The following is a 56,055-nucleotide window of genomic DNA, read 5'->3' on the forward strand; positions in this document are numbered from 1 at the left end:
CTGCGCTCCGGTCGACTCCGAAACCTGAGGATTCCGGCTTTCCCACAGGCTCGACCGATGAGGCGGAACCGACCCGATCATCCGCGCAGTGACCGCTCCCAGGCCAGGGTTGCGAGCGCCGCAGCCTGGTCGGGCAGGTGCGCATCGTCGAACTGGACTTCCGGCGAGTGGTTCGTTGCCGCCGACCCCGGATCGATGCCTTCGGGCGTCACGAAGAAGAACATGAAAGCACCGGGCACCTGCTCGAGCACGAAGGAGAAGTCCTCGGAACCCATGAGCGGGTCCGGCACCTGCACCGCCCGCTCGGCACCGAAACGATCGGCCAGAACTCTCAGAGCGAAGTCGGCTTCGGCGCCGTCGTTGACCGTGACGGGATACTGCTCGGTCCACACCACCTCGGCCGTGCACCCGTGTGCGGCCGCAATCGACTCCGCCAACTGTGTGGCGCGCTCGGGGAACCTTCGCGTCGACTCGAGGGAGAGCGTGCGCACAGAGGCTCCGAGCTTCGCCGAGGCGGGGATGACATTGACGGCCTCCCCCGCTTCCAACTGCGTCACCTGGGCGACGATGGGATCGAACACGCTGAATGATCCGGTGACCATCGTTTGCAGCGCCTGTCCGAGTTCGAGAATCGGACGCACCGGGTCGACAGCATCCTCCGGTCGCGAGCTGTGGCCTCCGCTGCCGTGCATCGTCACGTGCAGAGTATTCGCCCCTGCCATGATCGTGCCCGGTCTGGTCACGAAGGTTCCCGGCACCCCCGGTGCCACATGGATCGCGTAAGCCGCATCGGGCTTCTGGCCGATGGTGTCGAACATTCCTTCTTCGAGCATGATCTTCGCCCCGCCCATCCCCTCCTCGCCGGGCTGGAACATGAAGGCCACCGTGCCTTTCAACTCGGACTGATGAGCGGACAGCAGCTTCGCGGCTCCGACGAGTCCTGAAACGTGGAGATCATGCCCGCAGGCATGCATGTTCCCATTCGTCGACGCGAAGTCGAGTCCGGTCGCCTCGTCGACGGGCAGAGCGTCCATATCCCCGCGCAGGAGCACCGTCGGGCCGGGGAGCGCTCCGCGCAGGACGGCTACGATCGAGCTGAGCTCCTGACCGAGCGTGATCTCAAGCGGCAGACCTTCCAAAGCGTCGAGGATCCGACGTTGGGTCTTCGGCAGATCGAGTCCTATTTCGGGGTCCCGGTGCAGGTCGCGGCGCAGTTCGCGCAGGTCATCGGCAAGTGCGTGGGATTCGCTGGTGAAATCGGGAGTCATTGTGTGCTTCACTCGGCAAGACTGGCACGGCCGGAAGGAGTCGCGCAATACCGTCTCGGGGAGTTCCCGAATACAGAAACTCCCCCATCGGATTCGTCATCCTGATGAGGGAGTTGATCGGTAGCGGGAGGGGGACTCGATCCCCCGACCTCACGATTATGAGTCGTGCGCTCTAACCAGCTGAGCTACCCCGCCCCAGCACCGCATTCTAGGCGGCACGAGAGCCCCGAAAGGGAATCGAACCCTTGACCTTCTCCTTACCATGGAGATGCTCTGCCGACTGAGCTATCGGGGCAACAGGTAAGAATTTACACGGGTTCGCTCGCTCTGGGCAAATCGGATATCAGTGACGTCACTCACACGCCCTGGAGCCGGAGGCGAAAACTCCCACCGGGCCCTGCCCCGCATCACTGTCACCAGCGAAGATGTCTATTTCACCGGGTCGAATCGCCCTGCGAGGAATCCCTGCAGTCGACCTGGGTGGTTCGTGATGATCCCATCGACCTCGGCACCGAGGAGTTCCCGCCATTCGTTCATCTCGTCGGCAGTCCAGACGAAGACACCGAGGTCGTTGTCCATGATCTCGGTGACGACCGATTTGCGCATCGAGAATCCCTTGTACGAGGGATTGATCGCCACCGCACCGAGTTCGCGAGCGATCTCGATGTCTTCAGGCTTGGGCACCATGCGCAGAAGGAAGCGAGCCACCATCGGCAGCATGTCCCGACAGGTCTCCAGCGTCTCGATGTTGAACGACTGGACGATCATCCGGTCGGCGATGCCGGTCTCCACCACCAGCTCCGAGATCCTCGCCACCGCACCCGACGACCACTCGCCCTTGAGCTCGAGGAGGAGTTCGCCGCCTCGGTGCTGGATATCCCTCATCACGGCCGACAGGGTCGGGATGCGCACTCCGTTGAAATCCCGGACCCATCCACGAGCCGGCGTCGACGAACGACAGCTCTTCTGCGGTGAGATTGACGACGGGACCTCTGCGATTCGTGGTTCGGTCCAGATCCGGATCGTGGAGGATGACAGGGACACCGTCGGCGCTGGTCGAGGTGTCGACCTCAATGAAGTCGACACCCAGGGCACGCGCGGCGTCGACAGCGGCGAGACTGTTCTCGGGCACAACAGCCGAATAGCCGCGGTGCGCGATCACCAGTGGGCGGCTTCCGGATCCGGGGCGCTCGACGATGCCCCGTTCGTGGAGGAACTGCAGAAAACTCATGGCTTCAGCCTATGCCCTGAGCCCTCATTCCACTGCCTGCACAACGTCAGAAGTCCCAACTATCGGAAACTCCAGTCGAATCCCACACAGACCGATTCTGAACGGATAGGTTGTGGGAAGCATCACACTCCCAACTCGAAGGGCACACCATGGAAGCTGTCTACGCTGCCGCTATCGTCCTCGCCTTCATCGCGCTCGGTGAGCTGGTATCGATCTGGTCGAAGGCGCGTGTCCCCAGCCTTCTGGTTGCGATGCTCGGCATCTTCATCTTCGCCAAGATCGGCGTAGTCCCAGAGACTGTCATCGATGACTCTCTGCTGCTTCAGGCCTACTCGTTCCTCGTCGCGCCGCTGCTCTTCCATATGGGGTCGCTCATCCCTCTGCGCGTGATGCTCAAGCAATGGCGTTCGGTCATCATCGCAGTCTCGGGCATGCTCGTGGCGGTCCTGCTCATCCTGGCTGTCGTGGCCCCGCTCTTCGGCTTCGAAACTTTCGTGGCCGGTTCCGGGCCGTTGGCCGGCGGCATCGTCGCCACCAGCTTGACGACGGAAGGGCTGACGGCGCACGGCGCCGCCTCGTCGATCATCGTTCTTCCCGCGCTTGTTCTGATGCTCCAATCACTGCCCTCGATGCCGTTGACGAACTACTTTCTGCGTCGCTATGCAAAGAAGCTGCGCGACAGCGGAGAACTTCAGGAACTCGCGCGCGCCCACAGCCAGGAAGAGGAGGAAGCCGCCAAGAAGAAGAAACTCGTCAACCTTCCCGACTTCCTCGTCGACAATCAGCTTTTCATGCTCTTCCTCATTCTCGTCGGCGGATCGGCAGCGACACTGCTGGCGGTCCCAACCCATATTCCGTCGTCGATCCTCGCACTGGTCCTCGGCATTCTCGCCACCGCGGTGGGCTTGTCCCCCGATAAGGCCATGGAACGGTCGAACTCATTCGGCATCGCCATGGCCGGCGTCATCGCCATCGTCATGGCCCCGCTGGTGACCGCCTCGGTGCAGGACGTCATCAACGCATTCGTCCCTACCATCACGATCCTCATCGTCGGCGGCGCCGGCATCGTCCTCGGCGGATTCGTCGCTACGAAGCTTCTGCGTTGGAAGTCTGGACTGGGAGTGTCAGTGGCGCTGACGGCGATGTACGGCTTCCCTGCCGACTATCTGCTCACCAACGAGGTAGCACGTTCCATTGCCCGTGACGACGACGAAAAGGAAGCGCTGCTCAATGTCATGCTCCCGCCGATGCTCGTCGGCGGATTCACCTCGGTCAGCGCCGGGTCCGTCGTCATTGCCAGTGTCCTCGTCAGTATGCTCTGATCCCGACCGGCCCCAATTCCCGCCAGCCCCAGGCCCTCGGCACACCCCGGGCTCTCATACGAAAGGACCCCATGCACGATCTCATCGCACAAGGACAGACCCTGCTCCCTGAGCTCCAGAACTTGCGGCGTTCCCTCCATGCGGACCCGGAGATCGGTCTCGACCTGCCCCGCACGCAGGCGGCGGTCCTGGCCGCCCTGTCCGGCCTCGACCTCGAGGTGACCACGGGTGAGGGCACCACCTCGGTGATCGCCGTTCTGCGCGGAACCCATCCGAACAGACCGGCCGACGCTCCAGCGGTGCTGCTGCGCGGAGACATGGACGCCCTTCCAGTGACAGAGGAGACGGATGAGCCCTTCGCCTCGACGAACGGATGCATGCACGCCTGCGGCCACGACCTGCACACAGCCGGACTCGTCGGAGCCGCGCGACTCCTTCACGCTCTGCGCGACCGGCTTGTCGGGGACATCGTCCTCATGTTCCAGCCCGGGGAAGAGGGCTGGAACAGAGCGTCGGTGATGATCGACGAAGGCGTGCTCGACGCAGCCGGGACGCGGGTGATCGCTGCATTCGGGGCGCATGTGCTCCCCGGTCCGCGCGGCGTGGTCGCCACCCGCCCGGGCACCCTCCAGGCGGGTTCGAACACACTGCGGGTGACGATCCACGGACGCGGCGGTCACGGTTCCCAACCGCAGACCGCCGTCGATCCGGTGCCGGCGCTGGCCGAACTCGTCACGGCCCTGCAGAATATGGTCAGCCGCCGCATCGACGCCTTCGACCCCATCGCGCTGTCCGTGACCCAGTTGAGCGCCTCGGACGCGATCAACGTCATCCCCGCCTCGGCCACCTTGGGTGCGACTGTGCGCACACTGTCGGACTCATCACTCGACATCGTCCGCACCCGCTCGAAGCAGCTTGCCGACGGCATCGCCGCCGCCCATGGATGCAGCGCCGAAGTGGACTTCGATGTCCAGTACCCGGTCACGGTCAACGACGATGACGAGACCGCATGGGCCATGGAAGAACTCCGAGTCCTTCTCGGCGAGGATCGGGTGAAGCTCCTCGAACAGCCGATCATGCCGAGTGAGGACTTCTCCTTCGTCTTAGCCGCGGTGCCGGGCACGTATCTCATGCTCGGCGCCGAGCGCACGGACGTTCCAGCAGAGCGCCAGGGCAACAACCACTCCCCCTTCGTCATCTTCGACGATTCGGTTCTCGGCGATCAAGCGGCGCTTCTTGCTCACCTCGCGATCGAACGACTGGCGAAGGCGACGCGAATGTCATAGCCGCGCGGGGAAGCACGACGCTGTGCGGCTGCCGGCGAACAACACGCTTGCAGGCCCGCACTCCCCCGCCGCAGCGATGCAACTGATCTGACACATCGTCGCCACCCGCCAAGGCGCGAACCCACCTACCGTAGACACTGTGACCACTTCGATCCCCCGCCACCGTGATCTCACCCTCGACCTCGCCCGCGTCGTCTGTGTGCTCGTCGTCGTGTTCGTCCACCTCCTGCTCGTCGGGGTCGGCCGCAACCCGGACGGCTCACCTTTCATCATCAACCCGGTCTCCGGCGAGCGCTGGTTCGCCCCAGCCACTTGGATCGCGGAGATCATGCCGATGTTCTTCGTCGTCGGTGGATTCGCGGCCAAGGTCGGCTGGGAATCGGCACAACGTCGCGGCGAATCGGCTTCGACCTTCGTCCGCACCCGCTTGCGACGCCTCGCGCTTCCGGCGCTGCCGCTATTCATCGTCCTCACCGCTGCTCTCACCGCCGTCCTAGTCCTCGGCGTCGACCCGGACTTGGCCGATGCCATCGCTGTCCCCGTCGGTTCCGTCCTGTGGTTCCTCGCCGCGTACGCTCTCGCCCAGGCCTTGGCACCCTGGATGATCCGCTGGCACGAACGCAATCCGTGGCTGGCCCTCGTCGTCCTCTTCGCCGGAGCGTTCTTCGTCGACGTCGTCCGCCTCGTCGTCGGCATCCAAAGCCTCGGACTCGATCGGATCCCCGCCGACGGCTACGGCATCGGCGACGAACTCTTCGGACTGCCCAACGTTGGCTTCGTCTGGCTCTTCGCCCAGCAGATCGGCTTCTGCCTGCGCGACGGCTGGTTCTCCCGTCTCCGCTGGTGGAACCTCGTCATGATCGTCGCCGGATTCGCCTGCCTGGGACTGCTCGTCATCCTCGGGGAGTACTCGGCGTCCATGCTCACGAACCAATGGCCGCCGACCCTGCCGCTGGCCGTCCTCGCCGTCATCCAAGCCGCCCTGCTGACCCTGCTCCACCGACCGCTGACAGCGATCATGGACCGTCGCTTCGCCCAGGCCATCGTGTTCTTCCTCGGCAGCCGACTCATGTCCGTCTACCTATGGCACGTGCCGGCGATCGTCCTGCTCACCGGAGTCCAGCTGCTGTGGCTGCCGATGCCCGATCCCGGCACCGGAGCCTGGTGGCTGACGCGTCCGGTCTTCGTCATCGCCGTCCTGCTCGTCGTGTGGGCGATCTCGACGATCACGAAACGTTGGGAGAGCCCCCGCCCGGTTCTCTCCCCGAGGTGGCCCTCCGATGCCGTCACCGTCACCGCCGTTGCCCTCTTCGTCGTCCAATCCCTGGCGATCTCGAGCTACGGACTCGACCTGCCACTGGCCATCCTCGGCCTGGTGTGCACCACGATCGCAGTCAACCTCACTGAAGACAGCGCCACCGCTCGTTCCCGCATCAGCGACGGAAACGATGCCACCATCGCCGAGGTGAACCCACCGATTCCGGAGCGGCGGGATGGTCCCCCGGTTCCGCCTCGGTGACGGTGTCGTTCTTCTTCGCATTCCGACGCCGCCGCCATGCGGTTATCTCCTTCTCCACATCGCGGGGCGGAGTGAACACGGGCGGGCCGTCGCGCAGATCCATCACGGCCTCGCGCACCCGGGCGTTGAAGCCGGCGAGGTAGTCGCGGACCTCGGACTCGGTGGAGAAAGCGTCGACCGTGTCTTCGAGGACGGCGTTCTCCTTGCGCAGCTGAAACGCCTCCGGAGCGACGCCGTTGATGCCTTCGGTATCCATCTTCTGCTTGATCCACCAATCAGGATCAGATGAGCTGTGCAACCCGGACAACGGCTTGCCCAGACCCGGCAGATCATCGAAATCACCACGCTTGATGGCTCGGTCGAGAGCGGATTCGACGACAGCGTTTCGGTCCTCGAGCGAATTCAGACGCCGAGGCGACTGCGTGTCATCCGTGTCATCGCTCATCGGTTCGCCCTCCTCGGCGGAGCATTTCCACCCTGTCCTCACACGGTAGGCGTCGGCCGGGCGCCGGGCAAGGGAAAGCGCGGAAAACGAGAAAAGCTCCGTGACCTCTCGGTCACGGAGCTTCTCCGTTCTGCGTGGCAGATATAGGATTCGAACCTATGAAGGCAATGCCGGCTGATTTACAGTCAGCTCCCTTTGGCCGCTCGGGCAATCTGCCGCAGGTGGCGCTCGATGAGCACCTGAAAAGAATACAAGGCTCGGACCCGAATCTCCAACTCGGTAGACGCAGATCACAGTTCGGGGCCTCGACTAGACTCGGGGGCAACAGCCACGCCCGTTTCCGACGGGCATCAACGATCGCAGACAAAGGAGCATTCATGGCCAGCGAATCCTCATTCGACATCGTCAGCAAGGTCGACCGCCAGGAAGCCGACAACGCACTCAACCAGGCCGCGAAGGAGATCAACTCCCGCTATGACTTCCGCGGCACCGATGCGTCGATCGCCTGGAGCGGCGAAGCCGTGCAGCTGAAAGCCAACAGCGAGGACCGGGTCAAGGCCATTCTCGACGTCTTCCAGTCGAAGCTGGTCAAGCGCGGAATCTCGCTGAAGTCCCTGGAAGACGGCGAACCGTACCCCTCCGGCAAGGAGTACCGCATCGATGCGTCCCTCAAGGAGGGCATCGACAAGGACAATGCGAAGAAGATCTCGAAGATCATCCGCGACGAGGGCCCCAAGGGCGTCAAAGCCCAGATCCAGGGCGACGAGCTGCGCGTGAGCTCGAAGAAGCGTGACGACCTGCAGGAAGTCATCGCTCTGCTCAAGGGACAGGACCTCGACGTCGACCTGCAGTTCACGAACTACCGCTGATCGCCAGCGCACCACGCCGGCCCGGTCCGCACTGCTGAGTGCGGACCGGGCCGGTATCGTATTCGCCCGTAACGCTGTGCCCCGAAAGAGGCTGGTCAGTGTACGGGGAGCTCGAGCGGGATGTAGTACAGACCTTTCGAGTCTTCTTCAACGCTGGCCCGGAGGCGATCGTCGAGGTGGATGAAATCGTTGACCTTGATGGTGCCCTTCTGGCCGCTGAGGCGACGGATGGCGAAGGCTGGGATGAGCCCCTGCCGTCCCGAACCGTCGACGGCGAGCGCGTATTTCGGGCCGGTCGCGCGGACCCGGACGTCGATGCCCGTGTCCTGTTCCCGCAGTTCGTCGAGTTCGACGACGGGTTCCGGGTTCGTCAGCGCGGTGAGCTCGACGGCCAGGGTATCGGCCATGTCATCGACGGTCGCGAGCATGTTCGCCATGGCACGGGCGAATTCGCCGTGCAGCTTGCTCGGCTTCATCGCCGCGCCGGGTTTGTACATGTCCTCGTGTGTCAGTTCGCTCCAGGCGTCCTGGAGCCGGGTCTTGACCTGGATCTCGGCGAAGACAGGAGGCCCCTGGTCGGAAGGAATGCGCAGTATGACGTGGCAGGCGCGGTACCCGCTGGCCTTCGGCGGGTCCGTATAGTCTTTCCACTCGATGAGTTCGAAGGCGCCCAACTGATCGGGGTCGCGCAGCGCGGCGAACATCATCGACTGATCGCGCGGTGATTTGCACAGCACCTTGACGCCGACGATGTCGCGGATCTGGTCTTCGACATCCTCGGTGGAGGTGATCGTCAGATCCGGATCGTCGTCGGTCTTCTCCGTCAGCTTCGCCAGGGTCCGTGCCGCGTCCTTGATCCGATGGCCATCGACGTCGAGGCGGGAGATGTCCTTGTCCTTGAGCAGGCCCTTCTGCTGTTCGGTCAGCCAGTGTTTGATCCGCACCGCCGCCGTCTGCCAGGCGTTGAGCCGTTCGACATAGGCACGTTCGACGATCGTCTTGAGCTGCGATTCGTTTCTCACGCGGTCTCCCCTGCCGGCCTTCGGTGCAATGGTCCACGCTCGCTGGTGCGATCTGCTGCACGCGGGCATGACTTGGTGTGCGCTGGCGTGATCTGGACGTCTCCGACTCTACGTGGTGGAAGCATCAGGCACCGGCAGCGACTCGTCTCCCCGTTGCAACGAGGCGAGAAGTCACTGCCGGTGCCAGATGACCCAGGAGTGGAGGAAATGTCGCGAAATGCTCCGCAGGCTCAGCTGCCTGCGGACGGCTGGCCGACGGATTCGGCGGTGACGTGTCCACGCGCCTCGGCGAGCATGGCTTCACGGGTGGCGAGCTTGATGCGCTCACGGCCCTCGACCTCGCCGGCCGCCTTCTCAGCGGCCTCGACGCGGTGGTAGCCCTCCCAATCGGCGAAGTCGACGCCCTTGGATTCGAGGAGCTCGATGATGGCCGATTCGTCCGGGTACACCGGCTCGGTGAGCACACCGGCGGCACGGTCGTCGAGGATGTGGCCGATGGTCTCGAGCGCATCGCCCTTTGTGTGGCCGATGAGTCCGACGGGTCCGCGCTTGATCCACCCGGTGGTGTACACGCCCTGAACGACATCGGCTTCGGCGGCCGTGGTCTGATCATCGGAGTCGACGACGCGACCCTCGTGGTTCGGGATCACACGCTTGCGATCGTCGAAGGGCAGCTGCGGCAGCTGAGTGCCCGCATAGCCGACGGCACGGTAGACGGCATCGAGCTCCCAATCGTGGAAGCTGCCGGTGCCGTTGACTCCGCCGGAGCCGTCGAGTTCCATGCGTTCGGTGCGCAGCCCCGTCACCTTGTCCTCGCCGAGGATGGCGACCGGTGAGTGCAGGAAGTGCAGGTGGAGACGCCGCTTCGCTCCGGTGGGTTCGCGCATGGTGAAGTCCGTGAGCGTCTTCGCGACCTGCTTGGTCTGGTTGCTCGACTCGATCGCCTGCATCGACCCTTCGTCGAACTCGAAGTCCTCCGGGTAGACGATGAGGTCGACGTCCTTGACGGCGCCGAGTTCGCGCAGCTCCAGCGGCGTGAACTTCGCCTGAGCCGGTCCGCGACGGCCGAAGATGTGGACATCGGTGACCTTCGAGGACTTCAGCCCCTCGTACACGTGATCGGGGATCTCCGTGGTGTGCATATCGTCGGCCTGCTTCGCCAGCACGCGGGCGACGTCGAGAGCGACATTGCCGTTGCCGATGACGGCGACGCGTTCGGCGTCCAACGGCCAGGACTGCGGGACGTCGGGATGCGAGTCGTACCAGTTGACGAAGTCCGCGGCGCCGTAGGATCCGGGCAGATCGATGCCGGGCAGGTCGAGGGCGGCGTCGACGAAGCAGCCGGTGGAGAAGATCACCGCATCATAGCGGTCGGTGAGCTCTTCGAGGTGGAGGTCGACTCCGTACTCGACATTGGAGAACAGGCGGATGTCGCCTCGGTCGAGGACCTTGATCAGGGCGTTGATGATGCCCTTGATCCGCGGGTGGTCGGGAGCGACGCCGTAGCGGACGAGCCCGAAGGGAGTCGGCAGACGATCGAAGAGATCGATGCTCAGATCGAAATCACGTTCCGCCTTTGTCATGAGATCGGCCGCGTAGATCCCAGCAGGACCGGCGCCGACGATGGCCACCCGGAAGGGACGAGTCATTCTCACACCTCTCTATTCAGTCCCATCGAGTCTATCGTCAATGTAGGTCATCCTTACAATGACGTGACCAAACTCGCATCACCGCCGCCCGGTCGGCAGACTGCACCCCTCACCGCCCTGCCATCTCACCGGCGATCCCGCCGGCTCCCCCGAACCCAACCCTCACTAGACTGAAACATGTGAGCCAGAACCCTGCCCCCGATGAGAGCGCAATCCGCCGTGCCGGCCTGATCAACGGATTCTCCGCCTACCTGCTGTGGGGTGTGATGCCGCTGCTCTTCGCCGCCGCGGCTCCCACCGGCGCCCTCGAACTCGTCTCCCATCGCGTCATCTGGTCACTGGTCTTCTGCGCCATCCTCCTCGTCTTCACCGGCGGATTCCTGCGCACCTGGCAGATTCTGCGCTCACCACGCCTCTTCGGCCTGCTGCTTCTGGCCTCGGTGCTCATCGCCATCAACTGGACGACGTTCATCTACGGGGTCGAAACCAACCAGCTCGTCGAGATCTCACTCGGCTACTACCTCAATCCGCTCATCTCCATCGGCCTGGGCGTGATCTTCCTCGGTGAGAAGCTGCGCCCGCTGCAGTGGACTGCCGTGGGCTTCGGTCTGCTCGCGGTCATCATCGTCGGCATCGGCCTCGGCCGAGTCCCCTACCTCGCGTTCACCGTCGCCCTGTCCTTCGGCCTCTACGGGCTGGTGAAGAACAAGGTCGGCAGCCGAGTCGGCGCGCTCGAAGGCATGGCCGTCGAAAGTCTCGTCCTCGCTGTTCCCTCGGCGATCTACCTCATCGCCCTCGGCTCGCTGGGACTGCAGACGTTCACCGGCTTCGGCGGCTGGCACGTCTTCGTCATCATCATCACCGGGCCCGCCACCGCGATCCCGCTCATCCTCTTCAGCGCCGCCGCCCGCCGCATCCCGCTGTCCTGGGTGGGCATGCTCCAGTACCTCACTCCGACCATCCAATTCACCCTCGGCGTCACGGTGCTCGGCGAGATGATGTCGACGACCCGCTGGATCGGGTTCTTCGTCATCTGGATCGCCGTGATCCTGCTGTGCACGGACATGATCCGCCACAGCCGGCGCCGCTGACCCCCGACACCTCTCTATTGCTACCTGACGGCGGCTCAGCAACCTCGCGCGAGGTTGCTGGGCCGCCGTCAGGTAGTAATTGGGGCGGGTTCCAGGATTACCCGATCGAATCGTCTCCAGCCCTTGACACCACCATTGGCACCATGGTTCATTAGTTAAGTAACTAACCAACCCACATGGAGCCGAATGTGATCGACGACGCCAAACCCCTGTTCACACAGATCGCCGAGAAAGTCGAGGACTCGATCCTCAACGGCACCCTGCCTGAACTCTCCCGAGCACCATCGACGAACGAGCTCGCGACCTTCTACTCCATCAATCCGGCCACCGCCGCCAAAGGCGTCAACCGACTCGTCGACAAAGGCGTGCTCGAGAAGCGCCGCGGCATCGGAATGTTCGTCACCGAGGGGGCCCGCGCTCTGCTCATCAACGAACACCGGACCACCTTCTCCGAGAACTTCATCAGCCCCCTGCTGAACGAGGCCAATCGCCTCGGGCTGGGGTCGAAGGACGTGATCGCGCTCATCGAAGAGCGCTCCCGAGAACTCCACCTGACCACCGCACTCGATCCGACCGCAGCGAAGGGATGACCCATGAACGCCGTCGTCGAGGTCCGCCGCCTCACCAAGACGTATAAGACCACCACCGCCCTCGACGGTGTCAGCCTGAGCATCGACGAGGATTCGATCTACGGCCTGCTCGGACGCAACGGCGCCGGCAAGACCACCCTCATGTCCATCCTCACGGCCCAGAACTTCGCGACCAGCGGCGACGTCGAGGTCTTCGGGGAGGACCCGTACGAAAACGCCCGCGTACTCAATCGCATGTGTTTCGTCCGTGAGAGCCAGAAGTATCCGGACGACTCGAATGCCCGGCATGCTCTGACCAACGCCCGCCTGTTCTTCCCCCACTGGGATCAGGACTTCGCCGACCAACTCGTCTCGGACTTCGATCTGCCGCTGAAGACGCCGATCAAGAAGCTCTCCCGCGGTCAGCAGTCGGCCGTCGGAGTCATCATCGGCCTCGCCTCCCGGGCCGAGATCACGTTCTTCGATGAGCCCTACCTCGGCTTCGACGCCATTGCCCGGCAGACTTTCTACGACCGTCTCATCGCCGACTACGCCGAGCACCCGCGCACCATCGTGCTCTCGAGCCATCTCATCGACGAGGTCGCCGATCTCATCGAGAAGGTCATCGTCATCGACCGCGGCCGGATCATCATGGATGAGACCACCGAGGAGGTCCGCAGTCGCGCGGTCAACGTCGTCGGGGATGCCGACTCGATCAATCGGCTCGTCGCCGGTCGCGAAGTCATCCACCGCGAATCACTCGGCCGAGTCGCCTCGGTGACGATGCTCGGCCACCTCAGCAATGCCGATCGCGAACTCATCGCCGACGCCAACCTCGACCTCACTCCCGTCTCGCTGCAACAGCTCGTCGTCCGCAGCACCCAGGCAGATCTCGCCGAGACATCGGCAGCGGAGACCGACTCAAGGAGCCTGCAATCATGACCGCCGTCATCGACCATCCGCCCGGATCCCGCACATCGCGACCGAAGAACCGGATCCTCGGCGTCGTCCGTCTGCAGTTCACGAACACGCAGACCTTCGTCTGGGTGCCTCTGCTCATTCTTGTCGCCGCGTGGCTCATCACGCTCATCATCCACTGGATCATCGCCTCCGCAGGCGTGGACTCCCCCAAATACAGCGGTGGTTCGCAAGCGCCGCTGTGGTACTTCGCCGTCGTCGGTGCACAGGCGGTGAACCTCACGTTCTACTTCTCCCAGGCGATGAGCCTCACCCGACGGGAATTCTGCCTCGGCTCCCTCACCGCCGCGGCGATCAGCGCCGCGGGCGTCTCATCCGTGTTCGTCCTCCTGGGACTCATCGAACAGGCCACCGACGGCTATGGCATAGGCGGCTACTTCGCCTACCTGTCGTGGGTGTGGGAACACGGCCCGCTCGGTGCCGGGTTCGTCTACTTCGTGCTCACGATGCTGTGCTTCGTCCTCGGCTTCTGGTTTGCGATCTTCTACAAACGCGCCGGCGCCCTCATCCTTACGATCTCTCTCACCGGCATCGCCTTGGCTCTGTTGGCCGGGGCTGCGTGGATCAACGTCAATCGGGCCTGGCCCGAAGTGTGGGCAGCGATCGTGGGTGCGCAGGCGATCGGCCTGGCCCTGTGGGCGCTGGGGCTGACAGTGATCTTCGCCCTGGGCTCGTACCTCACCCTGCGCCGCCTGACGACATAGTCCGCTATCGCCCTCACCGAGGCGGCGCCGCGGTCGGCAGCTCAGCTGAGCAGGGCCAGTGCTCCCCCGGCCAGTATCGCGGCAACCGCCACGGCCGCACCCATCGCTGCTGTCGTCTTCCACCCCATGGCCCGTCCGACCATGACCATCGACGGGATGCTCAGCGCCGGCAGGGCGATGAGCAGAGCACCCGTGACACCGGCCCCGACCCCAAGGGGAACGAGGGTGAGGATGATCGGGATCTCTCCGCCGGTGGGGATGACCAATAGGGTCGCCACAACCGCCACGATGAGGACGGCACCGGCACCCAATTGGGCTTCGAGCCCGAAGACACCGGTCAGCCACGGTGCGATGAGTCCGATGACGAAGACGAGCGCGAGGTGTTCGGGCACGAGGATGAGGGTGAACCTGGCCAAGGACCGCAGATAGCGCGTGGGCAGAGACAGCAGATTCGCCGAGGCGGGTGCGGCCTCGGGTGCCGCCTCGGCGGGGCCGTTCACCCACCGTCCGATGAGCGCGGCGGCACCGACCGCGACGAGGAGCGCGAAGACGATGCGCACCGCCATGTACTGCCACGGCAGGACGAGGGCCAAGAAGATGATGACCGCGGGGTTGAGCAGCGGATTGCCCACCCAATAAGCAAGAGCGGCCGAACGGCGCACACCCGAGTCCCGCAGGCCTGCGGCCACCGGTGCCGCGCAGCAGGTGCACATCATCGACGGCATCGACAAGGCGGCACCCACGAGGGATTGACCTGTGTGGCTGCGGCGGTTGAGCAGCCTCAGCAGCCAGTCATGCGGCACCAGTGCGTCGATTGCCGCCGCGACGAGCAGTGCCACCAGCAGCGCTTTCCACACGGCGGTGAAGTACACGAGCGTGAAGTCCCACGCGCCCGACAGCGACACCGTGTCTCCGGCGGCGTCGAACAGCGGGGTACCGTCCCACAGGGACGTCCGGCTCATCGTCCAGGCCTTGTCCCAGTACGGCAGCCATTTCGACCAGCTCAGGCCGACGACGAGCAGCACCGCGAGTATGCCGAGTCCGATCCAGTCGGCGGCGCTGAGCCTCTGCGGAGTCCGAACCGGTGCCGAAGCCGAGGTATGCGTCATCGCGGTATGTCCTTTGTGCCTGTGCCGAAACGGCTGAGAGACAGTAGAGAAACGGTGAGGGGTGGGAGCTCAGGACGTGCGGGCGACGACGGAGTCGGCGAAGGCGAACAGCGATTCCTTGATCTGGCCTTCCGGCAGCGGCGCCAGAGCCGCCTTGGCTTCATCGGCCCAGCGTGCAGCCTCTGCTCGGGCCTTCTCCGTCACCGGATGCGCTGCCAGCGCCGCACGGGCGGTCTCCAAAGCGTCATCGGAGGTCAGATCCGCGTCGAGGAGGCCGACCACCTCGGCGGCGGCGGCATCCCCGTCGGCGGCAGCAGCCCGAACGTAGAGCACGGGCAGGGTGGGAACGCGTTCGCGCAGATCCGTGCCCGGGGTCTTTCCCGACTCAGAGGATGTGGTGGTGAGGTCGATGATGTCATCGGCGAGCTGGAAGGCCACACCGACGCGTTCGCCGAAGACCCGGACGGGTTCGGCCAGGGCAGAATCGGCTCCGGAGAACATGACGCCGAAGCGCGCCGAGGTGGCGATGAGCGATCCGGTCTTGTCGGCGAGTACCTGGATGTAATGCTCGATCTCGTCGGCGCCTTCGGGCGGGCCGGCGAATTCGTTGAGCTGACCGAGGACGAGGCGCTCGAACGTCTCGGCCTGGATGCGCACGGCTTCGGGACCGAGCTTCGCGGTGACGCCGGAGGCCTTGGAGAACAGCAGATCGCCGGTGAGGATCGCCACCGAATTGCCCCACACCTCATGGGCGGCCTTCGCACCGCGGCGCACGGGAGCATCGTCCATGACGTCGTCGTGGTACAGCGAGGCGAGGTGGATGAGTTCGACGGCGACGGCCGCATCGATGATGTCGTCGTTCTCCGCATCGCCGAGGCGGGCGGTGAGCAGCACGAGGTTCGGGCGGGCGCGTTTACCGCCGGCGGCCAGCAGGTGCTTCGATGTCTCGTCCGGCAGTCTCCGCGTCTGTTCGGTGACCTCGTAGAGACGGGCCTCCACGGTTTCCAACTGAGTCGAGAGCTCTGCCGCGAGCTGGGCGTCGTCACCGGTGAAGGTGGCCGGAGAGGCTGGGTGGCTCATGTCCTCGTCATTCGTCGTAGTCGGTGTCGGCATGGTGTTGTCGCAGCCCTTGCGCTCAGAGTTCTTCACTGTGGTCTCACCGTGGTCCTTGCGCTCAGACATTGCTGGTGGCCGGGACGATTCGGGTCAGGGCCGAGATGATCCTGTCGATGAGATCGGCCTCGGAGACCTTCGGGTCGCGGTAGAGGTTCGCCAACAATTTGACGACGAACTCCATCACAACGTCAACACCCATACCGTACTTGATTCCGAACTGCATGAGCGCAGGATGGCCGATGATCGAGGCGAAAACGCGTCCCAGGGTGAAGTAGCCGCCCAGCGAATCTCCGAGCAGAGCCGGGTACTCCTCCAACCGACGACGCATCACGGACTGCGGGTAGCGCGAATAGGTGGAGATCACCTCGGCGGCGATGCGTGCGGATTCCAGGGCGTAGTCGATGCCTTCGCCGTTGAACGGGTTGACCATTCCTCCGGAGTCGCCGACGAGCAGCAGTCCACGGTGGAAGTGCGGTGTGCGGTTGAAGGCCATCGGCAGGGCCGCGGACTTGATCGGACCCAGGGAGGTGGTTTCGTCGATGCCCCACTCGTGGCCCATGTCGGCGATCCACTGGTTCATCATTCCCCGCAGATCCACGGATTTGAACTGGGGCGAGGAGTCGAGCAGTCCGGCACCGATGTTCACGGTGCCGTCGCCGAGGGGGAAGATCCACCCATATCCGGGCAGGGTCTCGGATTCCCCGGCCGCGTTCGTCGACCGCATCTCCACCCAGGATTCGATGTAGTCATCGGCATGCCGTGGCGTCGTGTGATAGGCGCGGGCGGCGATTCCCATCGGACGGTCGTCGCGCTTCTCCAACCCCATCGACACGGCCAGGCGGGAGGAGACTCCGTCGGCTGCGATGACGATCGGTGCCCGGAAATGGGCTTCGGGGCCCACTCGGCGACCGCGGTGATCTGTTCCGGAGGCGTGGACGCCGCGGATCCACCCGTCGTCGCCCACGTCCGGGGACATGGCGCGAACCTGTTCGAAGAGCCGGGCCCCGCTGCGCTGGGCATGACGAGCGAAGGCTTCGTCCATGCTCATCCGGGGGCGAGTCACCCCGTAGTTCGGGGTGCCGTCGATCTCGGGCCAGTCGAGTTCGAGCCGGTGGCCGCCGCCGATGAGGCGCAGCCCTCTGTTGCGGTGCCAGCCGTCGGATTCCGGCAGCTCCATTCCGAGGTAGCCGGCTTCCTTCACCGCGCGCGGGGTCAAGGCGTCGCCGCAGATCTTGTCGCGCGGGAATCCGGACTTCTCCAGGATGATGACCTCGTGCCCGGCCTGGGCGAGGTAGGCGCCGATCGCCGAGCCGGCCGGGCCGGCACCGACGACGACGACTTCGGCATCGAACTCATTCATCGTCAAGGCTGGGCCGGCTCCGTGGCGCCTGCCGCCTCGGTGGGTTTGAGGGCATGGTGGACTGCGACGATTCCGCCGGTGAGGTTACGGTATTTCACCTGGTCGAAGCCGGCGTCGAGGATCTGATGGGCGAAGGCGTCCTGGTTCGGCCAGGCACGGATCGACTCGGCCAGGTAGACGTAGGCTTCGGGGTTCGACGACACGGCACGGGCCAGCGGCGGCAGGGCTCTCATCAAGTACTCCTTGTACACGAGGCTGAAGGCATCGAGCGTCGGAGTGGAGAATTCGCAGATCACGAGGCGTCCGCCGGGCTTGAGCACGCGCAGCATCTCGGTGAGCGCCAGGTCGACATCGTGGACGTTGCGGATACCGAAGGAGATCGTGACGACGTCGAAGCTCGAATCGGCGAAAGGCAGGTCCATCGCATCGGCGTAGATGAAGTCGATCTGCGGGTGCCGACGGCGTCCCTCGGCGAGCATTCCCGTGGAGATGTCCCCGGCCACCACCTCGGCGCCGTGGTGGGTGAACGTCATCGAGGAGGTGCCGGTGCCGGCAGCCAGGTCGAGCACGCGCTCACCGGGCCCGGCGGCCACGGAATGGGCCACGGTGCGCCTCCAGGCACGGGCGAAGCCCAAGGAGAGGACGTCGTTCGTGAGGTCGTAGCGGGAGGCGACATCGTCGAACATCGACGCGACGTCTGCGGGCTGTTTGTCCAGCTTGGCACGGTTCATGACCATATTCTCTCAACACCCGAACCGGGAGGGCGAATCCGGATCCCTGGTACTCGCGATCCTCAACTAGAATCGAGGCGACATGACTACGACTTTCGGCACTTCCGACATCCTCTCCGCCCCTCCGCGCCTGCATGTGCGGTCCCGTTTCGTCGACGATGTCGATCCGGGGCCCGGCTTCCCCTTCGAATCGGGACTGCCCACGACCGTGGAGCAGACGCTCGAACTGCTGCCCACCGACGGCTTCTCCTGCTGGGTCCGTGACACCTCCGGCCTCATCGGCTTCGGCCGCACTCTGCGCATACGGGCCCGCGGCCCCGAGAGGTTCACCGAACTCTCGGATGCGTGGAAGGCCATCACCGAGGCGGCTGAGATCGAGGATGAGGTCGATCTGCTCGGTTCCGGACTCATGTGCTTTGCCACGGTCGCCTATTCGGGGGAATCCGCGGTCGATTCGATCATCCATGTCCCCGAATTCGTCCTCGGCCGCCGCGGCGGCCGCGTGTGGCTGACCTCGATCTCGACGGCCGAGGTACCTCCCCTGCCGCCGATCCTCCATGCCGAACCGCTGCAGCGCGTGCACTCGGCCCATGCCGAAGCCGGCGAGCTCGATCCCGACAAATGGTCCCGGCTCGTCGAGCAGGTCGCCGCCATGCTCACTCCGATCGACAATTCGGCGGAGGTGGACGCATTCTCGGATGATCCGACTCTGCGCAAGATCGTCCTCGCCCGCGACGAGGTCGTCACCACCGGAGAGGACATCGACGTGCGTGCGGTGCTCGGTGCGCTCAACCGCAGCTACCCGAGCTGTTGGACCTTCGACATCGCCGGTCTCATCGGGTCGACCCCGGAGCTGCTCATCGGGGTCGAGAACAACAGAGTGACCTCACGAGTGTTGGCCGGAACCTACCGGGTGGAGAAGAACCCGATGGAGGAGATGCCGGCGGCTCGGAAGCTGCTGAGCGCGCACAAGGACAGCACCGAACATGCGTTCGCCATCGCCTCGCTGCAGCGCAGTCTGGGTTCGGTCGCCGAGGATGTCACCGTCGATGAGCGCCCCCACCTGCTGCCTTTGGCCAATGTCATCCATTCGGCCTCCGATGCGCAGGCGAACCTCTCCCCCGATTCCGGGCTCACCGCCCTCGACGTCGCCGCAGCGGTCCACCCCACTGCCGCCGTCGGCGGCTACCCGCAGGCGAGCGCCGTGGCCCGCGTCGATGAGCTCGAACCCCTCGACCGCGGCCGCTACTCCGGTCCCGTGGGATGGATGGACGGGCGCGGCAACGGCCAGTTCGGCATCGCCCTGCGCTGCGGCCAGCTCGAGGACCGCAACCGCATCCGACTGTATGCCGGTGCCGGGATCATGCCGGATTCGGATCCCGCCACCGAGGTGGCCGAGACGAACGCGAAGCTGGCCCCGATGCGCCGGGCGCTCGGTCTCGACCGAGACTGACTTCTCGCGCTCACCGCACCTCCCCTGCTTTCGGAAGACCGGTGAGAGTTCCGTCGCCTAGTGCGGTGCCGTCACCTCGATGATGCGACGGGCACCGGCGTCTCGCTGTCCGTCGATGCGGCCGAGAGCCGCTTCGAATTCCTCAGCGCTGGTCACCTGTTCGTGATCCCATCCGTACCCTGCAGCGAGGTCGGCGAAACCGCGACCGTGGGGAACGGTGAAATATCGTTCTAAGAAACCTTCGAGGTGGGGCTGGGAATGTTCGAGCCCGGAGAAGATCGCTCCCCCGTCGTCGTTGAGCACGACGATCGTCACGTCACCGGCATCCTCGGTGCTCGGGGTGAGCAGTCCTCCGATGTCGTGGAGCATGGCGATATCACCGATGAGCAGGACGACCGGCTCCCCCAGGCCCAGCGACAGTCCTGTCGCCGTCGAGATCAGTCCGTCGATTCCGGCGAGTCCGCGTGAGGCGTGGATGCGGGCGCGGATATCGGTGGCGTCGCTGAGATAGCGCACCGAGTTCGAGCTGGCAACGAAGAGAGTGATGTCCTGGGCGGCCAAATGCTCAGTGACCCTCCGCGCCGTCGCCTGGAAATCCTTCGCCGAGGCGGCACCCGGGTTCTCTCCCTTGTCCGGTTCCGGGGATCGTTCCGCAGACCGCTCTGTTCGTGCGGCTGCGACAAGCGACGTCCCGGCGTCGATCCAGGCGCGCACCCAGGTCTCCCCCGAGGCGGCGGTGCCCTGCGTCTCGCCCGCAGCCGTCTCGTCGTCCGCGACGGTTCTCTCGTCGCGGACGGTCAGGTCGAATGCATCGACGGCGTCGGGAATGCGCTGCACGGTCACGGTTTCGTCGGCGAGCAAAGCGGCGACGGGCCTGGTCAGGGTCGGTTTTCCGTGGACGATGACGGTGCGGATCGACTCGCGCAGCTCGGAGTGTTCGCTGAGCACGCGGGCATGGGCGGGCACGAGGGTCGACGCTTCGGCCGCTTCTGTGGCCGACGAGTTCGAATGATCGGCAGAGGTGCGGGCCAGCGGGCTCGAGGGTTCGGCCAGCACCGGAAGATGATGATCAGCGGCGAGCGCGCGCAGGGACTCGGCCGAATGCCCGCCTGCGTCTCCGGCAACGATGACGGTTCCTTCGGTCACGGTGATACCGAGGTTCGGATGAGACTCCGACGCGGTTGTGGTCGTGGTCGAACGTTGCCCGGCGCCGTTCCCAACCTGTTCGACGATCTCGTTCTTCCACGTGTCCAGCTCGTTCGGGGTGGGAACCAAGGGGGTGTCGAACTGCACATTGATTTGGACGGGGCCGGCCGCCTCGGTGCCGGTGTCCCTGCGTGATCCCAATGCTGCGGCCACGGCGTCTGACATCGCTCGGTGGACCGCCTCCGCGGTCTCACCGGCGGATATATCGAACCGGGCGCGGACATCGCTGAGCACCTGCGACTGGTCATCGATGGTCTGGTTGGCTCCGGTGCCGCGCAGCCGAGCGGGACGATCCGCGGTGAGCGCCAGCAGCGGCACGTGCCCGTACGAGGCCTCGAGGACGGCGGGATGGAGATTGGCCACGGCCGAGCCGGACGTCGTCACGACCGCCACGGCGGACTCACAGCCGCGCGCACGCAGACCGCGGGCCAGGCCGAGGGCGAGGAAGGCGGCATCACGCTCATCGACGCGCACGTGAGTGCGGATGAGCCCCGCCTCGGCGAGCGGAGCCAGTGCATAGACCAAGGGGGCGGACCGTGAACCGGGGGCGAAGACGACATCACTGACCCCGGAATGGACCAGGCTTCGGGCAATCTGCTGCGCCACCGCGCTCGAATTCGACATCACCTGTTATTCAACCACCTGACCACCTGTGGTTCACCTCCGCCCTCTAACCTCGAAAAATGCGCCGCTCGTTGATCATTGCGATGGGAGCACGAGCCATCCGCACTCTGACCGCGGCCCGCTCCCATCGCGGACGCTATCCCGCCCGCGACCAGACCACCTCCTTCCTCGGCCCCGAACCCCGCGGGAAGGACGCCCGGACCTGGCATATCCGGGACAAACGGAAACTCTCGCCGAGGCTGCGCGAATTCTTCCTCTACTCCCCCGCGCTCGGTCGCACCGTCGGCGTGCGTGTGCTGCTGCCGGGGATTCCCGCCGAGGTCAGCCCCGTCATCCACCTCTTCCACGGAGGCGGCGATGATTTCCGGTCGTGGACGGATTTCGGATCCGCCGAGGAGCTCACCCTCGACTCCCCGTACCTCGTCGTCATGCCCGACGGCGGAGCAGGAACCTATTCGCGTCTGGCTGTCGGCAGCAAGGTCCACGACTGGCCGCGATTTCATACCGAGGAGATCCCGGCGTTCCTCAAGGCGAACTTCTCCGTCGACTGGGCGCCTGCCAGCCAGCTGGTGGCGGGGCTGTCGATGGGCGGGTACGGGGCGATGAAGTACGCGGCCTGGCATCCCGACAGGTACGGATCGGCCGCCGCGTTCTCCTCTCCTCTGGATCCCCTGTCGACCGTGCCCGCCTTCGACATCATCGCGATGCGCGAAGGCGCGCGATCACTGAGCCTGTTCGGCGATCCCGCTCTCGACCGCAGCGAATGGCTGGCGAATTCCCCGTACGCTCTGGCCGAGAACCTCCGCGGCCTCGACCTGTGGTTCAGCGCCGGTTCCGGCAGCCTCGAAGGGGCGAAGGATCGCGACCTTCTGGAGTCGATGATCAGCTCGCAGGGCGAGCGCTTCTCTGCCCGTCTCAACTCCCTCGGCATCCGCCATTCCTGGTTTCCGCGCACCAGCGGCCTGCACAACTGGACGAGCTGGGAACGGGAACTCGGGGCGTGGCTGAAGACCCTCGCCAGGCGGCGCAACTATGCGAGTTCGGATCGTCGTCGGACAGATCGCGTGGCCGATGGCGGACAGTTCACCTTCCTCACCGGCCATGCCCTCTTCGACATCCATGGGTGGCGGGTGGAGATCTCCCGTCGTCGCGCGCAGGTGGTGCGCTTCGACGCCGTCAGCGCCGCCGGCTTCTCCCTGACCGGGACCGGCAGCTTCCGTGTGCGCACTCCCGGTCTCTTCGATCCCGGCCGCCGCTACGACATCAGCGTGTCCGGTCCCAGCGGGGACAATGCCTATCAGCAGAAGGCCGACAAGAAAGGGCGGCTGACATTCACCGGCCGCCTGGCCGCGGCCATGCACGATCCGATCATCCCCGGAAAGCGCACCGCTCATTTCGCCACGCTGGGACAGGACGAGGTGACCACGGTGAGGATCGCCTCGGCACCGGTCGACGCAACGGTCGATGGCGAAAGGTCCACAGCCGATGTTCCAGATCCGTCACAGACAGAATCCACGGACGATCCCACTGGCGTCTATATTGAGAGCGGTCGCGAATCGACGGCCGCTGATTCTTCAGAACGCTGACTCGAGAGGTCAACCATGAAACGCATACTCCCAGCCATCGCTCTTTTCGCCGGACTCTCCCTCGTCGGCTGCACGGGTGGAGGAGACAAGCCGGACCAGGCTGACGGCGGCGGTGACTCCTCGCAGGCGTCAGCCGAAGAGACCCCGCAGGCAAGCAAACTCGATGAGGCGAAGCTCAAGGAGATCCTTGAGTCGACCAAGGCCGAGGGTCAGTCGTTCAAGGCCGTCGACGGTGCCGGCAATTCCTCCAGCGAGGCCGTCAAGGCCCTGGAGAGTTCTGAGTTCGAACCGGCCAAGTGCAAAGACATCACCATGAACCTCCTCAACGCCAACCTCGCTTCCAAAGGCACCACGGTCGCTGGAACCTCCACCGACAACATCCTCTCCGCGGCACTGTCGAGCTATGACGATCTGGACGGCGCGCAGACCCAGATCGAGGGCGCCTCGAAGATCGCAGAAGAATGCAGCGATGTGAAGATCAAGACCGCCGGCGTCGAGATGTCGATGAAGTACAAGACCTTCGACGCCAAAGTCGACGGGGCAGACGAGACCAATGGAATCGTCGCCTCCGTCGAGGCCGGCGGACAGACAGCCATGAACCTGCGCATGGTCTACGCCCTCGTCGGCAACAACGTCGTGGCCGTTTCCAATATCGCCGATGTCGAAGAGGCCACCGTGACGAAGACCGCCGGTGCCTTCGTCGACGCGGTGAAGAACGCAGGCTGACCCGGTTCGCCCGCGAGTCGATTCAGGCGGTATCAGTTCAATCAGAATCGGCTCAGTCTCGCAGGGCGCTCCAGCAATCCTGGAGCCGGTCGGCCCACCACGCGAATCGTCCCGGATCCACCGCCAGCTGCTCCAGGCGGTCAGGGTCCGGGACGATTCGCGTGACCGGGATGGCGCCGTCGACCGGAGTCAGGGCCGCCTCCTCCGCGACGACATCGGCGGTGAAGAGGCGCCCGGTGCCCAGCCCGCAGGCCACCCGATCGCCGAGGATGTCCCGGCTGCGATCGGTGCGAGGCAGTCTGGCGGCGAGTTCGGCTCCGGCGGCCAGGCCGACGGATGACTCAAGAGCCGAGGACACGACAGCAGGCAGGCCCGAAGCGCCGATGACTTCGAGGGCGGCGCCGATCCCGCCCAGCGGCTGGACCTTGACGATGATGACCTCGGCCGCTCCGAGTTCGGCCACGCGCAGCGGGTCCTCGGCTTTGCGGATGGATTCGTCGGCGGCGATGACGATCGGCAGTCCTCGCCGGGCAAGCTCAGCGCGCAGTTCGGCCAGCTGCTCGACCTCGGGCACCGGCTGTTCGAAGTATTGGATATCGAACTCGGCAAATGTCTCACAGGCATCAAGGGCCTCGCTGAGCGTGTAACCGGCATTCGCGTCCAGGCGCAGCGTCGTCTCGGGGTAGAGCCTGCGGAATTCCCGTAGGCGTGTCAGATCCTCGTCAAGGGAGGCGAATCCGTACTCGGCGACCTTCGCCTTGACGGTACCGACCCGGTCATAGCGCGACAGGATCGGTGCGACCTGATCAGGTGGACAGGCGGGCAGGGTGCCGTTGACGTCGACGGTCTCACCGCTCGTCCCCGCCTCAACCTGCGCCGGAAAGGAACCGCGCACGGGAACGGTGGAGGGGGCCGCCTCGGCGAGGCCGGTCTTCTGCGGGATCAGCCCGGAGAATTCGAGGGAGGCACGCAGCCACCGGCTGGCCTCCTCGGTGCCGTATTCGACGAACGGGGAGAACTCCGCCCACCCGGAGGGGCCGGTGAAGAGCGCCACTTCTCGCTCCGTGATCCCCCGGAACCGGGTGACCATCGGCAGCCGCACCACATGCAGGTCCTCGATGACCTCCTCGAAGCGCCGCGGCAGATCAAGAAGTGCGGCAGCCGGAGCCTCTGAGTCCAGTGCGCCAGGGTGCGAACGTGCGAAATCGGCCATGAGCCCAGACTAACCTCCGCCGATCCTGCCACTCCTGTCTGCCGTTCGGAACCTCACCGTCCGCCGCCCGGCCCCGAACCTGACCTCAACGACCAAGCGCTAGGCTGGGGTCATGACGGTTTCTGAAATCTTCGACCCTTCTGCTTGGCGCGAAGTCTCCGGCTTCGACTTCACCGATATCACTTACCATCGGGCCATCGACCCCGCCACCGGCAACGACATCGGCTGTGTGCGCATCGCCTTCGACCGCCCAGAAGTCCGCAATGCCTTCCGTCCGCACACCGTCGACGAGCTCTACCGCGCCCTCGACCATGCCCGCCAGACCTCCGACGTCGGCGCCGTGCTGCTCACCGGCAACGGCCCGAGCGAGAAGGACGGCGGTTGGGCCTTCTGCTCCGGCGGCGACCAGCGCATCCGCGGCCGCTCCGGTTACCAGTACGCCTCCGGTGAGACCCGTGAAAGCGTCGATCCGGCTCGTGCCGGCCGCCTCCACATCCTCGAGGTCCAGCGCCTCATCCGCACCATGCCGAAGGTCGTCATCGCCGTCGTCCCCGGCTGGGCAGCCGGCGGAGGCCACAGCCTCCACGTCGTCTGCGATATGACGATCGCCTCACGCGAACACGCGAAGTTCAAGCAGACCGATGCCGATGTCGGCTCCTACGACGCCGGCTACGGTTCCGCCTACCTGGCGAAGATGGTCGGGCAGAAGAAAGCCCGCGAGATCTTCTTCCTCGGCCGCACCTACTCCGCGCAGGAGATGGCCGATATGGGTGCCGTCAACGAAATCGTCGACCACGCCGATCTCGAGACCGCAGCCCTGCAGATGGCGCGGGAGATCCTGGGCAAGTCACCGAACGCGCAGCGCATGCTCAAGTTCGCCTTCAACCTCGTCGACGACGGGCTCGTCGGCCAGCAGGTCTTCGCCGGCGAAGCCACCCGACTGGGCTATATGACCGACGAGGCGGTCGAGGGCCGCGACGCCTTCCTCGAAAAGCGCGATCCCGACTGGTCGCCGTTCCCCTGGTACTACTGAGCGGCCGGTTCCCATAACTGTGTCCATGCGCGAACTCAGCCCTCACGAGCTGCCCGAGGCGATTGATCGGGCACTGACCAGGACCTCGATCCTCATCCTCCCCTCGGATCGGGACGGTGCCGTCACCGAGGCGTCCCCCGGCAAGTGGGCAGGACCTGTTCCCGCTCCGGCCCTCATCCTCTTCACCTCCGGGTCGACAGGGAAGGCGAAAGCGGTGGCGTTGTCAGCTGACGCGCTGACAACCTCGGCCCGGGCGACCGAACGGTTCCTCTCGGGGCCGGGTGACTGGCATCTGTGCCTGCCGGTCAACCACATCGCCGGGTTCCAAGTCGAACTGCGCGCCCGTCTGGCGGGCCGCGCCCCGGTCAGGGCCGCCTCGGCGAGGTTCACCGCCCAGTCCTTCGCCGCCGAGGTCGCGACTCTGCTGGAACGGGCGGGCGACCGACCGACGTACACCTCGCTCGTGCCCACCCAGCTCCACCGCATCCTCGAGGACGACGCGGCGACCGCTGCAGCCGCACGGATCACGCACATCCTCCTCGGCGGGGCGGCGATCTCACCGTCCCTGCTCGAGCGTGCCGAGGCCGCGGGCCTGGCGATCGTACGGACCTACGGGATGAGCGAGACGGCGGGCGGCTGCGTCTATGACGGGGTTCCGTTCGACGGCGTCGACGTCACCATCACCGAGGCGGGAACGATCGATCTGAGCGGCCCCGTCGTCGCCGACGGCTACGTCGAGATCGGCATCGATGGAACCATCAGACCGGTCGAGTCCCCCGCCTTCACCGTCGACGAGGCGGGACGGCGGATCATGCACACCAGCGATCTGGGCCGGATCGACTCCGGTGTGCTCAGCGTGCTCGGTCGAGCCGACGACATCATCGTCTCCGGGGGCACGAACGTCTCCCCGCACGCCCTGGAGACCGGCCTGCTGCCGAGCTGGCAGAAGGCGGGAATCGAGGAGATGCTCGTGACCTGGGTGCCCGACGAGGAATGGGGCAGACGGATCGTCGCGCTCGTTCGCCTCGCCGACGGCGGAGGTGGTGTCGGAGCCGAGGATCCGCAAGAATCGGCACAGAGACTCAACGCCCTCGATCACGGGATGACGGGGCAGCTGCTGCCGCAGCTCGTCTTCGCGGTCGCCGAGATTCCGAACCGGTCGATCGGCAAACCCGATCGCCAGGCGGCGGCCCGCATCGCCGCCGATCTCATCGCGCGTGATGCGAATACCCATACCGGTGAACTACCGGTAACATAAGACGGCTCCACAATTCGACAGGAAGGTGAGCGAGGACTATGGCTGATGCCGCCCAGTGGATTTCTGGAGCTCGACTGCGAACTCTGCCCCTGGCTCTCGCACCCGTCCTCATCGGAACCGGCGCCGCGATCGGATCGCTCGGCGGATTCACCGCCTTCATCCTCGACGACATCTCGGGCAAGGACGACCACGTCAGCTTCGGACAGATCCTGCTGCGCGGATTCCTCGCTCTCCTCGTCTCCCTGTGCCTGCAGATCGGCTCGAACTACGCCAACGACTACTCCGACGGCATCCGCGGCACCGATGACGAACGTGTCGGACCAGTCCGTCTCACCGCGACCGGACTGGCCGAACCTCACGAGGTCAAACGGGCCGCCTTCATCTTCTTCGGCCTGGCCGGAGTCGCGGGCATCGTGCTCATCCTCATTTCACAGGCCTGGTGGTTCCTCGTCGTAGGAGCCGCAGCCGTCGCCGCCGCCTGGTTCTATACCGGGGGCAAACGACCATATGGCTATATGGGCCTCGGCGAGGTCTTCGTGTTCGTGTTCTTCGGGCTCGTGGCGACCTTGGGCACGATGTGGATGCAGGTCGGTCATCTCAGCCTCAGCGGCTGGGCCGGTGCCGTGGCAATCGGGTCTCTGGCCTCGGCTGTGCTGATGGTCAACAACCTCCGCGATATCCCGACAGACATCGAGGCAGACAAGATCACCCTGGCCGTGAGGATGGGCGACAATGCCGCACGCATCGCCTATGCGGTGCTCGTGCTGCTGCCATTCGCGCTGCTGGCGCTGGCGATCCTCGACGGACATCCCGCCGTGGCCTTGGCGATCCTTGCCCTCGTCCCAGCACTCAACCCACTCAAGACGGTGCTCAGCGGCACAACGGGCCCTGGCCTGATTCCGCCGATCAAATCCACTGGATTGACCGGTTTGGCCTTCTCCGCACTGATGGGTCTCGGCCTGGCACTCTGAGGCATTTCAGTGCTGACGCCTGGCGTTCCAAGGCTCAGCCGCCTGGCGTTCCAAGGATCAGCGCGCTGAAAGGCCCCAGCTCATTCGGATCTGAGCCGGCTCAGCCGAGCCGCAGCTCATTCGGCTGAGCCACAAGTTCATTTGGACTGGTCGCCGTCTTCTCCAAGGCGCTCCTCGACGATCTCGTCTTCTGCCGCTTCATCGGCGCCGACGCGCTTGGGCTTGGAGGCTCGCTTGGCGACCTTCGCTTCGATCTCGGTCGCTGCTTGGGCGCGCATCTTGCCGAGCAAGAGGTAGCTCAGCAGCGCGCCGATGATGATGGCGGCGATCGCCATGACGAGATTGAAGCCGAGGAACGGGAACAGAACGAGGCCGGCGGCGATGATGAGGCCGAAGCGAGCGAGTGTGTAGAGCCAGAAGGTGCGCATTGAACTCATTTTAGCCTCCGATCGTGACAGTCTTGTCACCGCCCGCTGGAGGCCGCGCTCAGGTTGGTGGACTATCCTTGTTGCATGGCTCGACTACTCATTGCCGCGATCGTCCTGGCGGCAGCGGTGACACTGTACGGACTCTTCGATTGCCTGTTGCGCGATCGGGGTCTGATTCGAGTCCTGCCCAAACCCGTATGGGCACTCATCATCCTCTTCATCCCCGTCCTCGGGTTCATCCTCTGGTATCTGTTCGGACGCGGTTCGGAAGACAAGCCCACCCGCGGCACCCGCCCTCGCGGTCAGGTCGCCCCGGATGATGATCCGGACTATCTGCGACAGGTCGATCGCGAACTCAAGCTCGGCAAGCATGCGCCTCCGGCTCAGGACAACGACGAGAAGGAATCTCCGCGCGATGATTCTGGCAAGCCGGAAGATGACGGCGATCCCGCTGATTCCTCCGCTGATACGTCAGCCGATTCTGATGACCGGGGCACCAAGGGCGACGGCCGCGGCCGCTCGAACTGAGCACATCCTCGGCGCACTTTCGCCTCATCGGTGCGAGACCATCTTCGCGTTCTGACGTCTCCGGCGAGCTCGACCATCCTCGCGTGCTGACGCCTCTGCCGTGCGAGATCATCCTCGTGTGAAGACGTCTCCGCGGTAAGAGGCCCCTCGACTGCCAGCTGCTGCCGTGAAGCAGACAAGTCTTCGCGGACAAGCAGCTTCCCGCTCTCACCCCCTGCCGCAGCCGCGCCGCACTGCCGCTGTTCGACAACGGCATCGATATCGCAGGCGCGTTGCCATGCTGCGATTCAACTAATAGTCATTGCTTTCTCTGAAATACACACTGAGGAACGTCGTGATTTCAGAGCAGCCCGAGCCGAAACGGTCGTCCGCCGCCAGATCACGGCATCGAATCAGCACGCAAACGGCCCAGTCTGAGGCGGAGAGCCCTGTTTCAAACATGGGCTGTTCGCCTCAGACTGGGCCGTCAGCAGAATTCGGCTACGTCAGAGCGGCCTTGAGAGCGACCCCGCGCCTCAGTCGAGCCCGGAGTACGAGTGCAGGCCGTTGAAGTACATGTTGACGACGGTGAAGTTGAAGATCACCGAGGCGATGCCGATGAGGTTGAGCACAGCCACCTTCGTCGGGCCCCAACCGCGGGTCGCACGAGCGTGCAGGTACGCGGCGTAGATGACCCAGACGACGAACGTCCAGATCTCTTTGGAGTCCCAGCCCCAGTAACGGCTCCAGGCCACTTCGGCCCAGATGGCACCGGCGATGAGTGTGAACGTCCAGGTGATGAAGCCGACTGCCGCGATCCGGTAGGAGATCCGCTCGAGGTCGGTGCTCGAGGGCAGACGGTGGAGGAACCGCAGCCACTTCGGATCCTTGGTCTCGTGCACGCTCTTCAGGATCTGGAAGACCGCCAGGATCGCAGAGATGTAGAGGAGGGAGGTCGAGAGGATCGCGATCGGCACGTGGATGGCGATCCAGTACGAATCCAGCGCCGGGATGAGCTTCGCGGCAGGCGTGTAGAAGACGGTGATCGCCAGTCCCAGGCACAGCAGCACTCCCCCGGAGACGAATGTTCCCAGGTAGCGCACGTCCTTCTTCGTCAGCACGACGAGGAAGACGATGACGGTGATCGCGGTGGCGGTGAGGACGTACTCCATCATGTTGCCCCACGGCACGCGGGAGACAGACAGGGCACGAGTGAGCACGCCGCCGACGTGCAGCAGCATGGCGAGCACGAGCAGCGAGGTGCCGATGCGGGCGCCCCGGTGCTTGTTCTTCCGGGACGACTTCACCGTCGCGGAGTCGTCATCACCGGGCCGGTCGAGGACGGCAGTCGTCGCCGTCTTCCGGTTCGTCCGCCGCACCGTGGTGGCCTTGGCCGAGGTGGCGACCTCGGCTTCGGAGGTCTTGAGCTCACGCGCGCCGAAGAGATCGAAGGCGTAGAAGATCATGGCGACGGCGTAGACGATCATCGCCGAGATGATCAGCTGGTTCGACCACATTGCGAGGTCAGTGTTGACGTCCATTCATCCTCCGCACCGCTGAAGTGCTCTTCAGTCGCAGGTTGCTGCTGCCAGACTCTCTGTCTGACCATATGTCGGTGCGCGCGCTGCCGACTCCGTGACGAAGCCACCGGCGACGCGCACTCCGCGGCTATTCTACTCCGCGTAGTACTTCGGGTTCATCTTTCGTCGTCGTCACCGTGCTCACCCTCATCGGGTTCCGGATCGCGCAGGTCCTTGACCAGGTCATCGACGGCACGCTCGACCATCGGATCCTCACCGCGGGCCAGGGCGGCCACCTCGGCGTCGCCGTTCTTGATCCGCACCCATACGCGTCGGCGGGGAATGAACAGGGACAGGCCGAGCCCAGCCAGGACAAGGATCGCGCTGATGAGCATGAGCGCCTGTGTCGGGTCCTGGGAGATGTCGACGGCGATGTACTTCTTGACTCCGTCGAAGGTCACCGAACCGCCGTTCGGCAGCTTCTGCGTCTCCCCCTCGGCGAGCTGGATGACGAGCGGGTTGCCCGACTCGTCGGTCATCTCCGTCATGTTCTCTGCGTCGAGGGAGTACACGGACTGCGGGACTCCGGAATCGAGGCCGAGGTCGCCGGTGTACCCGCTCATCACGAGGTAGGGGTTGCGCAGCTCGGCGAAGCTCGAGATCAGCTCACCATCCTCATTCTGCGCGGCCGTCGGCAGGAACACCCCGACGAAGCCCATCTGCGTGCCGGCCGAATCCGGGACCTTGATGACGCCCTCGGACGTGTATCCGGGGTCCCCGCCGTCCGGGATGAACACCTGCGGACCGGACTGGACGATATCGCCCTTCGCATCACGCACGGTCACCTCGGGGGCGTAGCCGTTGCCAGTGAGATAGACGCCGACGCCGCCCACGCGCACCGGTTCGTTGACCTTGAGGACGTGCGATTCGGTCGTCCCGTCCGCCGTCGTCGTCACCTTCGCATCAAATGTGCGCGGCTGACCGAACTGATTGCCCGCCGCCTGATCGTCGAAGGTGGAGGTGAAGGAATCGAGCTTGAGCCGGAAATCCGGCAGATTGTCGGCATCGTAGTAGGAGCCGGGCTCGAAGGAATCGTAGGAGACCAGCGAATTCGAGAACGTCTCCCCCTCGACGAGGATGCGCTGACCTTCGTAGCCGAACAGCGATCCGATCGCCATCGTCAGGGTCGCCATGAGCAGCGCGATGTGGAAGACGAGGTTGCCGGTCTCGCGGAGATAGCCGCGTTCGGCGGCGATGTGATCGGACTGCCGGTTGATGCGGTACCCCGACTTCTTCAGCCGGGCCTCCGCTGCATCGAGGAACGCCTCATCCGCATCCTCACGGGTGTCTGCGTCCGCCTGCGCCGAGGTGAAGGCGGCGTATCCGGGCATCCGGGACAGCCGCCTCGGTGCCTTGGGCGGGGACGAGCGCATCGCCTTCCAGTGCTGCTTCGTGCGCGGGATGATGCAGCCGACGAGGGAGATCATCAGCAGCAGGTAGATCGCGGAGAACCACACCGAGGAGTAGACGTCGAACATCTGGATCGTGTCGAGGAACTGCCCCCAGCCACCGTTGTTCTCCAGGAAGGTGTTCACCCGGCCCGGGTCCTGGATCCGCTGCGGCAACAGAGATCCCGGGATCGAGGCCAGGGCGAGGATGAGCAAGAGGATCAGTGCCACACGCATCGTCGTCAGCTGGGTCCAGGCCCACCGGCACATGCCGATGAACCCGAGCTGCGGCTGCGTCACGGTCGACTTCGCGGCAGGCTTGTCTCCCTGCTTCGCCGTCGTCTTCGCACCCGATTTCGGCTGCGTCTTCTCCGAGCCTTCGGTTGAGCCCGCCACTAGATCACCACTTCGAATCCATTGATGAGACCTTGCAGAGAGGTCATCCACATGTTCCATACGCCGCTGGCCATGAGCACACCGAGGATGATGAGCATGATGCCCCCGGCCCGCACGATCGCGGTCTGATGCTTCCGCACCCAAACGAGTCGCCCCGCGCCCTTGTGGATCGCCAGCGCCAGGAGGATGAACGGGATGCCCAAGCCCAGACAGTAGACGAAGGCCAACAGCGCTCCGCGCCAGATCATCCCGTCACCGCCGAAGCTCACAGACATGCTCAGCACCGCCGACAGGGTCGGTCCCACACAGGGCGCCCATCCGAGGGCGAAGGTCGCTCCGAGCACCGGTGCGCCCCAGAGTCCGGCCTTCGGTCTGGCGCGGATTCGACGTTCGTTCTGCAGCAGACCGAATCCGCCCATGAACACGAACCCGGCAAGGATGACGATGACGCCGAGGACGCGCAGGATGACCGACTGCCATTGGGAGAACAGCGCTCCCAGCGCGGAGAAGCTGGTCCCCAGCAGCACGAAGACGACGGTGAAGCCGAGGACGAACAGGCTGATGCCCACGACCACTCGCCACGTCTGCTTGTCCCTCAGCGATGATCCGGACAGCCCGGTGACGTACCCGACATAGCCGGGGACCAGGGGCAGCACGCACGGGGAGGCGAACGAGACGAGTCCGGCCAGGGCCGCTGCGCCGGCAGCCAGCAGCAGCGGGCCGGAGAGGACGGTCTGGGCGAAGTCCGCCCCGAGTCCACTCACTCGGCCAGCACGTCCTCGATGAGTCCCTTGAGAGTCGAGGCATCGATCTCACCGACGACTCTAGCCGCGGCGCGGCCCTTCGCGTCGAGGACCACCGTCGAAGGGGTGGCCTGCGGGGGCAGGACTCCGGAGAGCAGAGACACCATCTCACCGTTCGAATCGAGCATGTTCGGGTACGGCACCTGGTAATTCTGGATGAACGCGTTGGCCGCAGCCTCCTGGTCACGGACGTTGACGCCGATGAACTGCGCCTTGTCCCCGAATTCCTCGGACACGGACTTCAGGTCCGGGGCTTCCTTCCGGCACGGCGGGCACGCCGCGTACCAGAGGTTGACGACGACCGGGGTGGGACGCAGATCGGCCAGGGACATCGACTTTCCGTCGAGGGTCTCGAAGCTCAGATCGAGGGGTTCGCCGCGGTCCTCGGCCGCCACCTGCGAGACGACTCCCGAGCCGGAGACGTACCCCTGGTCGGATCCGGCCTGATCGGCCAGCTCATCGTTCTCGCTGCAGGCGCTGAGCGCCAAGGCCGTTCCGGCGGCGAGTGCCGAGGTGAAGAGGGCCCGACGGTTGAGGGAACGGCGTCCGAAGCTCATGCTCCCGCCACCGCGGTGCCCGGCTGCAGATCCGCACAGATGCTCTCATAGCTCACGGACACCAGTGTGGAGGAATCGAATGTGAAACTGGTGATAGAAGCCAGGTCACATTCGCGTCTGCGCGGGTCGTGGACGAGCGAACGTCCCTCCCCCGACAGGCGCGTCATCCAGATCGGCAGCTGGTGGGAGACGATGACTCCTTCGGCGTCCGGACCGTGGAGGTCGAGCTTGGCTCTCAGACTGGCCATCGCGGCCCGCATGCGCAGCACGATCTGCTTGTACGGCTCTCCCCAGGACGGGGTGAGAGGGTTGTAGAGGCGCACCAGGTTCTTCGGCTCGGCCAGCCGACGCGCATTGAGCTTCTGTCCCTCGAAGGAATTCGCCGCCTCGATGACCCGGTCGTCGTCGAACACAGGCAGGTCGAGGGACTTCGACAGCGGACGAATCGTCTGCTGTGCCCGCAGCAGCGGGGAGGCCACGAGTTCGACCGGACGAGTGGGCGCGGCGTGGAAGTGCTCGGCCACGCGCACGGCCATCTCGTGTCCGCGCTCGGTGAGACCGAAATGCGGCAGACGCCCGTAGAGGATGCCGTCGGGGTTGTCGACTTCGCCATGGCGGACGAGGTGGATGGTGGTCATGACTGCGCCATCCCGGCCTCCGGAACCGCGGCCGCTGCCTTGGCCGCCGCCGGCAGGGCGCTGATGATCCGGTCGAGGATCTCATCGGTGTGGGCGTAGGACAGGAACCAGGCTTCGAACGCGCTCGGAGGCATATGGATGCCCTGATCGAGCATGGCGTTGAAGAAGGCGGTGTAGCGGCCGACGTTCTGAGCCCGTGCCTGGTCGTAGTTCGTCACGTCGGTGTCGGTGAAGAACACGGAGAACATCGAGTTCGCCGACTGGATGACGTGGGCGACGCCCTCAGCTTCCAGGCTTGCAGCGACGGCCGGGCGCAGAATGTCCGCGGCACGACCGATATGCGAGTACACGTCGAGTTCGGTCGTCAGCTTGAGCGTGGCCAGACCGGCAGCGGTGGCCACCGGATTGCCCGAGAGCGTTCCGGCCTGGTAGACGGGGCCGGAGGGGGCGAGGTGGGCCATGATCTTGGCGCGACCGCCGAAGGCCGCTGCCGGGAAGCCGCCGCCCATGACCTTGCCGAAGGTGAACAGGTCGGCCGGGCCCTCCGGGTAGCCGAGAGTCTCGGACTCATAGCCGTACCAGCCGGCGGCGGAGACGCGGAAACCGGTCATCACTTCGTCGCTGATCATCAGCGCACCGTGGGCCTTGGTCAGCCGGCGGATGGTGTTCGTGAAACCGTCGCGGGGAGGCACGACGCCCATATTGCCGGGACTGGCCTCGGTGATGACGCAGGCGATGTCCTCACCGTGTTCGGCGAATACGGCTTCGAGACCGGCGGCGTCGTTGTAGTCGACAACGATCGTGTCCTGTGCCTGGGCTCCGGTGACTCCGGGTGTGTCGGGCAGAGAGAAGGTGGCCAGCCCGGAGCCGGCCTGGGCCAGCAGCGAGTCGACGTGACCGTGGTAGCAGCCGGCGAACTTCACGACCTTGGACCGTCCCGTGTAACCGCGGGCCAGACGGATCGCCGACATCGTCGCCTCGGTGCCTGAGGACACGAGGCGCACCTGGTCGACGGGATCGACGCGGCGCACGATCTCCTCGGCGAGTTCGACCTCACCGGTCGACGGGGTGCCGAAGGAGAATCCCTTGACGGCGGCTTCCTGGACGGCGGCGACGACCTCGGGGCGGGAGTGGCCCATGATCATCGGACCCCAGGATCCAATGAGGTCGATGTAGTCGTTGCCGTCGGCGTCGCGCAGCCACGCACCGGTCGCCTCGGTGATGAAACGGGGGGTGCCGCCGACGGCCTTGAACGCGCGGACCGGGGAGTTCACTCCACCGGGGATGACCGCCTCGGCGCGGGTGAAGAGGGCGGCGGACCGATCGGTGGTGTGACCGTTCGTCTCTGCTGTCGTCATGGTTCTCCTCTGATTCTTCGCGGGTCGGGTTTCGTCCCGGGATCGTTCTCAGTGATGCGTGGGGATGGCTCAGGAGCCGTCGATGTCTGTCATATGGTCGAAGACTTTGGTGAAGATCCGTCCCAGGGTCTCCATCTCCTCGGGGTCGAGGAGATCGACGAGGTGGCTGCGGACTCCGGCGACATGGTCGGGGGCCGCCGCCCGCAGCAGCTGCCAGCCGGCCTCGGTCATCACGCAGTTGACCCCTCGGCCGTCCTCGGGGATGGCGGAGCGTTCGAGCAGTCCGCGCTTCTCCATCCGGGCGACGCTGTGGGTCAGCCGCGATCGGGACATCGTCGTATCGGTGGCCAGCAGCGCCATCCGCATCGTCCGGTCGTCGTGTTCGGACAGACGCACGAGGATCTCGTATTCGGGCAGACCGATGCCGTGCTTCTCACGCAGCTCCTTGTCCAGCTGTGTGCTGAGCAGCTGAGAGCCGTTGAGGTAGCTGCGCCAGGCCCTCTGGTCAATTGCCGACAGCCAGCGAGGCTCGGTCATCACCGGCCTCCGTCGGCGCTGCGGTTCGACTGGTGGCCTGCGGCCTCGGACTGGAGGCGCTGGGCGACCTCGGTTGCCCAGTAGGTGAGGATCGCATCGGAACCGGCACGTTTGAAAGCGATGAGGGACTCCTCGATCGCCTTCTCCCGGTCGATGGCTCCGGCGGCGGCCGCGAATTCGATCATCGCGTATTCTCCGGACACCTGGTAGGTCCATACGGGCACGATGGATTCCTGGGCCACCTCGGCGAGCACGTCGAGATACGGCAGACCCGGCTTGACCATGACGATGTCGGCGCCTTCGGCCAGGTCGAGGCCGAGTTCGCGCAGCGCCTCGCGACCGTTCGCGGGATCCTGCTGGTAGGTCTTGCGGTCGCCCTTGAGCTCGGAGTCGACGGCTTCGCGGAAGGGACCGTAGAAGGCGGAGGCGTACTTCGCGGTGTAGCCCATGACGACGGTATCGGTGAATCCGGCGGCGTCGAGGGCTTCCCGGCAGTAAGCGACCTGGCCGTCCATCATGCCTGACAGCCCGAGCACCTCGGCCCCGGCGCGAGCTTGGGCCAGCGCCATCGAGGCGTAGCGGTCGAGGGTGGCGTCGTTGTCGACCGCACCGGCCTCGTCGAGGACTCCGCAGTGGCCGTGGGAGGTGTATTCGTCGAGGCACAGATCCGCCATGATCACGGTGTCATCGCCGAGTTCGCCGGCCAGCAGCGACAGCGCCCGGTTGAGGATGCCGTCGGGGTCATCGGCCTGTGAGCCGATCTCATCCTTGTGTTCGGGGATGCCGAAGAGCATGAGACCGCCGACTCCGGCCGCCACCGCTTCCCGGGCTGCCTCGAGCAGTGAGTCCATCGTGTGCTGGACGACTCCGGGCATTCCGCCCAGCGGCAGAGGTTCGCTCAGGCCCTCCTTGACGAACATCGGCAGGATGAGCTCGGTCGGGTGGAGTCGCACCTCGGAGACGAGGCGACGCAGGGCTGGGGTCGACCGCAGCCGACGGGGACGGACGGTTCCGGGAACCAATGACATGTCAGGCCTTCCTTCTGCGGCGCTTCTGGCTCGGACGCTGCGGGGAGATCCCGGCTTCCACGTCATCGGCGCGCTGGGTGAGTGCGAATTCGACGAGACCGTCGATGAGAGAGGTGAGGTTGGCTTCCTCGGCGAGGACGTCGACGCGCAGTCCGTGTTCGGCTGCAGTGTTCGCTGTTGCCGGGCCGATGCAGCAGATCACCGAGGTGGGGGCGGGTTTGCCGGCGATGCCGACGAGGTTGCGCACCGTCGATGAGGAGGTGAAGAGGAAGGCGTCGAAGTCGCCGGCCTTGATCGACTCGCGAATCGGAGCCGGCGGCGGAGAGGCGCGCACGGTGCGGTAGGCGGTGACGTCGTCGGGGTCCCACCCCTTCTCCAGCAGTCCGGCCACAAGCACCTCGGTGGCGATATCGGCACGAGGCAGGAGGACCGTGTTCATCGGGTCGATGTCATCGACGAAGTCCGGCCAGGCCGCGGCCAGGCCGCGTGCGGAATGCTCCCCGTCGGGGACGAGGTCGGGGGTGATCCCCCAGTCGACCAGCGCTGCCGCGGTGCGACCGCCCACGGCGGCGACCTTGACGCCGGCCATCGAACGGGAATCGAGTCCGAAGTCTTCGAACCACATGCGCACGGCACGCACGGCGTTCACCGAGGTGAAGCCGACCCATTCGTAAGATCCGTCGACGAGGCCGCGGATCGCCTTCTCCATCTGGGTCGGGGTGCGCGGCGGCTGCACGGCGATGGTCGGCACCACAGTGCCGACGGCGCCGAGCTCGGCCAGGGCTTCGGCGGTGGAGGTGCCCTGTTCCTTCGTCCGCGGGATGAGCACCTGCCAGCCGAAGAGCGGTTTGGATTCGAACCAGCTGAGCTCTCCTCTGGATTCCACTCCCTGCCCCATGATCACCACCATACGATCCGAACCTGTCTGCGCCATGGACAGCGCCTGCTGCAAAGTCGTCTCCACGCTCGTCTGCTCGATGGTGGAGATCCCCCATCCGAGGAGGACCTTCGTGTCCTCGTCCCAGCCGTCGGCGAGCAGGGCTTCGATGGCCTGTTCGTGGGCGGCTGCGCTGCCGGTGAGCACGTGGGTCGTGTTCCGGTGGCGGGAGACGTCGACATGGGTCTGCGGTCCGGCTTCGATGAAACGCACCGACCGGACGCGGTTGGTCGTCAGAGCCGTTCCGGTGTAGGCAGCCGTCGAGGCGGAGAGTCCCACTCCGGGCACGATTTCGACCTCGACCTGTTCCTTGCGGCAGACTCCGGCTTCCGCTGTCGTCGTGGTGAAGATGATTCCGTCGTCCGAGCTCAGCCGCACCACGGTCTTGTCCGGGCGGGCGAGTTCGGCCATGCGGCGACCTCGGGTCGAGGCGGCGACTCCGAGGTCGGCGGCATCGATGAGCGTTGCGGCCTGCGGCACATAGGCGGTGACGATCTCCGAGTGCACATCGGCGTCATAGACGACGGTTTCGGCGGTGGCGAGGATCTCGGCGCCGCGCATCGTCATCAGACCCGATTCGCCGGGCCCGCTGCCGATGAAGACGACGCGCGGAGCAGCCGGCAGGAGTCGGCGCGGCTGCACCTGGCCCGTTGTCGGTTCGCTGTTCATCCCTGCTCCTGAGCCTTGACGGGGGTGAGGTGTTCGGCGCTGGCGGCCGGGTCGATGCCGAGGCGTCCCAGCAGATCCTCGGCCGCTGCGGTGCCGAGTTCGTCGGCGATACGGGCGAGTTCCTTCGCGGTCACCGACAGCTGCTGCTCGCCGGTGCTGCTCCAGTCGACGTCGAGCAGGGCGGGCAGCTCGGTGCTCTGACGCGTGCGGGCGAGCTTGCCGTCATCATCGGCCATCACGGCGTCGACGATGAACTCGGTGCCCTCGATCTTCGCCAGCGCGCCGATCGGAGCCGAACAGCCGGCTTCGGCACGGGAGAGGATCGCGCGCTCGCAGGTCACGGCGAGGTCGGTCGTCTGGTCGTGGATCCGGCGCAGAGCCGCCCGCACCTCGGCGTCGCTGTCGAGGATGTCCGCAGTGGTGGCGAAGGCGCTGTCGGCGCTGCGAGTCTCGACCGCCAAGGCTCCCTGGCCCGGGGCCGGGAGCATGACATCGAAGTTGAGCGAATCGGTGGCCTCGGCCAGCCGCCCGATGCGACGCACTCCGGCGGCGGCGAGGACGACTGCGTCGAGGCGGCCGTCGCGTACATGGGCGATGCGGGTGTCGACGTTTCCACGCACTCCGCGGACCTCGATATCGGGACGTGCGGCACGCAGCTGAACGGCACGACGCGGCGAACCGGTGCCGATGACGGACCCGGAGGGCAGGTCGTTCAGGCTCAGTCCGTCGCGGCCGATGAGGACGTCGGCCGGGTCGACGCGCGGCGGGATGGCTGCCATCTGGATTCCCACCTCGGGGGTGGTGGGCAGGTCCTTGAGCGAGTGCACGGCCAGATCGATCTTGCCCTGGTGGAGGGCCTGTCGGACGGCGGAGACGAAGACTCCGGTGCCGCCGAAACCGGCCAGGGGCGACATATTGACATCGCCCTCGGTGACGACCTCGACGATCTCGACGCGCCAGCCGGTCAGAGCCGCGATCTGGTGGGCGATCGCCGTGGACTGGGAACGAGCCAGCTGTGACCGGCGGGTGCCCAGACGCACGGTGCGGCCGGTGAAGTGTTCGGGTTCGACGATGTCGAGGGTGTGATCGGCGACTGGGCGGATGCCGTCGGCCTCGACATGATGCGCGCTGGCGGCCTTCGCGACCTTCGTCTCCGGAGCGGTCTTGGCGTGGGCGACTTTGTTGACCGGCAGGTCGAAGAGCTGCATGAGAGCCTGGGCGTAGTCGACCTCGGATTCGGTCACCGCGAGTTCCTTGACCTTCACGGTCGGGGTGTGGATGAGCTTCTCCGCCACCCGGTGCAGGGATTTGCGGATCTCTGCGAACGCCTTCTCGTCGACGGAGTCGCCGAGCTTCTTCTCCAGGCGCTGTGTCTCGGAGGCGAGCACATCTTTGGCATGGGAGCGCAGAGCGGTCACGGTCGGAGCGACCGAGCGCTCCTTGTTGCCGGTGGCGATGTTCTCCAGCTCGGCGGCGATGATGGCGCGGACTTCGTCGATGGTGCCGGCGACCTTCGCATCGCTTTCCTTATCGGAGCCGCGCAGCAGTTCGCGGATCTCGCCGAGGCCGAAGAGGGCGACATGTTCGAACTCGCGGACGCTGGGGTCGATGTCGTGCGGCAGGGCGAGGTCGATGAACGCCTTGTTCGCCGCGCCCTTGGGGTTCTGCGAGAGTCCGGCGACGATGTCGTCGCGGCTGACGACGACTCCGCGGGCACCGGTGCAGGAGACGATGAGGTCGGCGTCGGCGATCTCCTCGGCCATGATGCGTGGGGTGAGTTCGCGGGCACGTCCGCCCACCTCGGCGACGAGGCGTTCGGCCTTGTCGAGCGTCCGGTTGAGCACGGTGATGTGGGCGACGCCTTCCTTGTGTAGCCCGGACACGACGAGCCCCGACATGGCTCCGGCGCCGATGACGAGTGCATTCGCTGCACGCAGGGACCCGATGTGCGCGGCCGATGCCTCGATGCCTGCACCGAACAGGGACCGTGCGACGTCTCCGAGGTCGGTCTCCGAATGGGCGCGCTTGCCCACACGCAGCGCCTGCTGCAGCGCCTGGGAGAGTTCGGAGGTCAGTGCCTTGTCCGACTGCGATTCCGTGAACGCCGTCCGGAGCTGACCGAGGATCTGGGCTTCGCCGATGGCCATGGAGTCGAGTCCACAGGCGACCTTGAGCAGGTGCTCCATGGCCTGGTGGTCGTAGTGGGCGTAGAAGTGCCCGGCGATATCTGACCATTCTTTGTCGATCGACGACACGAGCGCGTTGCCGAGGTCGGCCAGTCCCCCGTGGAAGGCGGAGACGTCGGCGATGAGTTCGAGGCGATTGCACGTCGAGAGCACGGCGAGTCCCTCGATGTTCTCTCCGGCCAGGGCGTCCCGTCGCAGAGTGCCGACCTCACCGGCGCCGAAGGCCATTCGATCGAGCATGTCGATCGGAGCCGACTGATGTGAAATGCCGAGAACCAAGAGAGTCAATTCCTGTGCTCCTCAAAACCAGGGTTGAGCGGTGCCGTGTCCAGCGCCGAATAGTATGCGAGTACTTGCAGCTCACTGGCCAAGTCGACTTGATGGACACGCACGGTATCCGGTGCGTCGAGCACGGTGGGTGAGAAGTTGAGAATGCCGCGCACACCTGCTTCGACGGCCTTCTGGGCCGCCGCGGGTGCCGCGGCTGCGGGGACGGCCATGACCACCAGGTCGATGTGTTCGGACCAGGCGGGAAGGTCGTCCAGGGAAGAGACGGTCAGGGCACCGATGGAGGTGCCGATCTTCTCCTCGTCGATGTCGAAGACGGCGGTCAGGCGCAGGCCGCGCCGACGGAATCCGGCGTAATCGGCCAGTGCCGAGCCGAGACGTCCGGCGCCGATGATGGCGACGCGGCGGTCGCGGTCGAGGCCGAGGAAAGTCCGCAGCGTCGCGGCCAGCTCCGGACAGGAGTAGCCGACCCCACGGGTTCCCGATCGTCCCAGCTGGGACAGGTCTTTGCGCAGAATCGACGGGGACACACCGCTGCGGGCGGCAAGGTCCTCCGACGAAACTGTGTCCTGGCCGGTGGCGGCAATCGTCTCGACGGTCTGCAGATAGATCGGGAGTCGGGATATCACGCGCTCGGGTACGTCCTTGCGAACGACACCCTCAATCCTGTTGGCGGACAGAATCTCGCCCACGAATCCGCCTCACTCCTTCAATCGATCTCATGCGCCCAAGGCGTCGAGCGCCTTGGACAGCCGATCCCTATCGACTCGATGAAAACTGTGTTGTCGCCCGTTGAGGAGAACGACCGGAACGTCCCAGCCGTACTGCGCGGCCAGATCGTCATCCGTATCGATGTCGATCTCGGTCACGGTCACATCTCTGCCTGCAGCCACCTCGGTGACGGTCTGCAGCGCATCAGCGCACAGATGGCAGTCGACACGTGTGAGAAAGGTCAGATCGACCATGGCTCACTCCTCATCGGGTGCAACAAACCCCGCCGAGAAATCACTCGAGCGGGGGCGTAGGACCGTTGGGTCTTACTTCTTGTTGCGACGCTGGTGACGTGTCTTGCGAAGCTGCTTGCGGTGCTTCTTCTTCGACATACGCTTGCGGCGCTTCTTGATGACTGAGCCCACTCGGGTACCCCTTGTGCTTGTCGGTGGAGGGTGAACATCAGGTGCCCACCCATTGAACTAACCGTGCAATTCTATCGCTTGGCCGCCTGCTTTCCCAAAACTGTGTCCAGATCCACAACGGCGGTGCCAGGCGATCCGCGCGGACGCGGGGATCGGGTTCGGCCCGGGTGGCGTGCACGGCAGGGCCGGACTCGCGTTCGGCTGGGTCGACGGGCGTCGACCGATCTCGCTCAGTCGAAGCAGCCCCCGCTCAGTCGAAGTAGGGGTCGAGTGCGAAGAAAGGGAAGATGTTCTTCCGAGTGCCCATCACGGCACGGTCGAGTTCGACTTCGGGGTCGAACCCCTTCGACCATGGTTCGAACGCCCCGTCGAAGCCGTCCGTCATCGACAGCGGCGCCTCGCGCCCGGTCTTCGTCTGCGCGTAGGAGGCCCAGCGTCCGGGGATCCGGGCTCCGGGATCGATATCGCGGCCGGCGGCGACGGCCAGCAGGTTCGTCCAAGCGCGGGGCACAACGTCGATGATCGCGTAGCCCCCTCCCCCGACGGACAGCCAGCGTCCATCGGCATGGTCGACGGCGAGGTCGCGGATGCGTTCGGCGGCGATGCGCATCGCGTCGACGCTCAGGCGCATATGGGTCAGCGGGTCCGCCCGGTGACCGTCGCACCCGTGTTGGGAGACGACGACCTGAGGCTCGAAGGCTGCGACGACCTGCGGGACGGTGGCGTCGAAGGCGCGCAGCCAGTCCGCGTCGCCCGTGCGCGGGGGCAGAGCGATATTCACCGCCGAGGCGGCCGCCTTGAGTCCCCCGATATCGGCGGGGAATCCGGTGCCGGGGAAGAGGAACTTCCCCGATTCGTGGATCGAGATCGTGAGCACTCGCGGGTCGTCCCAGAAGAACGTCTCGACACCGTCACCGTGGTGGGCGTCGATGTCGAGGTAGACGATGCGCTCGTATCCGGCGTCGAGGAATTCGGTGATCGCTCCGGCCGCGTCGTTGTAGACGCAGAACCCGCTGGCCTTGCCGGGCATCGCGTGGTGCATTCCGCCGCAGAAGTTCACCGCGCGCCGAAAGTCCCCGGAGATGATCGCGTTCGCGGCGTTGACGCTGCCTTGGAACAGCAGCGCCGAGGCGGTGTGCATATTCTCGAACCCGGGAACATCCTCGGTGCCGATTCCGTATCTGTTCGCGTCCTGCTCCTCGAGGCCCTCCTCGGTGCCGGCCTGCTTGACCGCGGCGATGTAGTCGGGGTCGTGGAGGCGGGCGAGCTTCGCCTCATCGATCTCACCGATGGGATTGACGTGGACGTTGTCTGCGTCGAAGAGTCCGAAGTCCTCGGCGAGCTTCGCTGTCAGGTCGAGCCTGAGAGGGTGCATGGGGTGGCTGGGACCGAAGTTGTAACCGGTCACTTCGTCGTCCCAAACGACATACACATCATTTTCGGCCATGCCCACCATGCTATATGGCACAGCTCACTTGCGCCGATTCCGGGGCCACCGGCTCTACCATGGTGCTTGTGTCCAAGAATTCCTCGCCGCGCTTCGATCGGCTGCTGAAGCCGGGCCGGTGGGTCCGTGACTTCGTCGACGACCTCGCCGTGGCCTCACCGGCTCGATTGGCGATCGGGTCCTTCGTCGCCGTCGTCGCGGCGTTCGCGATCCTGCTGATGCTGCCGGCGAGCATGCGCGACCCCGGTTCGGTCGATCAGGCCACGCACATCGCGAACTCGGTGTTCGTGGCGGTCTCAGCCGTGTGCGTGACCGGACTGACCCCGGTCGTCACGGAGGAGTACTGGTCGGACTTCGGGATCTCGGTCATCACCGCCGGCATCCAGGTCGGCGGTCTCGGAATCCTCACCCTCGCCTCGGTGCTGGGCATGGCGGTCTCCAGGAGGCTGGGAGTCCGGCAGCGCCTGATCGCTCAGCAGGCCACCTCGGCGCTCAATCTGGGTCAGGTCGGCTCGCTGCTCAAGACAGTGGTCATCACCATCTTCACCGCCGAGTCGATCCTCGCGGTGCTGCTGTTCCCACGGTTCCTCATCCGCGGGGAATCGCTCGGCGACTCCATCTGGTACTCGGTGTTCTACTCGATCTCGGCGTTCAACAACGCCGGTTTCACCATCCACGAAGGCGGTGCGGCGTACTTCGCCTCGGATCCGTGGATTCTGTCCCTGCTCATGGCGGGGGTGTTCGTCGGGTCGCTGGGGTTCCCCGTCGTGCTCATGGTCGCGATGTTCTGGAACCGGCCCAGCCGCTGGGATCTGCATACGAAGCTGACATTGACGACCACGACGACGGTGCTGGCGATCGGTCTGCTCCTGTTGGCGCTGTTCGAGTCGGCGAACCCGGCGACCCTGGGCGATAAGAATGCCGGCCATACCTTCGTCGAAGTGCTGTTCATGGCGGTCATGCCCCGGTCCGGCGGCTTCTCGACGATGGAGGTCGCGGACATGAGCCAGGCGTCGCATCTGCTCATGGACCTCATGATGTTCATCGGCGGCGGTTCGTCGTCGACAGCAGGCGGAATCAAGGTGACGACGGTGGCCGTGCTTGTCCTCGCTGCGTATGCCGAGGCCAGGGGTCTGCAGGACGTGCACGTGTTCGGTCGGCGGCTGACGTCGTCGACGATCAAACTGTCGATCTCGATTCTGCTCACCGGTGCGATGATCGTCTTCATCGGCACCCTGACGATGCTGCAGATCAGTGCGGAACCGCTCGATCGGGTGCTGTTCGAGGTGATCTCCGCATTCGGCACCGTGGGTCTGAGCTCCGGGGTGTCGGCGACCTCGCCGGATTCGGGACTCTATGTTCTGTCGGTGATCATGCTCATCGGTCGACTCGGTACGATTACACTGGCGGCTGCACTGTCTATGCAGGATTCGGTGCGCCTGTACCGCTACCCCGAGGAAAGGCCGGTCGTTGGCTAACGAACACACTTCAATCCTGGTCATCGGACTGGGGCGTTTCGGGTCCTCGACCGCGGCGACTCTTGCCCGCCTGGGGCGCGAGGTCATGGCCATCGAGCACAACCCCGAGCTCGTCAAGGATTGGAGCGGCAAACTCACGCACGTCGTCGAAGCCGATTCGACGAACATCGACGCACTGCGGCAGGTCGGTGCCGGTGACTTCTCGACTGCCGTCGTCGGGATCGGAACCTCGATCGAAGACAGCGTGCTCACGACCGCCAACCTCGTCGACCTGGGCGTTTCGCAGGTGTGGGCGAAGGCGATCTCGCCGTCGCACGGCAAGATCCTCCACCGCATCGGCGCCCACCATGTGCTCTACCCGGAGTCGGACGCAGGTCGCCGCGTCGCCCACCTGGTCAGCTCCCGGATGATGGAGTACATCGAGTTCGATGAGGGCCATTTCGCCGTGGTGAAGATGCGGCCGCCGCGGGAGATCCAGGGCTTCACTCTCAGCGAGTCCGGTGTCCGCGACAAGTACGGAGTGACGATCGTGGGCATCAAGAGCCCCGGCCGCGACTTCACCTACGCCGATCCGACGACCCGCGTGGGCAAACAGGATCTGCTCATCGTCGCCGGTCACGTCGAGCTGCTCGGCCGCTTCGCCGGCCGCCCGTAGCTTCCGAGTCCGCGTCGAACCGCCGGTTCACCGACCGGCTGCATCCGCGGGTCCAAAGCGTGTATGCCGTGATCTTGATCAGGGCATCTGCATTTCGAGGCAGTTGGCGCACCGGTCAGGTCCGACACCACCGCGGCGGCACACGCTGCGAGCGGCGAACACCCCGCATCGTGGGTCTCGGATCGCTGGCATAGCCAGTGTGGGTGCGCGGTATGAGAGCGGGCGACGGGAATCGAACCCGCGTCGTCGGCTTGGGAAGCCGAAGCTTTACCATTAAGCTACGCCCGCGCGTCGCCACCGAAGTCGAACTGTTCGCCCAGGCAGGGCCCGGTGCGGTCATGCCGTGGTCAGCGACTCGGACCAGTCTACAGCGTCTGGCCCGAGGTACATCCGACATTCGCGGGTTCAAAGAGTAAAAGCAGTGACTTCGGTCGGGGCATCTGCATTTTCAAGCAGTTGGTGCCGTGGTTGGGTGCGAGCTCAGGAACGCACCCGTGGGGCGATGAACGCCCTGAGCTGCGGGGCCTGCCCGAAGAGTTTGGTTGCGCACTCTTCAAGGTGGGTCACCTCGTCGAAGCTCAGACGGACGATTCTGTACCCGAGCTCCAGCAGCCGATTGAATTGACGGACCTCTTTCCGAATGAGCCGAACTCCGTTATCGGCATATTTGGAGAAGCCGTCGATGAGCACGATAGTCCGCGATTTCTCGTGCAGAAAGTCCACGCGAGCGATGACCGTGTGCCCGTCCCGGATCCTGACTTGCTGGCTGAATCCGGTCAGTCTCAGCTGCATGAGGTTGTACACGAAACGGCTCTCTGCGTAGCTTTCCGACAGCGGCCCCGCTGAAGACAGCAGACGTTGAGCTCTCGCTTGGCCCTTTGACAGCCGGCCGAGCACAGGCATGAAGTCTTCAGCAATGCAGAGCTCAGCTAATCCCAAAGTGTCCGGCGGATATCCGAATCTTGCCGCCTCGTCGGCCCCTTCGTCAGACCCGAATGCTGATCTGCGCAGACACCGTTCGAGTGCGACGAAGCCCTCCGGTTCACCAAGTTGGCCGATAAGATCGAAGGCGGTGCGAATGGGTGAAGTCAACGACATCTTGCCTATGCGAACGACGTCCTCTTCAGGAACGGTCTTCGACGTCCTCGACACGTCGGCGCTGTTGTGTCGCTTCTTCGGGTGAGCGATGAAGACCTTCCCCCGAGGCGGTCGATGCAGCGGAAGGTCATGGACGAATGCGGCGGAGACTCCCCAGATCACGTCGTCAAATCGGTAGTGCGGGTACGAAGCCACTCGCAGCTTCTCGAACATATCGAGGAGTTCGAAACGAGGCCTCCCCGACTCCGGGTCGGTCTGCTCGACGACTCTGTGAATCCACGCTTCGTCCGTGATGAACTCCGCTATCGCACCATGTCTGAGATTCGAGCAGCGGGCGATGACAGAATACATCCCTTGAGTGAGTGCCAAAAGGCAGCAGTCTTTGGCGTCACGGATGCATCTGCTCTGCACCCCACGCGCCCTGAGTTCACTGGTGCGGACCACGTTGTACATGCGGCAAGACTGTCGCTACGAATGAGACTCCGACAAGGCCTCCTCAACCGCCTGTGGAATCGCCCTCGGCATCCACACCCATAAGACGTCCGAGTCCGCATGCTGTCAACAGTCCACGGCGTTTGAGTCAGCGGCGCCTCCGCCCCCGCGTGGTACTCGATTGCAGCCGAGTTCTCAGCGCAAGGGTGCGTGCGCCGAGATGGTCACGACGCGGCCATAACGCTGCGGTATCCACAACCGCGTGTTCGAAGTGCATGCGTGCTGATCGGAATCGGGTCGTCTGCACTTCGAACACGCGGATGGCGGAATGGGTCAGTGCTCGACAGCCTCCTCGGCGCCGAATCCGGTATGGGCACGGACGTCCATTTCGGCGGCCAGCTCGGGACTCTCCACCGTTCGATCCGTCACCGAGGCGATCCACCCGAGGATGAAGCCGAGCGGGATCGAGATGATGCCGGGGTTCGACAGCGGGAAGATCGCGAAGTCGGCACCGGGGATCATCGCGGTCTCGGAGCCGGAGACGACCGGCGAGAAGGCGATGAGCACCATCGCCGAGATCAGTCCGCCGTAGATCGACCACACCGCACCGCGGGTGGTGAAGCGCTTCCAGAACAGCGAGTACACGATCGTGGGCAGGTTCGCGCTGGCGGCGACGGCGAAGGCCAGCGCCACAAGGAATGCGATGTTCTGCCCCTGCACTCCGATGCCGCCGATGATCGCGACCGCACCGATGACGACGACGGTGCGACGGGCGATCTTGACCTCCGCCTCGGAGTCTTCGACCTTGCCCCTCTTGATGACGTTTGCGTAGATATCGTGAGCGAACGAGGCCGCCGCGGTGATCGCCAGGCCCGCCACCACCGCGAGGATCGTGGCGAACGCGACCGCGGAGATGAAGCCCATGAGCAGCGGCCCTCCGAGCTGCAGCGCCAGGAGCGGCGCCGCGGAGTTCACGCCGCCAGGAGCGTTCTTGATCGCGTCGGCGCCGACGAGTGCGGCCGCACCATAGCCGAGCACGAGGGTGAAGAGGTAGAACGCACCGATGAGCCAGATCGCCCACACCACGGATCGGCGAGCTTCCTTAGCCGTGGGGACGGTGTAGAAGCGCATGAGCACGTGGGGCAGACCCGCCGTGCCCAGCACGAGCGCCAGTGCCAGGGAGATGAAGTCGAGCGGATTCTCGCCGTACTGCAGACCCGGGTTGAGGACGCCTTCCCCGACTCCTTCGGCTGCGTTGTCCACGGCCGAGGCCAGCAGGGTCGAGAGGCTGAAGCCGTTGAGTGCGAGCACCCAGATGGTCATGGCGAAAGCACCGGCGATGAGCAGAATCGCCTTGACGATCTGCACCCAGGTGGTGCCCTTCATTCCGCCGACGAGAACGTAGATGATCATCAGCGCGCCGACGACGGCGATGACCAGCGACTGGCCGACCTTGCCGTCGATCCCCATGAGCAGAGACACGAGCCCGCCGGCACCGGCCATCTGCGCGAGCAGGTAGAAGAAGCAGACCGCCAGGGTCGACAGGGCTGCTGCCATGCGTACGGGGCGCTGTTTGAGGCGGAAGGACAGCACGTCGGCCATGGTGAATTTGCCGGTGTTGCGCATGAGTTCGGCGACGATGAGCAGAGCGACGAGCCAGGCGACGAGGAAGCCGATCGAGTAGAGGAATCCGTCGTAGCCGTTGACGGCGATCGCACCGCAGATGCCGAGGAAGGATGCGGCAGAGAGGTAGTCACCGGCGATGGCGAAGCCGTTCTGCGGTCCGGTGAACGACCGGCCACCCGCATAGTAGTCCGAGGCGGATCTGTTGTTGCGGCTGGCCCGCAGAACGATGAACATCGTGACCGCGACGAATGCGGCGAAGATCGTGATGTTGAGGACCGGGTTGTTCTCCACCTCGGTGGTCGCTGCGCTGAGGAGGTCGACTCCCGAAGCGACGAAGTCTCCGATTGCCAGAGTGCTCATGAGCGGTGTCCTTCCGATTCGGCCTGCAGTCGTTCACGGATCGCCTCCGCGGGAGGGTCGAGCTTCTTGTTGGCGAACGAGACGTAGAACATCGTGATCGCGAAGGTCGTCACGAACTGCAGCAGCCCGAATACGAGTCCGATGTTGATCTCCCCCACGACCTTCGTCGACATGAAGTCGTGGGCGTACGTGCTGAGGATGACGTAGAGGAAGTACCAGACGAGGAACGCGATCGACAGCGGGATCACCACCGAGAAGCGCTTGCGTTTGAGGGCCTTGAACTCCGGCTTCTCCTCCTCTGCGAGGAAGTCAACACCGGTGTTGACAGGGTCAGTCATTCTTTCTCCTTTGAATGGACAGAACATCAGTGTCCTGAATCACATGACCCAAAGGTAACGTTCAGCATGCGCTAGGGAATACCACCGAAAGTTGGTAGCTTGTTCACATGAATGCGCACGCCAAGGAAACGCGGGCACTCAAGGTCGAGACCCGTCGCCTATTCGTCGAAGCCGTCGATTCCCTGCACCAGAGCGGCACCGGTGACGTCGTCTTCGGAGGTATGGTCGAAGAGGATTCGGTCGCGGTCGAAGCCGTCGCCGGAGCCGACAAGGACCTGCTCTCGAACCTCATCGTCAGCACCGGGCGCGGCCTCGGCGGTCGGGCCATGACCGAAGGCACTCCGCAGCTGACCCGCGACTATGAGATCGACCCGCTCATCACCCACCATTACGACGAGGAGGTGCTCGGCGAGGGCATCCGCGTCCTCGTCGCCGTCCCGACTCTGCACGGCGGTGAGGTCACCGGTATGGTCTACTGCGGCCACCGCGCGGACTACAACGCCGCTGCCCCGCAGACGGGAGACCTCGTCAGACGGGTACGACAGCTTTCGGTCGATCTCGCTCGACTCGGATACCGGCAGGAACCGCGCGGCCCTGTCAAGGAGGAACCGCTCTACCCGGATCTGGATCCCTCGGGACGCGAAGCTCTCCGGCACACCTATGCCGAGCTGAGGGCGATCCGCTCCGGGATCGTCGATGAGGAGACCAGGGAGAAGCTCACCGGCATCGAGGCGCGCCTGGCCGATATTCTCTCCGGACACAATCCGGAGAGCTTCCAGACGCCGGTACCCGCAGTCAGGCTGTCGCCGAGGGAGACCGACATCCTCTCGCATGTCGCCTTGGGATGGCCGAATGCCCGCATCGCCGAGGCGCTGTCGCTGCGCGAGTCGACGGTGAAGTCCTATCTCAATACGGCGATGGTCAAGCTCTCGGCACGGACCCGGCATGAGGCCGTGTCGATCGCCCGCTCGTCCCACGTCCTCCCCTGAACGGGGAGATCCGGCTCAGCCGTTGATGACCTCGGAGTTCTCCTGTTCCATCTCCAGGGAACGGTCTGCTGCCGCCTGCGCGGCCGCCTCGGCGATATCGAAGATCCCGGAGTCGAGGAACTGCTGGAGACCGGCCAAGGTCGTTCCGCCCTTGCTGCTCACGGCCTGACGCTGAGCGGCGGGGTCGGGCTTCTCGGTCAGGAGTCGGCCGGCACCGTCGGCGGTGGCCACGACCATCTGGCGGGCGACGTCCTCGCTGAGACCCTGCTTGACGCCCGCGGCAATCATGGCTTCGGCGAGGAGGAAGAAGTACGCCACTCCGGACCCGGAGATGCCGGTCATGGCCGGGATCTGGGATTCGTCGAGATCGACGACGAGGCCAGCGCCCGACAGCAGGGACTTCAGTGTGTCCACACTGGCGGCGGTCACCTCGGCGGTGGGGGCCAGTGCGATGACGCCGTGGCCGATGGCGCTCGGCGTGTTCGGCATGATCCGCACGATCGGATTCTCGGGGGCGAGCTTCGCAAGGTCAGCCGCGGCGACACCGGCTGCCATGGACACGAGCACGGAGTCCCGGTCGAGGTCGTCGGTGAGCTCGCGCAGGGTATCGGCCATCATCCACGGCTTCACACCGAGGAAGACGAAATCGGCGCTGGACACGGCTTTCCGATTCGCTTCGGCGTCATCCTCCAGCGAGGTGACCGTGGCGGTGGGCAGATCACTGCGGAGCCGCTGCGCCGAGTCGGTCGAGTTCGTCGTCGCGCGGACGGTGATGCTCGCGTCGGCGGTGAGGATTCCCTGGATGAGGGCCGTGCCCATGTTGCCGGTTCCGATGGAGGCGATGGTGGTCAAAGTGCGTCAGCCTTTCGATATCTGATGTGCGGTGGTCGGTGGGTGTCCATGCGCTGAAGCGTGCCGATGCGTGACCGAGCGAAGCGAGGCGAAGACGGGCAGGGTGATGTGCGAGGTCGCAGGCGCTCGCAGGGTCAGCTCTCGGCGCCGGATGATCCGGACTGCGAGGACTTGTGCTCGGAGGTGCGGGTGTGGCTGTGGGCGTTGCGACGTGGAGTATCCGCGTCGAGGCCGAGGTGCTCACGGGCGAAGGCGATGGAGTCGGCGAGCATCTTCTCGCGCGCTGACTGTCTGCGGACGAATCGGGTGTTGACCTCGACGACGACGTCGCCCTGCCAATTGTGTTTGGCGAGGTACTGCAGGGTCTCGGCGACGGGCATGGTGCCTTCGCCCGGAACGAGATGTTCGTCCTTGAGGGAGCCGGCACCGTCGGTGAGGTGGACGTGACGGAGCTGGTCGAAGATCTCGCTCACCGTCTCCAATGCGTTCATGCCGGCGGTGGAGGCGTGGGAGAAGTCGAAGGTGAGGTCGTCGTAGTCCTCGTCCAGGGGGTTCCAGTCGGGGTAGTAGACCTGGATCTCGCGCAGGCCGGCCCGCCAGGGGTACATGTTTTCCACGGCCAGTCTCACACCGGTCTCCTGGGCGACCTGGCGGACGCCGTCGACGAAGCCGAGGGCGTATTCGCCCTGCCAGCGGAACGGCGGGTGGAGGACGACCGTGTCGGCGCCCACTGCCTTGGCGAGGTTCGCGGTGATCCGCAGCTTCTCCCAATGGTCTTTGTGCAGCACTCGGGGCAGGAACAGCAGGGTCGGGGCGTGCAGGGAGATGACGTCGAGTCCGGTGTCGCCGGCGAGCCCGTTGATGAGGTCGACGTCGCGGGTCTCGGTGTTATGGGTGACCATGATCTCGACGCCGTCGTAGCCGTGTTTGGCTGCCTGGGTGAAGGTCTCTTCGACGGTCATTGGTGAGACGGAGGAGCTGGAGAGGCCGAGCCTGATCCGGTTGTCGGAGACGTGATGGGCGTCTTTCTCATAGACGTCGTGTTTGTCGAAGTACTCCTTATGGCGCTTCGAATTCGAGCGCGCAGAATTCTTGGTGGTCAACACCTTCCGCTGGGACTTCGACTTCTTGCTCATCTCTTCCAGTCTAACGCGGCTCCCCCTCCCCAGAACTACCTGACGGCGGCCCAGCAACCTCGCGCGAGGTTGCTGGGCCGCCGTCAGGTAGTAATTCAGGCGTAGAGGGCTTCGGTGTCGTCGTCGACCCATTTCTTCGACTTCTCCACCGCCTTGTTCCAGAGGCGGTAGAGGCGGTCGACCGTCTCATCATCCATCGACGGGTTCCAGCGCTTGTCCTCGCGCCAGTTGCCCTTCACGTCGTCCTCACCGTTCCAGAACTTCACGGCGATGCCTGCCGCATAGGCCGCACCCAGTGCCGTGGTCTCGATGACCTCGGGACGGATGACGGGCACGCCGAGGAGGTCGGCCTGGAACTGCATGAGCGTCTCGTTGGCGACCATGCCTCCGTCGACCTTGAGCTCGGTGAGTTCGACACCGGAGTCGAGGTTCATCGAGTCGAGGACCTCGCGCGACTGGAAAGCCACGGATTCCAGGGCGGCACGGGCGATGTGGTTCTTGTTCACATACCGGGTCAGACCCACCATCACGCCGCGAGCATCGGACTCCCAGTGCGGGGCGAAGAGTCCGGAGAACGCCGGCACGATATAGCAGCCGCCGTTGTCCTCGACCTGTTTGGCCAGGGTCTCGACCTCGGGGGCGTCCTTGATGATGCCGAAGTTGTCGCGCAGCCACTGCACGAGCGAACCGGTCACCGCCACCGACCCCTCGAGCGCGTAGACGGCATCGTCCTCGCCGATCTTGTACGCGACCGTGGTGAGCAGACCGTTCTTGCTGGCCACCGGCTCATTGCCGGTGTTGATGAGCATGAAGTTGCCGGTGCCGTAGGTGTTCTTCGCCTGACCCTTCTCGAAACAGGCCTGACCGAACGTCGCAGCCTGCTGATCGCCGAGGATGCCGCAGATCGGGGTGTCGATGATGAGTCCGTTCTTCGCCCCGTAGCCGTAGATCTCCGAGCAGGACTTGATCTCGGGCAGCATCTCGACGGGAATGCCCATATCTGCCGCGATGTCAGGGTTCCAGTCGAGGGTGTCGATGTTCATCAGCATCGTCCGCGAGGCGTTGGTGACGTCGGTGACGTGGATTCCGCCGTTGACCCCGCCGGTGAGATTCCAGATCACCCAGGTGTCCATGGTGCCGAAGAGCAGGTCCCCGGCCGCGGCGGCTTCCTTGACCCCGTCGACGTTGTCGAAGATCCATTTGGCCTTCGGGCCGGCAAAGTAGGTCGCCAGGGGCAGACCCACCCGGTCCTTGTACTTGTCCGGTCCTTCGTCCCCGGCGAGTTCGTCGCAGACCTTCTGGGTGCGTGCGTCCTGCCACACGATGGCGTTGTAGACGGGTTCGCCGGTGTTCTTGTTCCAGATGACGGTGGTCTCACGCTGGTTCGTGATGCCCACGCCCTCGAGCTGGTGGCGGTTGATATTCGCCCGAGCCAGGGCCTGGCCGATCGCCTCGTTGGTGTTCTTGATGATCTCAACCGGGTCGTGCTCGACCCAGCCGGCGCGAGGGAAGATCTGCTCGTGTTCCAGCTGGCCGGACGACACGATCTGCCCGTCATGGTTGAAGACGATCGCCCGCGACGAGGTGGTGCCCTGGTCGATGGCGAGGATGAACTTTTCCTGACTCATTCTGACTCCTGTGTCGAAGTGGTTTGTCTGTGAGCGTGCTCAGTTGTCTGTGATCGTACTCAGACGAATGCCTGGGAGGCCAGACCGGCGACGACGCCGCCGACCAGCGGTCCGGCGATCGGCACCCACGAGTACGCCCAGTCGGAGCCGCCTTTGTTCGGGATCGGCAGCAGTGCGTGGACGATGCGCGGACCGAGGTCACGCGCCGGGTTGATGGCGTAGCCGGTGGGTCCGCCCAGCGAAGCGCCGATGACGACGACGAGGAGGCCGACGGCCAAGGGTCCAAGCTCGTGTGGGGTCTTGCCGAAGAGGAGGATGACGAACACGAGGACGAATGTCGCGATCACCTCGGTGACGAAGTTCCAGCCGTAGGAGCGGAGCTCCGGACCGGTGGAGAAGGTGCCGAGGATGTTGCCAGCGTCCTTCTCCTCGTCGTAGTGCTTCTTGTACACGGCCCACGCGAGGACCGCGCCGAGCATCGCTCCGATCATCTCGGCCGCGAGATAGGCGATGGTGTTGCCGAAAGTCACGGCGATGCCGGGTGCATATTCGTCGGCTCCGCTGGCGAGGATGCCGAAGGTCACGGCGGGGTTGAGGTGTGCGCCGGTCTTATAAGCGACGAAGACACCGGCGAAGACCGCGAGGCCCCAGCCGAAGGAGATCAGCAGCCAGCCTCCGCCGTTGCCTTTGGTCTTGCCGAGGACGACATTGGCGACGACGCCGACGCCGAGCAGCATGAGCATCGCCGTACCGGCGATCTCGAAGAGGAAGATGGTGCCCATATCTCACAAACTCCTATTGTTTGTCTTTCCGGAGGGTGTCCCGGTCGATGGTCGACCCGGAGGGTGCTCCGGGGTCGGTCGATATTCGATTGTCGGTATTCGGTTGTGGTCCCGCACTTCTCTGTGAACGGTTCAGTGGAGGGTCGCACCGACCAGGGCCGCCGCCGAGGCGTCATCGTCGGTGGATTCGGCCGCGACCTGGGCGTCGACGTGGGCGTTGAACGCCTCGACCTCGGCCGTCTGCCGGTCGTCGTCCCACCCGAGGACGGGTGCGACGATGGCCGCGACCGCCTCGGCGGCGTTCTTCCCCCGGTCGCGAGTCTCGTAGTTCAGCCGCATCCGCCGCTCCAGGATGTCGCCGAGGTGGACGGCCCCCTCCGCGGCGGCCGCGTAGTGGGCTTCGACGCGCAGGTAGCGTTCGGCGCCGTCCAAAGGCTGTCCGAGCTCCGGATCCTCATC

The 56,055-nt window shown here is 65.0% G+C and carries 53 protein-coding genes, 4 tRNA genes and 1 pseudogene (2 of these 58 running past the window's edge); 19 read left to right on the forward strand and 39 right to left on the reverse strand.

Annotated features, from left to right (window positions below):
* Positions 1-92, forward strand: the 3' portion of a protein-coding gene (locus ACU4IU_RS03350) for a hypothetical protein (RefSeq protein ID WP_139468583.1). The gene continues 88 nt to the left of window position 1, outside the view; 92 of the gene's 180 nt are visible here — the last part of the coding sequence; its start codon lies off the left edge, out of view; it ends in the stop codon at positions 90-92.
* Here the strand turns inward: ACU4IU_RS03350 and ACU4IU_RS03355 are convergent.
* From ACU4IU_RS03355 to ACU4IU_RS03375, 5 genes and pseudogenes are all read right to left on the reverse strand, one after another.
* Complete coding sequence (locus tag ACU4IU_RS03355; RefSeq protein WP_139468737.1) at positions 78-1,268, reverse strand: M20 metallopeptidase family protein; 1,191 nt, start codon at positions 1,266-1,268, stop codon at positions 78-80. The two genes, ACU4IU_RS03350 and ACU4IU_RS03355, sit on opposite strands and share 15 nt — an antisense overlap.
* A gap of 121 nt (positions 1,269-1,389) precedes the next feature.
* A tRNA-Met gene (locus ACU4IU_RS03360) sits at positions 1,390-1,463 on the reverse strand.
* A gap of 27 nt (positions 1,464-1,490) precedes the next feature.
* A tRNA-Thr gene (locus tag ACU4IU_RS03365) sits at positions 1,491-1,563 on the reverse strand.
* A gap of 134 nt (positions 1,564-1,697) precedes the next feature.
* Positions 1,698-2,180 (reverse strand): glycerophosphodiester phosphodiesterase, encoded by a 483-nt coding sequence (locus ACU4IU_RS03370; RefSeq protein ID WP_446657573.1) that lies wholly within the window; start codon positions 2,178-2,180, stop codon positions 1,698-1,700.
* 82 nt (positions 2,181-2,262) lie between these two features.
* Positions 2,263-2,499 (reverse strand): annotated as a pseudogene (locus ACU4IU_RS03375) (glycerophosphodiester phosphodiesterase); the annotation flags it as partial.
* A 149-nt stretch (positions 2,500-2,648) separates the two neighbouring features.
* On the opposite strand from ACU4IU_RS03375, the gene ACU4IU_RS03380 reads away from it, so the two are divergent.
* From ACU4IU_RS03380 to ACU4IU_RS03390, 3 genes are all read left to right on the forward strand, one after another.
* On the forward strand, positions 2,649-3,821 hold the full coding sequence (locus ACU4IU_RS03380) for a hypothetical protein (protein ID WP_139468585.1): 1,173 nt from the start codon (positions 2,649-2,651) through the stop codon (positions 3,819-3,821).
* Positions 3,822-3,892: 71 nt separating this feature from the next.
* The gene (locus ACU4IU_RS03385; RefSeq protein ID WP_446655876.1) at positions 3,893-5,107 is read left to right on the forward strand and encodes a M20 metallopeptidase family protein; all 1,215 of its coding nucleotides are present in this window, start codon (positions 3,893-3,895) and stop codon (positions 5,105-5,107) included.
* Between the two features lie 139 nt (positions 5,108-5,246).
* Positions 5,247-6,626 (forward strand): acyltransferase family protein, encoded by a 1,380-nt coding sequence (locus ACU4IU_RS03390; protein WP_446655877.1) that lies wholly within the window; start codon positions 5,247-5,249, stop codon positions 6,624-6,626.
* Here ACU4IU_RS03390 and ACU4IU_RS03395 read toward each other — a convergent pair.
* Together ACU4IU_RS03395 and ACU4IU_RS03400 are read right to left on the reverse strand one after the other, a co-directional pair.
* Positions 6,541-7,071 carry a DnaJ family domain-containing protein gene (locus tag ACU4IU_RS03395; protein WP_139468588.1) on the reverse strand — a complete coding sequence of 177 codons (531 nt, stop codon included), beginning with the start codon at positions 7,069-7,071 and terminating at the stop codon, positions 6,541-6,543. The two genes, ACU4IU_RS03390 and ACU4IU_RS03395, sit on opposite strands and share 86 nt — an antisense overlap.
* A gap of 135 nt (positions 7,072-7,206) precedes the next feature.
* Positions 7,207-7,288: transfer RNA gene (locus ACU4IU_RS03400), tRNA-Tyr, on the reverse strand.
* A gap of 160 nt (positions 7,289-7,448) precedes the next feature.
* Between ACU4IU_RS03400 and ACU4IU_RS03405 the strand changes: the two genes are divergently transcribed.
* Positions 7,449-7,940, forward strand: a complete 492-nt coding sequence (locus ACU4IU_RS03405) for a YajQ family cyclic di-GMP-binding protein (RefSeq protein ID WP_167194552.1) — start codon at positions 7,449-7,451, stop codon at positions 7,938-7,940.
* Positions 7,941-8,035: 95 nt separating this feature from the next.
* Here the strand turns inward: ACU4IU_RS03405 and ACU4IU_RS03410 are convergent, their stop codons facing one another.
* Positions 8,036-8,962, reverse strand: coding sequence for a GTP pyrophosphokinase (locus ACU4IU_RS03410; protein WP_139468590.1), 927 nt, complete (start codon positions 8,960-8,962; stop codon positions 8,036-8,038).
* A gap of 230 nt (positions 8,963-9,192) precedes the next feature.
* Complete coding sequence (locus ACU4IU_RS03415; protein WP_139468591.1) at positions 9,193-10,611, reverse strand: FAD-dependent oxidoreductase; 1,419 nt, start codon at positions 10,609-10,611, stop codon at positions 9,193-9,195.
* 179 nt (positions 10,612-10,790) lie between these two features.
* On the opposite strand from ACU4IU_RS03415, the gene rarD reads away from it, so the two are divergent.
* From rarD to ACU4IU_RS03435, 4 genes are all read left to right on the forward strand, one after another.
* Complete coding sequence (gene rarD, locus ACU4IU_RS03420) at positions 10,791-11,702, forward strand: EamA family transporter RarD (RefSeq protein WP_139468592.1); 912 nt, start codon at positions 10,791-10,793, stop codon at positions 11,700-11,702.
* Between the two features lie 188 nt (positions 11,703-11,890).
* Entirely contained in the window at positions 11,891-12,292 is a 402-nt protein-coding gene (locus ACU4IU_RS03425) for a GntR family transcriptional regulator (RefSeq protein ID WP_180345613.1), read from the forward strand.
* A gap of 3 nt (positions 12,293-12,295) precedes the next feature.
* Positions 12,296-13,213: an ABC transporter ATP-binding protein gene (locus tag ACU4IU_RS03430; protein WP_446655878.1), complete on the forward strand. Its 918-nt coding sequence runs from the start codon at positions 12,296-12,298 to the stop codon at positions 13,211-13,213.
* Complete coding sequence (locus tag ACU4IU_RS03435; RefSeq protein ID WP_139468594.1) at positions 13,210-13,953, forward strand: hypothetical protein; 744 nt, start codon at positions 13,210-13,212, stop codon at positions 13,951-13,953. Before ACU4IU_RS03430 ends, ACU4IU_RS03435 begins: the two co-directional genes overlap by 4 nt.
* Positions 13,954-13,994: 41 nt before the next feature.
* Here the strand turns inward: ACU4IU_RS03435 and ACU4IU_RS03440 are convergent, their stop codons facing one another.
* The 4 genes from ACU4IU_RS03440 to ACU4IU_RS03455 all read right to left on the reverse strand — a co-directional run bounded on the left by ACU4IU_RS03440 (position 13,995) and on the right by ACU4IU_RS03455 (position 18,269).
* Positions 13,995-15,062 (reverse strand): permease, encoded by a 1,068-nt coding sequence (locus ACU4IU_RS03440; RefSeq protein ID WP_139468595.1) that lies wholly within the window; start codon positions 15,060-15,062, stop codon positions 13,995-13,997.
* A 69-nt stretch (positions 15,063-15,131) separates the two neighbouring features.
* A complete protein-coding gene (locus tag ACU4IU_RS03445) occupies positions 15,132-16,142 on the reverse strand; it encodes a polyprenyl synthetase family protein (protein WP_139468739.1) in 1,011 nt (336 codons plus the stop codon).
* Between the two features lie 94 nt (positions 16,143-16,236).
* Positions 16,237-17,538 carry a geranylgeranyl reductase family protein gene (locus ACU4IU_RS03450; protein ID WP_139468596.1) on the reverse strand — a complete coding sequence of 434 codons (1,302 nt, stop codon included), beginning with the start codon at positions 17,536-17,538 and terminating at the stop codon, positions 16,237-16,239.
* A gap of 2 nt (positions 17,539-17,540) precedes the next feature.
* On the reverse strand, positions 17,541-18,269 hold the full coding sequence (locus tag ACU4IU_RS03455) for a demethylmenaquinone methyltransferase (RefSeq protein WP_139468597.1): 729 nt from the start codon (positions 18,267-18,269) through the stop codon (positions 17,541-17,543).
* A gap of 82 nt (positions 18,270-18,351) precedes the next feature.
* Between ACU4IU_RS03455 and ACU4IU_RS03460 the strand changes: the two genes are divergently transcribed.
* On the forward strand, positions 18,352-19,722 hold the full coding sequence (locus ACU4IU_RS03460) for an isochorismate synthase (protein ID WP_139468598.1): 1,371 nt from the start codon (positions 18,352-18,354) through the stop codon (positions 19,720-19,722).
* Between the two features lie 57 nt (positions 19,723-19,779).
* On the opposite strand, the gene menD is transcribed toward ACU4IU_RS03460, so the two are convergent.
* A complete protein-coding gene (gene menD / locus ACU4IU_RS03465; RefSeq protein WP_446655879.1) occupies positions 19,780-21,552 on the reverse strand; it encodes a 2-succinyl-5-enolpyruvyl-6-hydroxy-3-cyclohexene-1-carboxylic-acid synthase in 1,773 nt (590 codons plus the stop codon).
* Positions 21,553-21,611: 59 nt separating this feature from the next.
* Here menD and ACU4IU_RS03470 point away from each other — a divergent pair, with 59 nt between their 5' ends.
* Positions 21,612-23,138, forward strand: coding sequence for an alpha/beta hydrolase (locus tag ACU4IU_RS03470; RefSeq protein ID WP_446655880.1), 1,527 nt, complete (start codon positions 21,612-21,614; stop codon positions 23,136-23,138).
* A 15-nt stretch (positions 23,139-23,153) separates the two neighbouring features.
* The gene (locus ACU4IU_RS03475; RefSeq protein ID WP_172173690.1) at positions 23,154-23,864 is read left to right on the forward strand and encodes a hypothetical protein; all 711 of its coding nucleotides are present in this window, start codon (positions 23,154-23,156) and stop codon (positions 23,862-23,864) included.
* A gap of 52 nt (positions 23,865-23,916) precedes the next feature.
* On the opposite strand, the gene ACU4IU_RS03480 is transcribed toward ACU4IU_RS03475, so the two are convergent.
* A complete protein-coding gene (locus ACU4IU_RS03480; protein WP_446655881.1) occupies positions 23,917-25,077 on the reverse strand; it encodes an o-succinylbenzoate synthase in 1,161 nt (386 codons plus the stop codon).
* A gap of 112 nt (positions 25,078-25,189) precedes the next feature.
* Here ACU4IU_RS03480 and ACU4IU_RS03485 point away from each other — a divergent pair, with 112 nt between their 5' ends.
* From ACU4IU_RS03485 to ACU4IU_RS03495, 3 genes are read left to right on the forward strand one after another with little or no spacing between them, the layout of a single operon-like run.
* On the forward strand, positions 25,190-26,110 hold the full coding sequence (locus ACU4IU_RS03485; protein ID WP_062861280.1) for a 1,4-dihydroxy-2-naphthoyl-CoA synthase: 921 nt from the start codon (positions 25,190-25,192) through the stop codon (positions 26,108-26,110).
* 25 nt (positions 26,111-26,135) lie between these two features.
* Entirely contained in the window at positions 26,136-27,368 is a 1,233-nt protein-coding gene (locus ACU4IU_RS03490) for an AMP-binding protein (protein WP_139468602.1), read from the forward strand.
* A 38-nt stretch (positions 27,369-27,406) separates the two neighbouring features.
* Positions 27,407-28,339: a 1,4-dihydroxy-2-naphthoate polyprenyltransferase gene (locus ACU4IU_RS03495; protein ID WP_062861278.1), complete on the forward strand. Its 933-nt coding sequence runs from the start codon at positions 27,407-27,409 to the stop codon at positions 28,337-28,339.
* Positions 28,340-28,476: 137 nt separating this feature from the next.
* On the opposite strand, the gene ACU4IU_RS03500 is transcribed toward ACU4IU_RS03495, so the two are convergent.
* A complete protein-coding gene (locus tag ACU4IU_RS03500; RefSeq protein WP_101546796.1) occupies positions 28,477-28,767 on the reverse strand; it encodes a DUF4229 domain-containing protein in 291 nt (96 codons plus the stop codon).
* An 84-nt stretch (positions 28,768-28,851) separates the two neighbouring features.
* Between ACU4IU_RS03500 and ACU4IU_RS03505 the strand changes: the two genes are divergently transcribed.
* Positions 28,852-29,295: a PLD nuclease N-terminal domain-containing protein gene (locus ACU4IU_RS03505; RefSeq protein ID WP_139468603.1), complete on the forward strand. Its 444-nt coding sequence runs from the start codon at positions 28,852-28,854 to the stop codon at positions 29,293-29,295.
* Between the two features lie 515 nt (positions 29,296-29,810).
* Here ACU4IU_RS03505 and ccsB read toward each other — a convergent pair.
* The 14 genes from ccsB to ACU4IU_RS03575 all read right to left on the reverse strand — a co-directional run bounded on the left by ccsB (position 29,811) and on the right by ACU4IU_RS03575 (position 44,222).
* The gene (ccsB, locus tag ACU4IU_RS03510) at positions 29,811-30,815 is read right to left on the reverse strand and encodes a c-type cytochrome biogenesis protein CcsB (protein ID WP_434594348.1); all 1,005 of its coding nucleotides are present in this window, start codon (positions 30,813-30,815) and stop codon (positions 29,811-29,813) included.
* A 155-nt stretch (positions 30,816-30,970) separates the two neighbouring features.
* Positions 30,971-32,638 carry a cytochrome c biogenesis protein ResB gene (gene resB / locus ACU4IU_RS03515; RefSeq protein ID WP_446655882.1) on the reverse strand — a complete coding sequence of 556 codons (1,668 nt, stop codon included), beginning with the start codon at positions 32,636-32,638 and terminating at the stop codon, positions 30,971-30,973.
* Positions 32,638-33,402, reverse strand: coding sequence for a cytochrome c biogenesis CcdA family protein (locus tag ACU4IU_RS03520; protein WP_139468605.1), 765 nt, complete (start codon positions 33,400-33,402; stop codon positions 32,638-32,640). Before ACU4IU_RS03520 ends, resB begins: the two co-directional genes overlap by 1 nt.
* Positions 33,399-33,998: a TlpA family protein disulfide reductase gene (locus tag ACU4IU_RS03525; RefSeq protein ID WP_139468606.1), complete on the reverse strand. Its 600-nt coding sequence runs from the start codon at positions 33,996-33,998 to the stop codon at positions 33,399-33,401. Before ACU4IU_RS03525 ends, ACU4IU_RS03520 begins: the two co-directional genes overlap by 4 nt.
* Positions 33,995-34,636: a histidine phosphatase family protein gene (locus tag ACU4IU_RS03530; RefSeq protein ID WP_139907264.1), complete on the reverse strand. Its 642-nt coding sequence runs from the start codon at positions 34,634-34,636 to the stop codon at positions 33,995-33,997. Before ACU4IU_RS03530 ends, ACU4IU_RS03525 begins: the two co-directional genes overlap by 4 nt.
* Positions 34,633-35,994 (reverse strand): glutamate-1-semialdehyde 2,1-aminomutase, encoded by a 1,362-nt coding sequence (gene hemL, locus ACU4IU_RS03535; RefSeq protein ID WP_446655883.1) that lies wholly within the window; start codon positions 35,992-35,994, stop codon positions 34,633-34,635. The genes ACU4IU_RS03530 and hemL overlap by 4 nt, the downstream gene beginning before the upstream one ends.
* A gap of 69 nt (positions 35,995-36,063) precedes the next feature.
* Entirely contained in the window at positions 36,064-36,531 is a 468-nt protein-coding gene (locus ACU4IU_RS03540; protein WP_181271822.1) for a MarR family winged helix-turn-helix transcriptional regulator, read from the reverse strand.
* Positions 36,531-37,559 (reverse strand): porphobilinogen synthase, encoded by a 1,029-nt coding sequence (gene hemB / locus ACU4IU_RS03545; protein ID WP_446655884.1) that lies wholly within the window; start codon positions 37,557-37,559, stop codon positions 36,531-36,533. Before hemB ends, ACU4IU_RS03540 begins: the two co-directional genes overlap by 1 nt.
* Before the next feature lies 1 nt (position 37,560).
* A complete protein-coding gene (locus ACU4IU_RS03550; protein ID WP_139907261.1) occupies positions 37,561-39,165 on the reverse strand; it encodes a uroporphyrinogen-III synthase in 1,605 nt (534 codons plus the stop codon).
* Positions 39,162-41,639, reverse strand: coding sequence for a glutamyl-tRNA reductase (hemA, locus tag ACU4IU_RS03555; RefSeq protein ID WP_259357110.1), 2,478 nt, complete (start codon positions 41,637-41,639; stop codon positions 39,162-39,164). Before hemA ends, ACU4IU_RS03550 begins: the two co-directional genes overlap by 4 nt.
* Positions 41,636-42,331 carry a redox-sensing transcriptional repressor Rex gene (locus ACU4IU_RS03560; protein ID WP_039206526.1) on the reverse strand — a complete coding sequence of 232 codons (696 nt, stop codon included), beginning with the start codon at positions 42,329-42,331 and terminating at the stop codon, positions 41,636-41,638. Before ACU4IU_RS03560 ends, hemA begins: the two co-directional genes overlap by 4 nt.
* Positions 42,332-42,358: 27 nt before the next feature.
* Entirely contained in the window at positions 42,359-42,604 is a 246-nt protein-coding gene (locus tag ACU4IU_RS03565) for a glutaredoxin family protein (RefSeq protein WP_172173720.1), read from the reverse strand.
* Positions 42,605-42,676: 72 nt separating this feature from the next.
* Entirely contained in the window at positions 42,677-42,775 is a 99-nt protein-coding gene (locus ACU4IU_RS03570; protein ID WP_009882927.1) for a 30S ribosomal protein bS22, read from the reverse strand.
* Positions 42,776-43,025: 250 nt separating this feature from the next.
* A complete protein-coding gene (locus ACU4IU_RS03575; RefSeq protein ID WP_446655885.1) occupies positions 43,026-44,222 on the reverse strand; it encodes an acetoin utilization protein AcuC in 1,197 nt (398 codons plus the stop codon).
* Between the two features lie 59 nt (positions 44,223-44,281).
* Here ACU4IU_RS03575 and ACU4IU_RS03580 point away from each other — a divergent pair, with 59 nt between their 5' ends.
* Positions 44,282-45,700: a TrkH family potassium uptake protein gene (locus tag ACU4IU_RS03580; RefSeq protein WP_248283973.1), complete on the forward strand. Its 1,419-nt coding sequence runs from the start codon at positions 44,282-44,284 to the stop codon at positions 45,698-45,700.
* Positions 45,693-46,355, forward strand: a complete 663-nt coding sequence (locus tag ACU4IU_RS03585; protein ID WP_101546810.1) for a potassium channel family protein — start codon at positions 45,693-45,695, stop codon at positions 46,353-46,355. The genes ACU4IU_RS03580 and ACU4IU_RS03585 overlap by 8 nt, the downstream gene beginning before the upstream one ends.
* A 217-nt stretch (positions 46,356-46,572) precedes the next feature.
* Here ACU4IU_RS03585 and ACU4IU_RS03590 read toward each other — a convergent pair.
* The 4 genes from ACU4IU_RS03590 to ACU4IU_RS03605 form a co-directional block, all read right to left on the reverse strand.
* A tRNA-Gly gene (locus tag ACU4IU_RS03590) sits at positions 46,573-46,643 on the reverse strand.
* Positions 46,644-46,835: 192 nt separating this feature from the next.
* Positions 46,836-47,804: a hypothetical protein gene (locus ACU4IU_RS03595; protein WP_446655886.1), complete on the reverse strand. Its 969-nt coding sequence runs from the start codon at positions 47,802-47,804 to the stop codon at positions 46,836-46,838.
* Between the two features lie 414 nt (positions 47,805-48,218).
* Positions 48,219-49,871, reverse strand: a complete 1,653-nt coding sequence (locus ACU4IU_RS03600; protein WP_446655887.1) for a solute symporter family protein — start codon at positions 49,869-49,871, stop codon at positions 48,219-48,221.
* Positions 49,868-50,209, reverse strand: coding sequence for a DUF485 domain-containing protein (locus ACU4IU_RS03605; RefSeq protein ID WP_139468617.1), 342 nt, complete (start codon positions 50,207-50,209; stop codon positions 49,868-49,870). The genes ACU4IU_RS03600 and ACU4IU_RS03605 overlap by 4 nt, the downstream gene beginning before the upstream one ends.
* A 107-nt stretch (positions 50,210-50,316) precedes the next feature.
* Between ACU4IU_RS03605 and ACU4IU_RS03610 the strand changes: the two genes are divergently transcribed.
* Entirely contained in the window at positions 50,317-51,198 is an 882-nt protein-coding gene (locus tag ACU4IU_RS03610; protein WP_446655888.1) for a LuxR C-terminal-related transcriptional regulator, read from the forward strand.
* Positions 51,199-51,213: 15 nt separating this feature from the next.
* Here the strand turns inward: ACU4IU_RS03610 and proC are convergent, their stop codons facing one another.
* The 5 genes from proC to ACU4IU_RS03635 all read right to left on the reverse strand — a co-directional run.
* Complete coding sequence (proC, locus tag ACU4IU_RS03615) at positions 51,214-52,050, reverse strand: pyrroline-5-carboxylate reductase (RefSeq protein WP_446655889.1); 837 nt, start codon at positions 52,048-52,050, stop codon at positions 51,214-51,216.
* 134 nt (positions 52,051-52,184) lie between these two features.
* Positions 52,185-53,186, reverse strand: coding sequence for a sugar phosphate isomerase/epimerase family protein (locus ACU4IU_RS03620; RefSeq protein ID WP_139468620.1), 1,002 nt, complete (start codon positions 53,184-53,186; stop codon positions 52,185-52,187).
* Between the two features lie 95 nt (positions 53,187-53,281).
* Positions 53,282-54,814, reverse strand: coding sequence for a glycerol kinase GlpK (gene glpK, locus ACU4IU_RS03625; protein ID WP_139468621.1), 1,533 nt, complete (start codon positions 54,812-54,814; stop codon positions 53,282-53,284).
* Positions 54,815-54,873: 59 nt separating this feature from the next.
* Complete coding sequence (locus ACU4IU_RS03630) at positions 54,874-55,596, reverse strand: MIP/aquaporin family protein (RefSeq protein WP_139907252.1); 723 nt, start codon at positions 55,594-55,596, stop codon at positions 54,874-54,876.
* Positions 55,597-55,728: 132 nt separating this feature from the next.
* Positions 55,729-56,055, reverse strand: the 3' end of a protein-coding gene (locus ACU4IU_RS03635; RefSeq protein WP_446655890.1) for a glycerol-3-phosphate dehydrogenase/oxidase. 1,392 nt of this gene lie beyond the right edge of the window; 327 of the gene's 1,719 nt are visible here — the last part of the coding sequence; the start codon falls outside the window, past its right edge; the stop codon is at positions 55,729-55,731.

The organism is Brevibacterium sp. CSND-B09, from assembly GCF_052906525.1.

Excerpts from the sequence above, each read along its gene's own strand:
- ACU4IU_RS03440 (WP_139468595.1), bottom strand. The coding sequence starts at position 15,062 with ATGACGCATACCTCGGCTTCGGCACCGGTTCGGACTCCGCAGAGGCTC.
- ACU4IU_RS03385 (WP_446655876.1), top strand. The coding sequence starts at position 3,893 with ATGCACGATCTCATCGCACAAGGACAGACCCTGCTCCCTGAGCTCCAG.
- ACU4IU_RS03530 (WP_139907264.1), bottom strand. The coding sequence starts at position 34,636 with ATGACCACCATCCACCTCGTCCGCCATGGCGAAGTCGACAACCCCGAC.
- hemB (WP_446655884.1), bottom strand. The coding sequence starts at position 37,559 with ATGTCATTGGTTCCCGGAACCGTCCGTCCCCGTCGGCTGCGGTCGACC.
- ACU4IU_RS03580 (WP_248283973.1), top strand. The coding sequence starts at position 44,282 with ATGGTGCTTGTGTCCAAGAATTCCTCGCCGCGCTTCGATCGGCTGCTG.
- ACU4IU_RS03565 (WP_172173720.1), bottom strand. The coding sequence starts at position 42,604 with ATGGTCGATCTGACCTTTCTCACACGTGTCGACTGCCATCTGTGCGCT.
- ACU4IU_RS03575 (WP_446655885.1), bottom strand. The coding sequence starts at position 44,222 with ATGGCCGAAAATGATGTGTATGTCGTTTGGGACGACGAAGTGACCGGT.
- ACU4IU_RS03450 (WP_139468596.1), bottom strand. The coding sequence starts at position 17,538 with ATGAATGAGTTCGATGCCGAAGTCGTCGTCGTCGGTGCCGGCCCGGCC.
- ACU4IU_RS03480 (WP_446655881.1), bottom strand. The coding sequence starts at position 25,077 with ATGGCCGATTTCGCACGTTCGCACCCTGGCGCACTGGACTCAGAGGCT.
- ACU4IU_RS03605 (WP_139468617.1), bottom strand. The coding sequence starts at position 50,209 with ATGACTGACCCTGTCAACACCGGTGTTGACTTCCTCGCAGAGGAGGAG.
- ACU4IU_RS03470 (WP_446655880.1), top strand. The coding sequence starts at position 21,612 with ATGCGCCGCTCGTTGATCATTGCGATGGGAGCACGAGCCATCCGCACT.
- ACU4IU_RS03595 (WP_446655886.1), bottom strand. The coding sequence starts at position 47,804 with ATGTATTCTGTCATCGCCCGCTGCTCGAATCTCAGACATGGTGCGATA.
- ACU4IU_RS03495 (WP_062861278.1), top strand. The coding sequence starts at position 27,407 with ATGGCTGATGCCGCCCAGTGGATTTCTGGAGCTCGACTGCGAACTCTG.
- ACU4IU_RS03445 (WP_139468739.1), bottom strand. The coding sequence starts at position 16,142 with ATGAGCCACCCAGCCTCTCCGGCCACCTTCACCGGTGACGACGCCCAG.
- ACU4IU_RS03500 (WP_101546796.1), bottom strand. The coding sequence starts at position 28,767 with ATGCGCACCTTCTGGCTCTACACACTCGCTCGCTTCGGCCTCATCATC.
- ACU4IU_RS03540 (WP_181271822.1), bottom strand. The coding sequence starts at position 36,531 with ATGACCGAGCCTCGCTGGCTGTCGGCAATTGACCAGAGGGCCTGGCGC.
- ACU4IU_RS03430 (WP_446655878.1), top strand. The coding sequence starts at position 12,296 with ATGAACGCCGTCGTCGAGGTCCGCCGCCTCACCAAGACGTATAAGACC.
- hemL (WP_446655883.1), bottom strand. The coding sequence starts at position 35,994 with ATGACGACAGCAGAGACGAACGGTCACACCACCGATCGGTCCGCCGCC.
- ACU4IU_RS03600 (WP_446655887.1), bottom strand. The coding sequence starts at position 49,871 with ATGAGCACTCTGGCAATCGGAGACTTCGTCGCTTCGGGAGTCGACCTC.
- ACU4IU_RS03405 (WP_167194552.1), top strand. The coding sequence starts at position 7,449 with ATGGCCAGCGAATCCTCATTCGACATCGTCAGCAAGGTCGACCGCCAG.
- ACU4IU_RS03475 (WP_172173690.1), top strand. The coding sequence starts at position 23,154 with ATGAAACGCATACTCCCAGCCATCGCTCTTTTCGCCGGACTCTCCCTC.
- ACU4IU_RS03630 (WP_139907252.1), bottom strand. The coding sequence starts at position 55,596 with ATGGGCACCATCTTCCTCTTCGAGATCGCCGGTACGGCGATGCTCATG.
- ACU4IU_RS03460 (WP_139468598.1), top strand. The coding sequence starts at position 18,352 with ATGACTACGACTTTCGGCACTTCCGACATCCTCTCCGCCCCTCCGCGC.
- ACU4IU_RS03550 (WP_139907261.1), bottom strand. The coding sequence starts at position 39,165 with ATGAACAGCGAACCGACAACGGGCCAGGTGCAGCCGCGCCGACTCCTG.
- glpK (WP_139468621.1), bottom strand. The coding sequence starts at position 54,814 with ATGAGTCAGGAAAAGTTCATCCTCGCCATCGACCAGGGCACCACCTCG.
- ACU4IU_RS03455 (WP_139468597.1), bottom strand. The coding sequence starts at position 18,269 with ATGAACCGTGCCAAGCTGGACAAACAGCCCGCAGACGTCGCGTCGATG.
- ACU4IU_RS03525 (WP_139468606.1), bottom strand. The coding sequence starts at position 33,998 with ATGAGCTTCGGACGCCGTTCCCTCAACCGTCGGGCCCTCTTCACCTCG.
- ACU4IU_RS03485 (WP_062861280.1), top strand. The coding sequence starts at position 25,190 with ATGACGGTTTCTGAAATCTTCGACCCTTCTGCTTGGCGCGAAGTCTCC.
- ACU4IU_RS03395 (WP_139468588.1), bottom strand. The coding sequence starts at position 7,071 with ATGAGCGATGACACGGATGACACGCAGTCGCCTCGGCGTCTGAATTCG.
- ACU4IU_RS03610 (WP_446655888.1), top strand. The coding sequence starts at position 50,317 with ATGAATGCGCACGCCAAGGAAACGCGGGCACTCAAGGTCGAGACCCGT.
- ACU4IU_RS03620 (WP_139468620.1), bottom strand. The coding sequence starts at position 53,186 with ATGAGCAAGAAGTCGAAGTCCCAGCGGAAGGTGTTGACCACCAAGAAT.
- ACU4IU_RS03355 (WP_139468737.1), bottom strand. The coding sequence starts at position 1,268 with ATGACTCCCGATTTCACCAGCGAATCCCACGCACTTGCCGATGACCTG.
- ccsB (WP_434594348.1), bottom strand. The coding sequence starts at position 30,815 with ATGGACGTCAACACTGACCTCGCAATGTGGTCGAACCAGCTGATCATC.
- ACU4IU_RS03380 (WP_139468585.1), top strand. The coding sequence starts at position 2,649 with ATGGAAGCTGTCTACGCTGCCGCTATCGTCCTCGCCTTCATCGCGCTC.
- ACU4IU_RS03435 (WP_139468594.1), top strand. The coding sequence starts at position 13,210 with ATGACCGCCGTCATCGACCATCCGCCCGGATCCCGCACATCGCGACCG.
- menD (WP_446655879.1), bottom strand. The coding sequence starts at position 21,552 with ATGTCGAATTCGAGCGCGGTGGCGCAGCAGATTGCCCGAAGCCTGGTC.
- ACU4IU_RS03505 (WP_139468603.1), top strand. The coding sequence starts at position 28,852 with ATGGCTCGACTACTCATTGCCGCGATCGTCCTGGCGGCAGCGGTGACA.
- ACU4IU_RS03415 (WP_139468591.1), bottom strand. The coding sequence starts at position 10,611 with ATGACTCGTCCCTTCCGGGTGGCCATCGTCGGCGCCGGTCCTGCTGGG.
- ACU4IU_RS03490 (WP_139468602.1), top strand. The coding sequence starts at position 26,136 with ATGCGCGAACTCAGCCCTCACGAGCTGCCCGAGGCGATTGATCGGGCA.